Origin of the sequence: Nocardia arseniciresistens, assembly GCF_046764875.1 — a bacterium.
In the GTDB taxonomy this organism is placed as follows: Bacteria; Actinomycetota; Actinomycetes; order Mycobacteriales; family Mycobacteriaceae; genus Nocardia; species Nocardia arseniciresistens.
Window position 1 is genome coordinate 1 of the sequence record NZ_JBKORD010000010.1, and the last position, 56,195, is coordinate 56,195.

The 56,195-nt window shown below is 65.3% G+C and carries 54 protein-coding genes and 4 pseudogenes (1 of these 58 running past the window's edge); 27 read left to right on the top strand and 31 right to left on the bottom strand.

Going from position 1 to position 56,195, the window contains the following annotated elements:
• The 6 genes and pseudogenes from ACLMAJ_RS18985 to ACLMAJ_RS19010 form a co-directional block, all read right to left on the bottom strand.
• Positions 1-122: pseudogene (locus tag ACLMAJ_RS18985) on the bottom strand (Hsp20 family protein); the annotation flags it as partial.
• A gap of 305 nt (positions 123-427) precedes the next feature.
• Positions 428-1,621, bottom strand: a complete 1,194-nt coding sequence (gene wecB / locus ACLMAJ_RS18990; protein ID WP_412015074.1) for a non-hydrolyzing UDP-N-acetylglucosamine 2-epimerase — start codon at positions 1,619-1,621, stop codon at positions 428-430.
• Positions 1,618-3,015 carry a glycosyltransferase family 2 protein gene (locus ACLMAJ_RS18995; protein ID WP_412015075.1) on the bottom strand — a complete coding sequence of 466 codons (1,398 nt, stop codon included), beginning with the start codon at positions 3,013-3,015 and terminating at the stop codon, positions 1,618-1,620. Before ACLMAJ_RS18995 ends, wecB begins: the two co-directional genes overlap by 4 nt.
• A gap of 501 nt (positions 3,016-3,516) precedes the next feature.
• Positions 3,517-4,380 (bottom strand): LLM class F420-dependent oxidoreductase, encoded by an 864-nt coding sequence (locus tag ACLMAJ_RS19000; protein ID WP_412015076.1) that lies wholly within the window; start codon positions 4,378-4,380, stop codon positions 3,517-3,519.
• Positions 4,381-4,394: 14 nt separating this feature from the next.
• On the bottom strand, positions 4,395-5,297 hold the full coding sequence (locus tag ACLMAJ_RS19005; protein WP_412015077.1) for an NADP-dependent oxidoreductase: 903 nt from the start codon (positions 5,295-5,297) through the stop codon (positions 4,395-4,397).
• A 288-nt stretch (positions 5,298-5,585) separates the two neighbouring features.
• Positions 5,586-6,248 (bottom strand): hypothetical protein, encoded by a 663-nt coding sequence (locus tag ACLMAJ_RS19010; protein WP_412015078.1) that lies wholly within the window; start codon positions 6,246-6,248, stop codon positions 5,586-5,588.
• Positions 6,249-6,479: 231 nt separating this feature from the next.
• Here ACLMAJ_RS19010 and ACLMAJ_RS19015 point away from each other — a divergent pair, with 231 nt between their 5' ends.
• Entirely contained in the window at positions 6,480-7,505 is a 1,026-nt protein-coding gene (locus tag ACLMAJ_RS19015; RefSeq protein WP_412015080.1) for an AraC family transcriptional regulator, read from the top strand.
• Here the strand turns inward: ACLMAJ_RS19015 and ACLMAJ_RS19020 are convergent.
• Positions 7,454-7,693, bottom strand: coding sequence for a heavy-metal-associated domain-containing protein (locus ACLMAJ_RS19020; protein WP_412015081.1), 240 nt, complete (start codon positions 7,691-7,693; stop codon positions 7,454-7,456). The genes ACLMAJ_RS19015 and ACLMAJ_RS19020 overlap by 52 nt on opposite strands.
• A gap of 349 nt (positions 7,694-8,042) precedes the next feature.
• Between ACLMAJ_RS19020 and ACLMAJ_RS19025 the strand changes: the two genes are divergently transcribed.
• The 12 genes from ACLMAJ_RS19025 to ACLMAJ_RS19080 all read left to right on the top strand — a co-directional run bounded on the left by ACLMAJ_RS19025 (position 8,043) and on the right by ACLMAJ_RS19080 (position 19,401).
• On the top strand, positions 8,043-8,567 hold the full coding sequence (locus ACLMAJ_RS19025) for an aromatic-ring-hydroxylating dioxygenase subunit beta (RefSeq protein ID WP_412015082.1): 525 nt from the start codon (positions 8,043-8,045) through the stop codon (positions 8,565-8,567).
• 69 nt (positions 8,568-8,636) lie between these two features.
• Entirely contained in the window at positions 8,637-10,019 is a 1,383-nt protein-coding gene (locus ACLMAJ_RS19030) for an aromatic ring-hydroxylating oxygenase subunit alpha (RefSeq protein ID WP_412015083.1), read from the top strand.
• Positions 10,016-10,669: an isochorismatase family protein gene (locus ACLMAJ_RS19035; RefSeq protein WP_412015084.1), complete on the top strand. Its 654-nt coding sequence runs from the start codon at positions 10,016-10,018 to the stop codon at positions 10,667-10,669. The genes ACLMAJ_RS19030 and ACLMAJ_RS19035 overlap by 4 nt, the downstream gene beginning before the upstream one ends.
• On the top strand, positions 10,666-11,919 hold the full coding sequence (locus tag ACLMAJ_RS19040; protein WP_412015085.1) for an NADH-ubiquinone oxidoreductase-F iron-sulfur binding region domain-containing protein: 1,254 nt from the start codon (positions 10,666-10,668) through the stop codon (positions 11,917-11,919). The genes ACLMAJ_RS19035 and ACLMAJ_RS19040 overlap by 4 nt, the downstream gene beginning before the upstream one ends.
• On the top strand, positions 11,916-12,113 hold the full coding sequence (locus ACLMAJ_RS19045; protein ID WP_412015086.1) for a ferredoxin: 198 nt from the start codon (positions 11,916-11,918) through the stop codon (positions 12,111-12,113). The genes ACLMAJ_RS19040 and ACLMAJ_RS19045 overlap by 4 nt, the downstream gene beginning before the upstream one ends.
• Before the next feature lie 68 nt (positions 12,114-12,181).
• Positions 12,182-12,955 carry an SDR family oxidoreductase gene (locus ACLMAJ_RS19050; protein WP_412015087.1) on the top strand — a complete coding sequence of 258 codons (774 nt, stop codon included), beginning with the start codon at positions 12,182-12,184 and terminating at the stop codon, positions 12,953-12,955.
• A gap of 61 nt (positions 12,956-13,016) precedes the next feature.
• Entirely contained in the window at positions 13,017-14,033 is a 1,017-nt protein-coding gene (locus ACLMAJ_RS19055) for a 2,5-dihydroxypyridine 5,6-dioxygenase NicX family protein (protein ID WP_412015088.1), read from the top strand.
• Between the two features lie 5 nt (positions 14,034-14,038).
• Positions 14,039-15,172 carry a DODA-type extradiol aromatic ring-opening family dioxygenase gene (locus ACLMAJ_RS19060; protein ID WP_412015089.1) on the top strand — a complete coding sequence of 378 codons (1,134 nt, stop codon included), beginning with the start codon at positions 14,039-14,041 and terminating at the stop codon, positions 15,170-15,172.
• Positions 15,173-15,195: 23 nt separating this feature from the next.
• On the top strand, positions 15,196-16,053 hold the full coding sequence (locus ACLMAJ_RS19065) for a nitrilase-related carbon-nitrogen hydrolase (RefSeq protein WP_412015090.1): 858 nt from the start codon (positions 15,196-15,198) through the stop codon (positions 16,051-16,053).
• Positions 16,050-16,304 (top strand): hypothetical protein, encoded by a 255-nt coding sequence (locus ACLMAJ_RS19070; protein ID WP_412015091.1) that lies wholly within the window; start codon positions 16,050-16,052, stop codon positions 16,302-16,304. Before ACLMAJ_RS19065 ends, ACLMAJ_RS19070 begins: the two co-directional genes overlap by 4 nt.
• 329 nt (positions 16,305-16,633) lie before the next feature.
• On the top strand, positions 16,634-17,383 hold the full coding sequence (locus ACLMAJ_RS19075; RefSeq protein ID WP_412015092.1) for a maleate cis-trans isomerase family protein: 750 nt from the start codon (positions 16,634-16,636) through the stop codon (positions 17,381-17,383).
• An 83-nt stretch (positions 17,384-17,466) separates the two neighbouring features.
• A complete protein-coding gene (locus ACLMAJ_RS19080) occupies positions 17,467-19,401 on the top strand; it encodes an oxidoreductase (RefSeq protein WP_412015093.1) in 1,935 nt (644 codons plus the stop codon).
• Between the two features lie 77 nt (positions 19,402-19,478).
• Here ACLMAJ_RS19080 and ACLMAJ_RS19085 read toward each other — a convergent pair whose 3' ends face one another.
• Complete coding sequence (locus ACLMAJ_RS19085; protein ID WP_412015094.1) at positions 19,479-20,309, bottom strand: GntR family transcriptional regulator; 831 nt, start codon at positions 20,307-20,309, stop codon at positions 19,479-19,481.
• 137 nt (positions 20,310-20,446) lie between these two features.
• Here ACLMAJ_RS19085 and ACLMAJ_RS19090 point away from each other — a divergent pair, with 137 nt between their 5' ends.
• Positions 20,447-21,238, top strand: coding sequence for an SDR family NAD(P)-dependent oxidoreductase (locus tag ACLMAJ_RS19090; RefSeq protein WP_412015095.1), 792 nt, complete (start codon positions 20,447-20,449; stop codon positions 21,236-21,238).
• 699 nt (positions 21,239-21,937) lie between these two features.
• Here the strand turns inward: ACLMAJ_RS19090 and ACLMAJ_RS19095 are convergent.
• Positions 21,938-22,807, bottom strand: a complete 870-nt coding sequence (locus ACLMAJ_RS19095) for a MerR family transcriptional regulator (protein WP_412015096.1) — start codon at positions 22,805-22,807, stop codon at positions 21,938-21,940.
• Positions 22,808-23,247: 440 nt separating this feature from the next.
• Here ACLMAJ_RS19095 and ACLMAJ_RS19100 point away from each other — a divergent pair, with 440 nt between their 5' ends.
• Together ACLMAJ_RS19100 and ACLMAJ_RS19105 are read left to right on the top strand one after the other, a co-directional pair.
• A complete protein-coding gene (locus ACLMAJ_RS19100; RefSeq protein WP_412015389.1) occupies positions 23,248-23,871 on the top strand; it encodes a carbonic anhydrase in 624 nt (207 codons plus the stop codon).
• A 219-nt stretch (positions 23,872-24,090) separates the two neighbouring features.
• Positions 24,091-24,285 (top strand): annotated as a pseudogene (locus ACLMAJ_RS19105) (DUF6764 family protein); the annotation flags it as partial.
• Positions 24,286-24,326: 41 nt separating this feature from the next.
• Here the strand turns inward: ACLMAJ_RS19105 and ACLMAJ_RS19110 are convergent.
• The 15 genes and pseudogenes from ACLMAJ_RS19110 to ACLMAJ_RS19180 all read right to left on the bottom strand — a co-directional run bounded on the left by ACLMAJ_RS19110 (position 24,327) and on the right by ACLMAJ_RS19180 (position 40,219).
• Entirely contained in the window at positions 24,327-25,340 is a 1,014-nt protein-coding gene (locus tag ACLMAJ_RS19110) for a Rieske (2Fe-2S) protein (RefSeq protein WP_412015097.1), read from the bottom strand.
• Complete coding sequence (locus tag ACLMAJ_RS19115) at positions 25,337-26,926, bottom strand: FAD-dependent oxidoreductase (RefSeq protein WP_412015098.1); 1,590 nt, start codon at positions 26,924-26,926, stop codon at positions 25,337-25,339. The genes ACLMAJ_RS19110 and ACLMAJ_RS19115 overlap by 4 nt, the downstream gene beginning before the upstream one ends.
• A complete protein-coding gene (locus ACLMAJ_RS19120) occupies positions 26,923-27,249 on the bottom strand; it encodes a lycopene cyclase domain-containing protein (RefSeq protein ID WP_412015390.1) in 327 nt (108 codons plus the stop codon). Before ACLMAJ_RS19120 ends, ACLMAJ_RS19115 begins: the two co-directional genes overlap by 4 nt.
• A gap of 2 nt (positions 27,250-27,251) precedes the next feature.
• On the bottom strand, positions 27,252-27,602 hold the full coding sequence (locus ACLMAJ_RS19125; protein WP_412015099.1) for a lycopene cyclase domain-containing protein: 351 nt from the start codon (positions 27,600-27,602) through the stop codon (positions 27,252-27,254).
• A 9-nt stretch (positions 27,603-27,611) separates the two neighbouring features.
• Positions 27,612-28,609, bottom strand: a pseudogene (locus ACLMAJ_RS19130) (phytoene/squalene synthase family protein).
• Positions 28,606-30,135 carry a phytoene desaturase family protein gene (gene crtI / locus ACLMAJ_RS19135; protein ID WP_412015100.1) on the bottom strand — a complete coding sequence of 510 codons (1,530 nt, stop codon included), beginning with the start codon at positions 30,133-30,135 and terminating at the stop codon, positions 28,606-28,608. Before crtI ends, ACLMAJ_RS19130 begins: the two are co-directional and overlap by 4 nt.
• Positions 30,136-30,147: 12 nt before the next feature.
• On the bottom strand, positions 30,148-31,260 hold the full coding sequence (locus ACLMAJ_RS19140) for a polyprenyl synthetase family protein (protein ID WP_412015391.1): 1,113 nt from the start codon (positions 31,258-31,260) through the stop codon (positions 30,148-30,150).
• A complete protein-coding gene (locus ACLMAJ_RS19145) occupies positions 31,251-32,561 on the bottom strand; it encodes a glycosyltransferase (protein ID WP_412015101.1) in 1,311 nt (436 codons plus the stop codon). The genes ACLMAJ_RS19140 and ACLMAJ_RS19145 overlap by 10 nt, the downstream gene beginning before the upstream one ends.
• A 362-nt stretch (positions 32,562-32,923) precedes the next feature.
• Complete coding sequence (locus tag ACLMAJ_RS19150) at positions 32,924-33,805, bottom strand: MerR family transcriptional regulator (protein WP_412015102.1); 882 nt, start codon at positions 33,803-33,805, stop codon at positions 32,924-32,926.
• Positions 33,806-33,913: 108 nt separating this feature from the next.
• Complete coding sequence (locus ACLMAJ_RS19155; RefSeq protein WP_412015103.1) at positions 33,914-35,395, bottom strand: SDR family oxidoreductase; 1,482 nt, start codon at positions 35,393-35,395, stop codon at positions 33,914-33,916.
• A gap of 60 nt (positions 35,396-35,455) precedes the next feature.
• Positions 35,456-36,085 carry a fasciclin domain-containing protein gene (locus ACLMAJ_RS19160; protein ID WP_412015104.1) on the bottom strand — a complete coding sequence of 210 codons (630 nt, stop codon included), beginning with the start codon at positions 36,083-36,085 and terminating at the stop codon, positions 35,456-35,458.
• Positions 36,086-36,136: 51 nt separating this feature from the next.
• Positions 36,137-36,412, bottom strand: a complete 276-nt coding sequence (locus ACLMAJ_RS19165) for a hypothetical protein (protein ID WP_412015105.1) — start codon at positions 36,410-36,412, stop codon at positions 36,137-36,139.
• 451 nt (positions 36,413-36,863) lie between these two features.
• Positions 36,864-37,651, bottom strand: a pseudogene (locus tag ACLMAJ_RS19170) (MSMEG_0565 family glycosyltransferase); the annotation flags it as partial.
• 195 nt (positions 37,652-37,846) lie between these two features.
• Positions 37,847-38,998 (bottom strand): hypothetical protein, encoded by a 1,152-nt coding sequence (locus ACLMAJ_RS19175; protein WP_412015106.1) that lies wholly within the window; start codon positions 38,996-38,998, stop codon positions 37,847-37,849.
• Positions 38,999-39,325: 327 nt separating this feature from the next.
• Positions 39,326-40,219, bottom strand: coding sequence for a LysR family transcriptional regulator (locus ACLMAJ_RS19180; protein ID WP_412015107.1), 894 nt, complete (start codon positions 40,217-40,219; stop codon positions 39,326-39,328).
• Positions 40,220-40,301: 82 nt separating this feature from the next.
• On the opposite strand from ACLMAJ_RS19180, the gene ACLMAJ_RS19185 reads away from it, so the two are divergent.
• The 5 genes from ACLMAJ_RS19185 (at position 40,302) to ACLMAJ_RS19210 (ending at position 44,256) form a co-directional block, all read left to right on the top strand.
• Positions 40,302-41,171, top strand: coding sequence for an alpha/beta fold hydrolase (locus tag ACLMAJ_RS19185; RefSeq protein ID WP_412015108.1), 870 nt, complete (start codon positions 40,302-40,304; stop codon positions 41,169-41,171).
• 103 nt (positions 41,172-41,274) lie between these two features.
• Positions 41,275-41,784 (top strand): pyridoxamine 5'-phosphate oxidase family protein, encoded by a 510-nt coding sequence (locus ACLMAJ_RS19190; protein WP_412015109.1) that lies wholly within the window; start codon positions 41,275-41,277, stop codon positions 41,782-41,784.
• Between the two features lie 544 nt (positions 41,785-42,328).
• On the top strand, positions 42,329-42,766 hold the full coding sequence (locus ACLMAJ_RS19200; protein ID WP_412015110.1) for a DoxX family protein: 438 nt from the start codon (positions 42,329-42,331) through the stop codon (positions 42,764-42,766).
• Between the two features lie 345 nt (positions 42,767-43,111).
• On the top strand, positions 43,112-43,258 hold the full coding sequence (locus ACLMAJ_RS19205; protein WP_412015111.1) for a hypothetical protein: 147 nt from the start codon (positions 43,112-43,114) through the stop codon (positions 43,256-43,258).
• Between the two features lie 26 nt (positions 43,259-43,284).
• Positions 43,285-44,256 carry a hypothetical protein gene (locus ACLMAJ_RS19210; protein WP_412015112.1) on the top strand — a complete coding sequence of 324 codons (972 nt, stop codon included), beginning with the start codon at positions 43,285-43,287 and terminating at the stop codon, positions 44,254-44,256.
• Between the two features lie 164 nt (positions 44,257-44,420).
• On the opposite strand, the gene ACLMAJ_RS19215 is transcribed toward ACLMAJ_RS19210, so the two are convergent.
• The 4 genes from ACLMAJ_RS19215 to ACLMAJ_RS19230 form a co-directional block, all read right to left on the bottom strand.
• Positions 44,421-44,756 (bottom strand): hypothetical protein, encoded by a 336-nt coding sequence (locus tag ACLMAJ_RS19215; protein ID WP_412015113.1) that lies wholly within the window; start codon positions 44,754-44,756, stop codon positions 44,421-44,423.
• A gap of 581 nt (positions 44,757-45,337) precedes the next feature.
• The gene (gene mbp1, locus ACLMAJ_RS19220) at positions 45,338-45,583 is read right to left on the bottom strand and encodes a microaggregate-binding protein 1 (RefSeq protein WP_412015394.1); all 246 of its coding nucleotides are present in this window, start codon (positions 45,581-45,583) and stop codon (positions 45,338-45,340) included.
• 202 nt (positions 45,584-45,785) lie between these two features.
• Positions 45,786-46,625 (bottom strand): SDR family oxidoreductase, encoded by an 840-nt coding sequence (locus ACLMAJ_RS19225; protein WP_412015114.1) that lies wholly within the window; start codon positions 46,623-46,625, stop codon positions 45,786-45,788.
• Positions 46,626-46,706: 81 nt separating this feature from the next.
• On the bottom strand, positions 46,707-48,164 hold the full coding sequence (locus ACLMAJ_RS19230; protein ID WP_412015115.1) for an aminotransferase class I/II-fold pyridoxal phosphate-dependent enzyme: 1,458 nt from the start codon (positions 48,162-48,164) through the stop codon (positions 46,707-46,709).
• A 168-nt stretch (positions 48,165-48,332) separates the two neighbouring features.
• Between ACLMAJ_RS19230 and ACLMAJ_RS19235 the strand changes: the two genes are divergently transcribed.
• Complete coding sequence (locus tag ACLMAJ_RS19235; RefSeq protein WP_412015116.1) at positions 48,333-49,433, top strand: carboxylate-amine ligase; 1,101 nt, start codon at positions 48,333-48,335, stop codon at positions 49,431-49,433.
• A gap of 178 nt (positions 49,434-49,611) precedes the next feature.
• Here the strand turns inward: ACLMAJ_RS19235 and ACLMAJ_RS19240 are convergent, their stop codons facing one another.
• From ACLMAJ_RS19240 to ACLMAJ_RS19250, 3 genes are read right to left on the bottom strand one after another with little or no spacing between them, the layout of a single operon-like run.
• Entirely contained in the window at positions 49,612-50,364 is a 753-nt protein-coding gene (locus tag ACLMAJ_RS19240; RefSeq protein WP_412015117.1) for a PIG-L deacetylase family protein, read from the bottom strand.
• Complete coding sequence (locus ACLMAJ_RS19245) at positions 50,346-51,302, bottom strand: acyl-CoA dehydrogenase family protein (protein ID WP_412015395.1); 957 nt, start codon at positions 51,300-51,302, stop codon at positions 50,346-50,348. Before ACLMAJ_RS19245 ends, ACLMAJ_RS19240 begins: the two co-directional genes overlap by 19 nt.
• 37 nt (positions 51,303-51,339) lie before the next feature.
• Positions 51,340-52,038: a glycosyltransferase family 2 protein gene (locus tag ACLMAJ_RS19250; RefSeq protein ID WP_412015118.1), complete on the bottom strand. Its 699-nt coding sequence runs from the start codon at positions 52,036-52,038 to the stop codon at positions 51,340-51,342.
• 214 nt (positions 52,039-52,252) lie between these two features.
• On the opposite strand from ACLMAJ_RS19250, the gene ACLMAJ_RS19255 reads away from it, so the two are divergent.
• The 5 genes from ACLMAJ_RS19255 to gvpJ all read left to right on the top strand — a co-directional run.
• Positions 52,253-52,399, top strand: a complete 147-nt coding sequence (locus ACLMAJ_RS19255) for a hypothetical protein (RefSeq protein ID WP_412015119.1) — start codon at positions 52,253-52,255, stop codon at positions 52,397-52,399.
• A gap of 29 nt (positions 52,400-52,428) precedes the next feature.
• A complete protein-coding gene (locus ACLMAJ_RS19260) occupies positions 52,429-53,865 on the top strand; it encodes a CYTH and CHAD domain-containing protein (protein ID WP_412015120.1) in 1,437 nt (478 codons plus the stop codon).
• Positions 53,866-54,242: 377 nt separating this feature from the next.
• Positions 54,243-54,899 carry a hypothetical protein gene (locus tag ACLMAJ_RS19265; RefSeq protein ID WP_412015121.1) on the top strand — a complete coding sequence of 219 codons (657 nt, stop codon included), beginning with the start codon at positions 54,243-54,245 and terminating at the stop codon, positions 54,897-54,899.
• 5 nt (positions 54,900-54,904) lie between these two features.
• Positions 54,905-56,065: an SRPBCC family protein gene (locus ACLMAJ_RS19270; RefSeq protein ID WP_412015122.1), complete on the top strand. Its 1,161-nt coding sequence runs from the start codon at positions 54,905-54,907 to the stop codon at positions 56,063-56,065.
• Positions 56,062-56,195: the 5' portion of a gas vesicle protein GvpJ gene (gene gvpJ, locus ACLMAJ_RS19275; protein WP_412015123.1), read on the top strand. 280 nt of this gene lie beyond the right edge of the window; the window shows 134 of its 414 coding nt (coding positions 1-134); the start codon lies at positions 56,062-56,064; the stop codon falls past the right edge of the window. Before ACLMAJ_RS19270 ends, gvpJ begins: the two co-directional genes overlap by 4 nt.

Consider the following 56,195-nt stretch of genomic DNA (forward strand, 5'->3'; position numbering starts at 1 on the left):
ACCGGGATCGCCAGGCGCAGCACACCATCGGTGTAGTCGGCGCGAATGTGGTCGGTGTCGAGGCCCTCACCGAGAAATAGCTGGCGGCTGAACATCCCGCGAGAACGTTCCGCGGCGATCAGGCGTTCATCAGGTCAAGAGTCGTGGTGCTCTGCTGACTGGCTGAATGCGTGGGCTGCTGGCGATTCTGTGGAATATCAGGACTGGGCCCGTCAGTGGGTGTCACGAGCACCTAATTCGGCATTGCGTGCGTCGGGAAGCCTTGTAGACCACGCAGCGGAACGTCATGTCACCCGCAGGCTCCCAACGTAGGGGAAATCGGCTACCGCGCATACCGGCCAGCGATACTGATGCCTCGCGGCCGTCGACACTTCGGCATGTGCGGAGGGCTGGCCTGGCTCGCTGTCGGCTGGTGCGAGTCGTCTGCTCAACCACCTACCGGGGTGGTTCGGTGCTGCCGGCGGGTGAGCGCCGGATCGGGGATCACTCTAGCTTTCACCGGTGCGGGTCCGAAGTCCGCGGCCAGTTGGGCCACGATGCGGTCGCCGGCGTGGCCGTCCCCGAAAGGGTTGCCCGCGTTAGCCATTCGCTTGTACGCTGCGTGGTCGTCCAGTAGGGCGGCTGCCGCGTCCACGATCGCGTCGGGCTCGATGCCAACCAACTTTGCCGCGCCGACCTCCACGGCCTCAGGACGCTCGGTGGTAGTCCGCAAGACCAGGGTCGGTTTGCCGAGGGCGGGCGCCTCCTCCTGGATGCCGCCCGAGTCGGTCAACACGAGGTCACAGGCGGCGAGGGTGGCGGAGAAGTCCATATAGTCAAGGGGCTCGACGACCCGGATGTTGGGGTGATCGGTCAGTTCGGGCAGTAGTGCCTCTCGGACGGCGGGGCTTTTGTGCAGCGGCACCACGATCTCGACATCGCCGCGATCGGCGAGCCGCCGGATAGCGCTGCCCATGTGGCACATTGTGTCGCCCTGGTTTTCTCTGCGGTGCAGGGTGAGCAGGATGTGGCGCAGGTCGGTGCCGAAGTGGTTGCGCCCCGCACCCTGGGACAGGACCCAGAGCAGATTGTCGATGACGGTATTGCCGGTGGTGAATATCGTCGACTCCGCTACGCCCTCGGCCTGCAGATGTTCGGCAGCGCGGGCGGTGGGGGCGAAGTGCCAGCGTGCGACCCTAGCGATGAGCCTGCGGTTGATCTCCTCGGGAAAAGGGTTGTTCGGCATGCCGGTGCGCAAGCCGGCCTCCACATGTGCGACTGGAACACGCTCGTAGAAGGCGGCCAGGGCGCCGGCCAGCGCTGTCGTCGTATCGCCCTGGACGACAACGAGATCGGGCTGTTGCTCGCGGATCACCTCGCCGAGACCATCGATCAACCGGGCGGTCAGAGCAGATAGTTGCTGGCGCTCGCGCATCACATCGAGTTCGATGCGGTCGCATGCCTGGAACAGATCGAGCATCTGGTGCAGCATCTCGCGATGCTGGCCGGTCGTGACCACCAGTGGTTCGAACAGCGCGGAGGCGTTCATCGCCCGCACGACCGGAGCCAGCTTGATCGCCTCGGGCCGGGTGCCGAGAACGAGCATCGCGTGTATCGGGGGACCGAGCAGTTCCGCGGTCACAGGTCCGCCGCGGGTGCGGTCTCGATCGAACGCGAATATCCGGCAGACGAATTCATGTATGTCGAGGTGGTGACGGTGACGGGGCCTTCTTCGACACGTTCGGTCTTGGTCCAGCCCCGGCGTCGGCTGAGGATGCGCCACACTGCTCGCCAGGCCGCGATGAAGGCGACGTACATCCACAGGGGTTGGGCGTGGAGATAGGCGACCGATTTCCATAGCGGCTGATCACCGGTGCGCCGCCAGTACAGCACGGCCCAGACCACGAAGCAGCCGAAAGTCAGCGCATACAACCCCACACCACTCAGTATTTGCTGCCACACCGGGCCGGTCGCGAGACCGAACTGCCCCGGGTTGTGTCCGCACGCCAAGCGAAGGAGCAGATACTGCTGGATGATCGACCAGGGCAAGGTGATCAGGTACGGCATGAATAGATATCCGGTGAGTTCCGCTCGGACCGTGAGCTTGATCCCGGACGTGGACCACAGTTCGGGCAGGCGTGCCATGGCGCTCATATGCCCTTGAAACCAGCGGGTGCGCTGACGTAGCAGGCGACGAGCGTCGTTCAGTCCCTGCTGAGATACGAAGGCGCCCATGGTGGAGCTGACCGTCCACCCCGCGACCGCCAGACTGATGCCCAGATCCAGATCCTCGGTCAGCGAGTCCGACCACGGCCGCTCTCCGACCTCGTCGAGCGCGGACAAGCGGGTGAACTGACCGTTGCCGCCCATGCTCACCGCTCCCATGGCGACCCTGCCGAATTGGCTGAGCGCGCTGAGTGCCCAGAATTCGATGTCCTGGAATCGCAGCGCCACGGTGTCGCGGCCACGAATCCGCACCGCCAACTGGGCGCCACCGACCTGCGGCTGTTCGAAGAGTTCCGCGGTGCAGGCCACCGCACCCGGCGTCATCTGGCCGTCGCCGTCGAGCACGCACACCAGCACCCGTCCCCGGTCCAGGCCCTCGGTTTCGGCGCGGCCGCGTATGTAGCGCAGACCCGCGTTGAGAGCGGCCCCCTTGCCGCGCCGCGCCTGCGGCAGCGACCGCCGCACGACTGCGACGGAACCCGACCCCGCGGCCTCGGCAAGATCGGCGGTGTGGTCATCGCTGCCGTCATCGATGACGACTATTCGAACTCCGGGCTGCCCGTCGAGCAGACAACGCACCGTGTTCTCGATGACCTTCGCTTCATTCAAACAGGGGATCAGGACGAACACGCTCCAGCCGGCCGGAACCACAATGGGCGACCCCTCTCGCAACGCGAGTTGCTTACCCAGCGATCCATCGGCGCGGCGCGCGAACAGGACGCCCATGAGGATGAGCGGCCCGTTATAGGCCATGGTGATGAAGAATATGACAACGGCGATACTTCGGACAACGGCATCGAACGAGGTCACAAAATACCTTTCGTCGCGCATTCGGCAAATCAGCCCGCGACAGAACAGCGCGGACGTCGAAATTCGATGGGGCTGTTTCGTAGGCGATGAACAAATCGTTGCGCACTCGCCCTACCTGCGCAAACATCTACCGCGCGAGTCGCCGAAATTATCCAGAAAACCACGCTTCGGGTGCCCAACTCGACTACGTTTTCGGTTTCAGTCAGGCAGAGGCGAAGGTCGCCGTTTTTTGTTTGCCTGATTGACCACTGGGCCGACCGCAAGCCATTTACCGAGGAGGGTTGATGTCAGGTCTTGCCTGGTGACGCCTGCGCCGCTTACTGTCTGGCCATCGTCCGTGCAACCACCTGACGCTGTTGTCGTATTACCACGTGGGAATCACCCACAGTTCCGCTGCTACACATCGGCATGTGCGCGTCGCACACATTCTGGTACATCGGAATTCTCCCAACCGCCGGACCAGACTCAGAGGGCTCCAGTCACGGTGGACGCCGACAGCGATTATGGCACTAGCGCTTCGAGAGTTTCCTCGAGTACCGATAGATGTTCATCCACCGACGACGCCCCGAGCCCCAATGCGTCGATGTCGAAGTGAGTCGCACCCAATGCGCGCCAATCGTTCACGTACTCGATTCGTGCGTCTGCGGGCGTGGTGGCGAGGGTGAGTCGTGGTTGCAGCCCGATGTCACCGGGAGCCCGTCCGGCTTCGAGCGCGTAGGCGCGCATTCGCTCGACCATCGCCTCGGCCGTGGCGTCCGGAGCGATGTGCGGCAGCCAACCATCCCCTATTCGACCGGTTCGGCGTAGGGTCGCCTCCACGTGTCCGCCGAACCACACCGGAATCCCGCCGCGGGTCGGCCGCGGTTCGATCCCGGCGTCGACCACCTTGTCCCACCGCCCCGCATAGCTGACCGTCGGCTGTGCCCAAAGCGCACGCAGCAGTTCCACCTGTTCGCCGAGTTTCGCGCCTCGGTGCGAGAACGGCTGACCGAGTGCTTCGTACTCCACGTGGTTCCAGCCGAGTCCGACGCCCAAGCGAAGTCGACCGCCACTGAGTACGTCGACCTCGGCGGCCTGTTTGGCGACGAGCGCGGTCTGCCGTTGCGGCAACACCAGGACACCGGTCACCAATTCGATCGTCGTGGTGACACCGGCCAAATACCCGAAGAGCACGAAGACTTCGTGGAACCGATGCTCGCTGGTGTAGCCACGCCAGCCCGGCCGGTTGGTTGTTCCGGCCCCGAGTACGTGATCGAAGGCCATGATGTGGTGATAGCCCAGTTCCTCGACGCCCTGCGCCCACGCTCGCACGGCACCGGGATCCGCGCCGATCTCGTTGTGCGGGAACACCGCACCGAAACGCATTGGTGTCAACGGAATCACGTGGTCGGCTCTTCTTCCATCATCAGGTCGAGCACAATTCGTCCCCGCACATGGCCCGCCTCACCGATCGCGTGTGCGGTCGCGACCTCCACCAGCGGAAACGTCCGGTCAATTTCGATCCTCAGCGTGCCGTCTCCCAGATAGCGGGCGATCTCGCTGAGCGCCTCACGGTCCGGGCTGACGTATACGTATCCGGCTCGCACGCCTCGCGCGGCCAGGCGATCGCGGTACTCCGGTCGCTCCCCTTTGAGAGTCACGATGACGCCGCCAGGACGAACAACTTCGATCAAGTCGAGGAAGTCCGCACCTCCCCTCGGCTCTATGACCACATCAACGTCGGACACCTCGTCACGGATCTTTTGGTCGGTGTAGTCGATCACCCGGTCGGCCCCCAGGCCGGTGAGGAAGTCGTGATTGCGCGCGGAGGCGGTACCGATCACTTCCGCCCCCGCGAGCTTCGCGAGCTGCACCGCCACATGACCGACCCCGCCCGCGGCACCGTGCACCAACACCCGTTGGCCGGCTTCTACGCCAGCTTGACGGAACAAGGCTTGCCACGCGGTGATCCCGGCCATGGGTGCACCTGCGGCGGATTGGTGATCGACGTTGTCCGGCTTGATGATCAGCTGGTCGGGCGGGGCCGCGACGTACTCGGCATAACCGCCCGCCAAGGCCGGGAAGCGAAGCATGCCGAATACCTCGTCGCCCTCGACCAAACCGGTCACCCCGTCGCCGACAGCTGCGATCGTGCCCGACACATCCCACCCGAGAACGACCGGAAAATCGGCGCCGCCCGGACCTTGGCCGTTGCGGCTCAACCAGTCGATCGCGTTGACCCCAGCGGCGTGCACCCGCACGATCACCTCGCCCGCCGACACATGGGGAACCGGCAATTCCACGATGTGAAGGACCTCTGGCAGCCCGAAACGATCAATCACAGCAGCGCGCATCATAGTCCCGATCAACTGTTCCTCCGTAACAAGCGATTCATTCCCAATACCTCCAATATCTTTCGTTTTGTCCCAGATCCAGGCGGGGCATATCGACCGAGCAATCGGGCACGATTTCCCAAAGCTCGGTCGAGGACTCGATAGACGGTGGGCCGGGGGACGTTGAACAGTTCGGCCAGCTCGATGATGGTGTGTGTGCCGATCTGCCGCAGTTCGACCACTACGGCGGCATTCGTGTCATCTGGATATTCCCTTTCGCATCGCAACCCGCTCGCGATCGGGGCCTCGCAACCTGTCTGCGGCCCGGTAGCGGCGGTCCTGATACCGGTAGAAGACGCCTATGAGCACAGTGGACAGCACCACCGCGACGGGAACAGCCACTGTGAGATCAATACCGAACAGTCTCACCAGCAGCAAGACAATTCCGGCTCCCGCCACCACGCTGTTGATCGAAGCGATCGTGCTGGCGATGGTGAACAGACCGACCAACGGGCTTCTCGTCACCGCCAATGACGCCAGAGCTTGTCCGGTTTCGTCCTCCGCATCGCCCCAGGACTGGAAGAACTGGGCCGCCTCCGGCGAAAGGGTTCGGTAGCGAGCCCTGATCCGAGCTATGCCCGCCAAATAGGTGACGTTCTGAATTCCGGTGTCGACCAGCCGAACGACGGTGAGCACGCCTAGCAGAAGGAGCACCGGAATCACCGCGGCCGCAAACGCGGGAAAGATATCGGGTGACTGGGCAGCAAATCCCATGGCCACCAGCGAACTCGACAGCGACGATAGATACAGTGTGGCGCGCCCCAAAGCCTCGCTGACAGTTGTGCTGGCGGCGGATTGCAGCACGAAATGCTCGGTTACCAAGGCGTTCATCAACACTGGCGCGATCGGCTCATCCACCATGGCCCACCACCACATCGGCGGCCACGATTCCGCGGGAAAGACCCCCGTCGGGAGTCAGCGTCGCTCGACCTTGCCGCATGCTCTGAGCTGTGGTAATTGTGCCCATCGACCTCGCACCTTCCGTCCTCTACTGGAACGCGAGCAACGTTAGGTTCGCCGGGACCGCGATTGAATGGCTGATACGCTCGCATTTCTGTCCAAACGTCTTTTCAGGTTGCGGTGAGGTAGCGAGTGGATGTATTCAGCGACGCCCTCACTGCGCTGCGAACCGGTACACCGGTGTTCACCCGCACCGACGCCCGCGCGCCGTGGAGCATGCGATTCCCCGCTGTCTCCGGTGCCAGTTTCCATGTGGTCCTGCACGGCAGCTGCTTGCTCGTCCCGCCCGACGGCGGCGCCTCGGTCCGGCTCGATACCGGCGACACCGTGTTCCTGCGACAGGGCAGCGGACATACGCTGTGCAGCGACCAGGTCCTGGCTCCGGACGTCTTCACCCAGGATCGGGTCGACCACGGCTCCTACATCCGTCAGTTGCTGATCGACGGCAAGACGGTAGACCGCCGAGTGGCCGTCGAAGCGCAAGGGGATCAGCCCGTCCTCGGTTGCGGTCTGTACAAAGACGGGCCGGGCGAACGAACCGTCCTCGCTTGCGGCGCCTACAAACTCGACATAACCCGGCAGCATCCGCTGATGGCGGGGATGCCCGAGGTGATCCATCTGCCTGCCGCGAGCCAGCAGCCCGCACTCCGTATCGCAGTCGGCCAGCTGACCAGCGAGATGGACAATCCGGGCCCCGGCAGCGACAGCATCGTCGCGGCCCTGATCGACTTGCTCCTACTGCTGATCATGCGAGCCTGGTATCAGGGCATGACGGCGGATCGCGCGAAAGGATGGGCGGCAGCGGTCACCGACCCCGTCATCGCGCCCGCGCTGCGCGCCATCCATGCCGACCCTGGCCATCCGTGGACCGTCGAGGAACTCAGTCGAGCGTCCGGTCTGTCGCGCGCAGCATTCGCCAAGCGGTTCACCGCCGTGCTGGGGGAGCCGCCGCTCGGTTATCTCACCAGTTGGCGAATGACCGCGGCGGGCAGGATGCTGCGCGAAACCGATGCCCCGCTGGCGACCGTGGCCGAACGAGCCGGGTACAGCTCGGAATTCGCGTTCGCGAAGGCATTCAAACGCGAATACGGTGTCGCGCCGGGCAGTTACCGGCGCGCGTCCCGCAGTGGGCTGACCGACGTGCAGCTCTCCGGGTAGCCACGCGCGAAACTGCGCCTTCGTCCAGTATCGAGCCGGGATGTCTTCACGCCTGATGGTGTCGGGGTCGAGGGCATTCGCTGATTCGACGGTGACTCGACCAGTGGCCGGATCGCGTCGACACCGGTAACACCGTCAAGCGCACCGACCTGGGCCCCGACCTTGGAAGCGCAACCGCCGCAGGTCATTCCCGCGACGGGTGATGATCGAGGTGCTCATGTCGTCTCCTGTGATCGAGTAAGGGTCCACGGGTACATCCGGGATCATGATCGCCGGGCCGCGGTAGGGCCACTGCTGAGTGGGCGCGGTCCCGTGCGTCCGTGGCCATGGGTAAGTGGCATCCGGCAGAAGCCGCCCTCCAGCAGTGTGAAGACGCCTCGTGACCGTGCCTGCGGAACGGGGCGATCGATGCGGCGATGTTTCGCCGAGGTAACCGGTTGCTATTGCCTCTTGCGTTCGGCCTCGGGCTGGTACACACTGAATCTGGATCCAAAAGTGTATACACTTTGAGAGGATGGAATGATCCAGCATCAGACGGTGACGCAGCACCGGCTCGCGTCGAACGATCCGCGGTACGCGGAGGTCGTGGACTTCATGCTCTACGAGGCGGAGTTGCTCGACGACTTGAAGGAACGTCAGTGGCTGACCGAACTCGTCAGCCGGGAGATCGTGTACCAGGTTCCGGTCCGCGAAACGGTCGAACGCGCGCGCGGGTTCGGATTCTCGGCCAATACTTTCCACCTGAACGAGAACCTCGGCTCACTGGAATCCCGGGTCGCGCGCGGCGAGACGCTATATGCCTGGGCGGAGGATCCGCCTTCCCGCGTCCGTCACTTCGTCACCAATATTCGGGTGCGGGAGCACGGTGACGAGGATCTGCTCGACGCCCGGAGCAATATTCTGATCTACCGCACCCGGCAGGACCAGACGAATCCGCAGATGCTCTCCGGTGAACGCCGGGATGTACTACGGCGCGAGGACGGCCGGCTGAAGTTGCTTCAGCGCGTGGTCTATCTCGATCTCACCGTGATCGGCACCCATAATCTCTCTCTTTTCTTCTGAGCCCGCACGACTGAGCCCCACTCACTCGATTCGGCTCGAAATCACCCCATTTCAGCCAGGAGCACACCTATGACCGCGATACGGGAACCCTCGCTCTCGCCACAAGTCCGGACCCTGATGGATCGGATCGAAAGCGGACTGCCCGAAGGGCGGATTCCGTCGAGCATCTTCGGAAACGAAGATGTCCATCGAGCGGAATTGCGCAAAGTGTTCGGTCGCGCCTGGGTCTTCATGGCGCACGAATCCGAGATCGAGGCGAACGGTGACTACGTAGTCCGCCGGATCGGCGAGGACTCGTTCGTCGTGACTCGCGACGAGAACGGCCGGATCCATGTCCTTTTCGACGCGTGCAAACACCGCGGGGTCCAGATCTGCCGGGCGGACTCCGGTAACACCTCCCATTTCCGCTGTCCCTACCACGGGTGGACCTACTCGTCGGATGGCAGTCTGGTCGGCGCACCTCTGTGGAAGAACGCGTTCGGCAATATGAGCAAAGAGGACAACGGGCTGGCCAAAGCGGCGCAGGTGGAGTCCTTCCACGGTCTGATATTCGCAACGCTCGATGCGACCGCGCCCCCGTTGCGTGAGTACCTCGGCGGTATGGCCTGGTATCTGGACCTGCTGTTCGGCCTGGATCGTGACGGTGTCGAGGTACTGGGTAAACCACAGCGTTTCGTGCTGGATGCGAACTGGAAATCCGGTGCGGACAATTTCTCTGGCGACGACTATCACCTCGGCACATTGCACAAATCGGTGTACGCGATCGGCGCATTCCCGATCCCCTTCAGCGAGAACATGATGGGGTACCACATCCAAGCGTCACCCGGCCATTCGCTATCGTTCTCGATGGCCGAAGACGCCGACGAGCCGGGGCCGAAATTCTTCGGATTCCCGGAAAGTCTCGCCGCGAATTTCGACACCGCCAATATCTCGGCGCATCAACTGGAAGTCGCGCGGCGTTCACGGGTGATCGTCGGCAATGCGTTTCCGAACTTTTCCATCCTCGCCCTGCCGATGACCGAGGACGGTGCCAACCATCCGCCCACCGGAGTGCTGACCGTGCGCTGCTGGCAGCCCAAGGGGCCCGGGCAGGTCGAGATGTGGAATTGGTTCCTCGGCTACAAGAACATGACGCCCGAACAGAAAGACCGCGCGTATCGCGCCGGCCTCGGGACCTTCTCCCTCGGTGGCGCATTCGAGATGGACGACACCGAACCCTGGATCACCGTGGGACGGACCGGCAGATCGGTCGCGGCCGAACTACTGGATTTCGAGCTGAACTACCAGATGGGCATGCCCGGGATCGGCATGGCGCATCCGGTGCAGGACTGGCCGGGGCCGGGCAAGGTGTTCTGGACCCGCTACGAAGAAGGGGTCCAGCGGAATATGTACGCGTACTACGCGGATCTGATGCGGGCCGAGCCGGGGCAGTGGCCGGAGCACACGTTTTGAGCCGGGCGGAGACCGCCGCGGACGCGGACATCCGATCGCGCTACCGGGACGGGGGCCTGCTCGGCAGCCTCATTCCCGGAGTCCGTCCGGCGGTGCTGGTGGTGGATCTGCAATACGGGTTCACCGAAGCGCAGTACGGTCCCGGTTTCGATCTCGACGAAGTGGTCGTCGCTACACGGGATCTGGTGGCCACCGCTCGCGGCCACAGCGTGCCGGTGTACTTCACCACCATCGCCTTCCCGGTCGACGGTGACGGTATCGCCCGCACCTGGTTGCGCAAGATGCCGGCGATGACGGGTCTTCGGGCCGGGGACCGCAGTGCGGACATCGATCACCGCCTCGGAATGCGTCCGGGCGACCCGCTGGTGGTGAAACACACCGCCTCCGCGTTCGCCCACACCGATCTCGCGGCGCGGCTCGCCGCTGCCGGGATCGACACCGTTCTGATCGCCGGTGCGACCACCTCCGGCTGTGTGCGCGCCACGGTGGTGGACGCCTGCGCGGCGGATCTGCCGGCTTTTGTGGTCCGCGACTGTGTGGGCGACCGGGAGGACGGACCGCATCGCGCCGCACTGCTGGATATCGAGGCCAAATACGGCGAAGTGATCTCACTGGACGCCGCCTACATGATCACCGAGGGACTGTCATGACCGCTGCTCTCCGATCGGCGCTCTATCGCGCGCCCGCGCAGGACACGCCGGCCCGGGTGGTCGGCGCCTCCCCACCACGGCTGGTCGTACCCGGTGTCGAATCCGCGGACTGGGGACTCGAGCGCGAACTCGGCCTCGGCTTCTTCGGGCCGCCGGTCGACCCCGCGGAATTCCTGGCGGAATTGGCGGCATCGGGGCTGCGCGGACGCGGCGGGGCGGGATTTCCGGCGCATCGCAAGTGGTCGGCGGTGGCGTCGGCACGGGACAGTGTCGTGGTCGCCAACGGTCACGAGGGGGAGCCCGCGTCGGGGAAAGACGCGTGGCTGCTCACCCGCCGCCCTCATCTGGTTCTCGACGGCCTTTTGTCGGCCGCGGCCGTGACCGGTTCGAGCGAGGCCGTCGTGTACGCGTCGGACCCCGCGGTGCTTACTTCGGTGCGGCGCGCGGTCGCGGAAGTCAGCTCCGCCGGGCTGGTTCCGGACGGCGTCACGCTGCGGGTGCACGAGGCACCGCCCGGCTATGTGGCGGGCGAGGAATCGGCGGTGGTCCGCTCGATCAACGGTGGACCGGCGAAGCCGGTCAGCAAACCACCCCGCCCCTTCGAAGTGGGTGTGCGGGGTCTACCGACCCTGGTGAGCAATGTCGAGACCTTTGCCCACGCGGCCTTGATCCGCCGGTACGGCGCCGCCGAATTCGCCAGTGTAGGAAGCGCTTCCTCCCGAGGTACCGCGCTGTTCACAATCACCGGTCAGATCGCCGAACCGGGGGTCTACGAGATGTCGCTCGGTGCGCCGGTGTCCGAGCTGATGCGGGCGGCCGGTGGCGGCCGGGGCTCGATGACTGGTGCCCTGCTCGGCGGCTGGTTCAACGGGATCTCGGTGGGCGATCTCGGCGGGCTGGCGTGCTGCTACGACGCTATGCGCACGGCGGGGACGGGGTTGGGTTGCGCGGCGGTCACCGTGCTCGGACCGGAGGACGACCTGGTCGCCGTGGCGGGCGAACTCAGCGGCTGGTTCCAGGCCGAGAGCGCTCTGCAATGCGGGTCGTGCTTCAGCGGCACCAAGGCGATCGCCCGCGCCTTCCGGCAGGTGCTGCGCGGCGAGGACCCGGGACGCCATCTGGCGGATCTGACCCGGTGGGGTTCGACCTTGTCCGGCAGGGGTGTGTGCGGGTTCATCGACGGCGCCGCGGCACTGGCGCGGACCGGTGCCGAAGAACTCGCGCGCCGCGAGACACAGAAGGAGCGATGAGCATGCGGGTGATCGTGGACAACACCAAATGCGACGGGTACGGCACCTGTCTGGACATGTGCCCCAGCGTATTCCGGTCCGACGACTGGGGCTACGCCTCCGTTGCCGGGGACGGCACCGTCCCCGCGTCGGACGAGTCGATAGTGCGCCGGGTGATCTCGCTCTGCGCGGAGAACGCGATCCGCGAGATCTGACCCATAGCCGGGGGCCGCGCCGTACAGACATCCGGCGGCGCGATATTCGAGCAGCTGAAGGAGAGATTGTGTATCTGGGACTGGAAAAGGGGGTAGCCCTGGTGACGGCCGCGTCACGCGGTATCGGCCGGGCAACCGCCGAGCGGCTCGCGGCCGAAGGGATGACGGTGATCGCGGCGTCACGGTCGGCCGGTGGGGACCCCGAGACGATCGGCCCTGGTTCGATCGTGCCCCTCGGCCACGACCTGAGCGATGTGGCCGCCACGGCCGAACTGGTCGACACGGTGGTCGCGCGTTTCGGGGCACTGGATGTGCTGGTAATCAACACTCCAGGGCCCCGGATCCTACCGGTGCTCGACGTCGGCTGGGACGACTGGTGCGTGGCGCACGACATGCTGTTGCGGCCGGTGGTCCAGCTGGCCGGTGCGGCCGGACGGACGATGCGGGACAAGGGTGCGGGTTCGATCATCCTGCTCTCGTCGACATGGGTCCGGCAACCGGCTGCCGGGGGTGTGCTGTCCGCGTCGTACCGTTCGGCCGCTTCGGCATTCGCCAAGACGCTCGCCACCGAGCTCGCGCCCGCTGGAGTGCGGGTCAACCAGGTGATGCCCGGCGCCACCGGCACCGCCCGCATGTACGGGATCGTCGAGATGAAATCCGGTGCCAACGGCACCACCGTCGACGAGGAGATCGCCCGGGTGGTGGCCGATATCCCGGTGGGCCGGTGGGCGGAGGCCACGGAGATCGCCGACGCCGTCGCCTTCCTGGCATCCCCGCGTGCCTCGTTCATCACCGGGGCTTCTGTCCCGGTGGACGGCGGTGCTTTGCGCGCGGGGCACTGACCGCACCGGACACCGGCGGTATTGCCCGGTGACAGAACAATAGTGGAGAGGAAAGTACCCCATGCCCAAGACCTTGACCGAGAACTTCGTCGAGCAGTTCAGGCTGTGCAAACTCACCGAGGGCGAGACAGTTGCGGTGATTGCCGAGCTCGGCCAGAAGACCGAATACGTCGAGTCCGCGGTGGCCGCCGCCCGGCAGCTCGGCGCGGGAGTGCTGGTGCTGCACGCATCCAGCCTGTCCAACCCGATGCTGCCGCCGTACCAGCCGGACGGCCGCGAGGTCGCGCCGTTGCTGGCGGCGGCCGGCGAATGCGATTTCGTCGTGGACGTCACCGTCGGCGGCCTGATCCACTCCGATGTACGCACCCGGATCACAGGCAACGGCAAGCGGATGCTGTTCGTCGCCGAGCCCAACGATGTACTGGAACGGCTGATGGGCGATACCGACCTGCGTGTGGTGGTCGAGGCCGGGGGCCGGAAACTGCGCGCCGGTAGCACCCTGCGCGTGACCAGCGCGGCTGGTACCGAGCTGACCGCCGATATCTCCGGTGCGGATCTGCCGATCACCCACCAGTGGGGTTATGTCGACGAACCGGGACGGTGGGATCACTGGCCCTCCGGTTTCGTGGCCTGTTTCCCCAACGACCGCACGGCCGAGGGCCGGATCGTTCTCCAGCCGGGAGATGCGTTGATCCCGTGGCAGCGTTATGTCCAGGACCCCGTGATAATCGAGGTGGAGAAGGGCTACATCAAGAAGATCTCCGGCACGGGCATCGACGCCCATGTGCTCAACGACTACTTCGAGGCCTGGAACGACGGCGAGGTCTGGGCAACCAGCCATATGGGCTGGGGCCTGCTGCCGCACGCGCGCTGGTCGGCCTTCGATGTCTACGACCCGCGATCCCTCTACGGTCAGGAACTACGTTCCACCGCAGGTAATTTCATGTGGTCCACCGGATCCAACCGTTTCGCCGACCGCGAGACCCCCGCCCATCTCGATGTGCCCATGCGTGGCTGCACCGTGGAGATCGACGGCGAAGCGGTGGTCCGTGACGGTGCCCTGGTCGTCGAGGAGTGAGTGCTGTGGACAAGAACGCTATCGAACAGGCCATCCTGGCCATGGCCCGCGATCCCGAACTGCTCGAGCAGGTGAAGGCGCAATCGTCGCGGGCACCGGAACTGGTGGGTGTCGACCAGGAATGGGCCGAAACGATCCTGTCCGGGAACCGGGATCGGCTGCGCGCCATCGGGCTCAACGACGGTTTGACCATTCTGGTGAGCCGCTGGTTCAACGACGATCTCGGTGACGCCGCCAGCCAGGGCGGATTTCTCGTCGACGACAGCCAGCCGCTGCCGAACCCCGATGTGCCGACGGGGGTGGTCTTCGCGGGTGGCTGCTCGCACGTTCCGGACCTGCTGGCCCGCCCGGAGATCGATCCCCCGGACGCGGTGGCCCGGCTGCTGGACGGCTATGACCGGTTGAAGCGCGATATCGCCGCCGCCGACCCTGATGTCATCCTGGTCACCGCGGACTGTCATTTCCAGAGTTTCGCGACCGGGCACACCGTAATCGGCACCGGGGCCGGGCATTTGGGTTCGATGGAGTTCTTCAAACGCGGAGACCTGGATCTGTCCCTCACCGGTCGGCCGGACTTCGCGCGCGAACTGGCGGCGGCGGTACGTGGCGCGGGACTCGAGGTCGAGGAAGCTGATCGGGTGGATCTGGATCACGGTCTGATCGTGCCGTTGCGACTGCTGCTACCGCGTCCGGACCTGCCGGTGATTCCGATCATCACCCAACCGCACCGCAGCTTCTCACCGTTCAACGCGCGGCGTTTCGGTGAGGCACTGCGGGGTGTGGTAGCCGAGTCCGGGTTGAAAGTGGCCTTCCTGGCCACCGGCGGCCTCTCGCACTGGTTGGATCCCGGTCACTTCGGTGGCGTCGACGTCGAGTTCGACACCTACATCCTGAAACTCCTGGAGACCGGACGCGGCCTGGACCTGTGTTCGCTCGAGCCCTACCCCTTGCTCGCGCACGGCCAGTACGAGATCCAGAACTGGATGATCATGCTCGGCCTGATCGGGCCTGGTGTGCACGGCGACGTGTACACCTACGAGCCCATGGAGGCCTCCGGCGGTGGCTGGACCGTGGTCGCCATGGACCTAGCCCGCGCCCGGGCCGAGCGGTCGGCCGCAGTCGGCGCGGGCGCGTCGTGACCGGGCGGAGGCTGCGGATCGGTGTGACGCAGTGGCACGCGACCGCCGATATCGCCGCCAACCTGACCACCGCCCTCCGGTTGATCGCCGCGGCCGCCGCGGACAGCGCGGACCTGGTGGTACTGCCCGAGAACGGCCTCATGCTCGGCACCAACACGCAGATGCGGGCGGCGGCGTTGCACGAGGACGCCGACGAGGTGCGGGAACTGTGCCGTGCCGCCGCCGCACACGAGGTGGCGGTGGTACTGGGCGGGATGAAGAACCGCACCGCCGCCGGCACCTTCAACTCGGCACTGGTGATCGATGCGGCCGGGACGATCGCCGGACGCTACGACAAGATGCACCTGTTCGATGCCACGATCGGCGGGCAGTCCTTCGAGGCGTCGTCGGTCGAACGCCCCGGCGCCGGGCCCGTGGTGATCGACCTCGACGGGGTCCGGATCGGCCTGACCATATGCTACGACGTCCGGTTCCCGGAGTTGTTCCGGGCACTGGCCACGGCCGGCGCCGAAGTACTGCTGGTTCCGGCGGCATTTGTGCAGTCCACGGGTGCTGCGCACTGGCATACGCTGCTGCGTGCCCGAGCCATCGAGAATCTGGCGTACGTCGTGGCTCCGGCGACGGTGCATTCGCCGACCGCGGAGTACACCGACGCCTTCGCGACCTACGGTCACGCGCTCGCGGTCTCCCCCTGGGGCGAGGTCCTCGTCGATCTCGGCGAAGAGCCGGAGGCGGTGCGGGTCCTCGATCTAGACCTGGACGCGGTGACCAGCGCGCGCGCCGCCCTCCCGGTACTCGCCGGGCGGCGCGCTGCCGAGGAATACGGCGCTGACCCACGGGTAGTGACCACCGCGACCCGGATACCAGAAGGAACCCGATGACCGAGCCGACAACATCCGATCTCCCCACCGGTGTGGTGCAGGCCGGTGAATGGTCCGGGGTGGGCAACGAATTCACCGGCGTGCAGTTCCGCAAGGTGTGGACTCGTAACGGCGAACGCCTGGAGATCGTCGTTCCGCGTACCGGACAGCGCATCCTGCTGGATGCCATGGCCCTCGAGGCGATCGCCGGACAGGCCCCGGAGTTCTTCACCCGGATGATCGCCGTCGGGCTGGGTGCGGCGGACGAGTAGCGTTCTCCGCCAAAAGTATTCGGTGGAATTCTGATGGTAACGGGTGCGGCGGCGTGACCGGCCCACGGCGTCGCAGGCCCGCGCACGACCACGTGACCGACCGGCAGATTCTGGCGTATCGGTCCGGTTGCCGACTATCACCCCGGCCGACCGGAGCGCTCCGAACGGCCTTCCGGACCATCGACGTGGTGCTGGGCCCGACCAAGGCCGATCAGCCCGTGGCCGAGACATATTCACACTCCGCAGCATCCCGCCAGATGTTCCCACTGACCTATCCGTGGCCCCTGCGGGCCCGGTTCCTTCCGAACCCGAACGAAAGAAGACCGACGATGACGAACCACCGGGTCGGCATGATCGTGCCCAGTTCCAACACCACCATGGAGACCGAGATCCCCGCGATGTTGCGGGCCCGGGCCGAGATCCGCCCCGAGGAGCAGTTCACCTTCCACTCCTCGCGGATGCGGATGCAGCATGTGACCCCGGAGCAGCTGACTCGGATGGACGCCGATTCGCTACGCTGCGCCGCGGAACTCGCCGACGCCCGGGTTGATGTCATGGCCTACGCGTGCCTGGTGGCCATCATGGCGCAGAGCCGCGGCTATCACGCGGTATCCGAACGGAAACTGGCGGGAGTAGCGGAAGCGGAGAGCGGCGCGCCCATCCCGGTGCTCTCCTCGGCCGGTGCCCTGACCGAGGCACTCGCCCATCTGAACGCTCAGAAGATCTCGGTGGTGACCCCGTACATGAAGCCGCTCACCGCGACCGTGTGCGATTACATCGAGTACGAGGGATTCCACGTGGTGGATTCGCTCAGCCTGGAGGTCCCCGACAATCTGGCGGTGGGTCGCCTCGATCCGCAGAACCTGCTCGAACATGCCCGGCGCGTCGATACCGCCGGTGCGGACGTACTGGTCATCAGTGCCTGCGTCCAGATGCCGTCGCTGCCGGTTCTGGACGCGCTGCAGAAGCAGTTCGACATCCCCGTGTTATCGGCTGCCGCGGCCACCACCTGGCGGTTGCTGCGTTGCCTCGGCCTCGACCCGGTCGTTCCGCGGGCCGGCGCGCTGCTCGCCCCGTAGCGGCTCCGAGCCGGGCCGCCCCCCGAACCTCCCCAGCACGCTTCTCGAATCTCCCTACAGCCCAGACACGAATCGAGATCTCCATGAGCTACGACGCCTTGTTCCAGCCCGGCCGGATCGGCACGCTCGAGCTGCGCAATCGCGTGGTGAAATCGCCGAACAGCAGTGCCACGGCCAATATGGACGGCACGATCAGCCGCCGCACCGTCGACCACTACCGGCGGTTCGGCGAAGGTGGTGTCGGCCTGATCATGACCGAGTACACCTACGTCGACGACGACGCCAGCAAGGCGATCCACAATCAGCCGGGGATGAGCCGCCATGAGCACATCGCCGGATGGGGCTGGCTCGTCGACGAGGTACACGCGACCGGCGCGAAGATCGGCCTGCAGCTCGCCCACGGGGGCCGGCAGAAATTCCTCGGCACAGCCCCGATCAAATCCGCCTCGGACAGTTCCTGGGACTATGTCGAGGCAGTGGCCGGGGTGATACCGCAGCCTGTGACGGTCGCGGAGATCGACGAGATCGTGGCTGCCTTCGGCGCCGCGGCACTGCGTGCGTGGAAGGCCCGCTTCGATCTGGTCGAGGTGCACGCCGGCCACGGGTACCTGATCACCAATTTCCTATCGCCGCACACGAATTCACGGACCGATGAATACGGCGGCAGTTTCGAGAACCGCTCGCGGATACTCATCCGGATCATCGACGCGATCCGCGCAGCCGTCCCGCGGGAGTTTCCGCTGAGTGTGCGCCTGTCGGTCACCGACTACGAACCGGACGGCATTCCGATCGAGGAGACCGTGCGGCTGTGCCGGCTGCTCGAAGAGCACGGCGTCGATGTCCTGCACGCCTCGGGTGGCCACCACGCCACCATGGAATGGGAGGTCAGCCCCTGGTTCAATTCCCGGGCTCCGCACCGCTGGGGGTGGGAGAAGTTCCGCACCGAAGTCTCGATTCCGGTGATCGGTTCGGGCTCGCTGGTGTCACCCGAGGTCGCGAACGAGATCATCGAATCGGGCTCGGCCGAATTCGTCTCCCTGGGACGCGCCATGCTGGCCGACCCCGACTGGACGCGCAAAGCCGCAGAGAACCGCCCGCTCGAGATCGTGCCCTGTATCCGCTGCAACGACGGCTGTCTGCACCGTGGCGTGGACAAGGGCCGGTCCGTCGGTTGTTCCGTCAACCCGACCGTGGCCGAAGAAGGTCGGTTCCCGCTCGTCCCCGCTACCGTGGGAAAGGACGTGGTCGTTGTCGGTGGTGGTCCGGCCGGGCTGCGCAATGCCGCCCTGCTCAGTGACCGCGGTCATCGGGTGCGGTTGTTCGAAGCCGGTGAACTCGGCGGGATGCTCGCGCATGCGCGCGGGTCCACCGTGAAACAGGACATCGCGGCGCTGGCCGAGCATCTCGTGCACGAGGTCGAACGGCGCGATATTGATGTGGTGCGTGCGTGGGCCACGGCGGTGGATCTCGTAGCGAGCGGGGTGGATACGGTGGTTCTTGCCACCGGTGCTCCCCTGCGCGAACCCGATTTCCCGATCAGCGGGCCGATTCCGGTGACCCACGCCGCGCAGGTGCGCGCGCAAGCGCCGTTGTCCGGCCGGATCGTCGTGATCGGCGGTGGGCTGCAGGGCTGCGAGACCTCGCTGCGCATCGCGGAGATGGGCGACACGGTGGTGACCGTGGTGGAGCAACGGGATTCGCTGCTCACCGGGGACGAGGTGGTCTACGACGTGATGAAACTGCCGCAGTTCATGGACCGGGCGGGCGTCCGGGTACGCACCGGTGCCCGGGCCACCGCAGTGACGCCCGAGGGAGTTGCGGTGGTCGCCGGCGGTGCTACGGAGATCGTTGCCGCCGATACCGTGGTCCTGGCACTCGGCCGCACGGCGGCGCCGCGTGAACTCGCCGATGCTTTGATCGCTGCGGGTGTCGATGTGCACATCATCGGTTCCGCCTTGCGGCCTGGACGGGTGTACGACGCCGTCCACACGGCGTTCTTCACCGCGCGGTTGATCTGATGGCCCGTCCGTCCCGATGCGTGCAGCCCGGAACACCGGGTGCGCGGACGAGGTGTGGCGGCGGGTCCGCGCACCGGCTAGGACGATCGTGCCGGAGGGGCGAGCAAAGCCAGATTGGAGGTCGTGAAGTCCGGGAGTACTGGATCGGAATCAATCCAGTAGATGGGTGCCGGCCGCTCGATATGCCCCTGTTCATCGTGCTCGATGACGATCTCGCGACCGCGCATGGCAACCAGCAGGGAGTCGAAACAGTGGTCCGGGTCGGCGTCGAGCACGAGACCGAGCGCTGCATCGATCAGGTGGAATTCCATGATCCGTCGCGCCGAGGCCGCGTTGCGCCGGCTGATGGCGTCGAGAAAGTACTGGTCGCTCTCGATGAAATCGTCCGGGGTGCGGGCATGCGAGAGATACACCCTCTGATGCCGGTAGATCGTGGTGTGCAACATGCGGGTGAGGTCGGCGAAGTTCGAGGGGTAGCGGTCCAGGACGACATCGTGAAAGCGCTGGTGCGCTTCCTGGAACCGTCGGCTGTGGGCGCGATGTTGCCGCATGGCCTCGAGATGGGTCCGCATATCCTCGATATCGGTTTCGCGCAGCGAATCGATGATCGCGCCGACCGTCGGCGGTTCCACCAGCAGGCGCAGCGCATAGCTCTGCTCGGTCTCGGAGTTCACCAGGGGTGCGACGTACATGCCTCGATTGGCATGGGCCACCACCAGACTGTCCGCTTCGAGTCGTTGCAGCGCCTCGCGCAGCGGGGTACGGCTCACGTCGAGTTCGGCGGCCAGTTGCTCCTGCGACATCCGTTGTCCGGGGGAGTAGGCGCCGGTGACGATGCGCTCCCGCAGCGTCCGGTACAGCGCGTCGACGGTGGTGCCGGCGCGTGTTCGTCGGGCAGGGGTGGTCATCAGCGTCATCCTAAGGTCATGGTCCGGTGCACCGCGTAACCGTGACGTGCGGTGGGATGACTGTATCCAATAATGTGTACAAATAGTGAGATGTGTTGCCTGGGCAACACCTTCGGCAGTATGGAGAGGACCCCGTCATGGGTGCACTGGATGGACAGATCGTCGTATTCACCGGCGCGGGAGCGGGGATCGGCCGCGCGGTCGTCGAACGATACGTCGCCGAGGGAGCATGTGTCGTAGCGGTCGATATCTCGGAGCGGGTGCTCGAATTGGCGAGCGAGCTGGGACCAGCGGTCCGTCCGCTGGTGGCCGATATCGCGACATGGGAGGGAAACACTGCCGCCGTCGATGCGGCACTCACCACGTGGGGACGGCTCGACGTCTTCGTCGCCAACGCCGGTATCACCGACGCTGCCCGTCCGCTCGAGGATATCCCCGGCGAGCGGCTACCCACTGCGTTCGGCGAACTGTTCGGCGTCAACGTCCTGGCGCCGCTGCTGGGCGTGCGGGCCGCACTGGACTCCCTCCTCGAATCTCGCGGTAGCGTGATCATCACCGGCTCGTTCGCCGGCAGCAACACAGCCGGCGGTGGCGTCCTCTACACAGCCTCCAAACATGCGGTGCACGGTCTGGTGCGGCAACTCGCGTACGAGCTCGCTCCCGATGTGCGGGTCAACGGGGTGGCGCCGGGGGTGGCGCCGACCCGGCTGCGTGGAACGGTCGCGCTGGGGCAGACCACCGCCGATTCGGTATTGGACGGAACGCGGGAAAGGTTACCGCTACAAGCGATTCCGCCGACTGATGCTTACAGTGGAATCTTCACGCTGCTCGCCTCGCGTACCGAAGCCGCTGCGATGACCGGGTCGGTGGTCACGGCCGACAGCGGCCTTTCTGTGCGGGGCATCGCCCGACCCGGAGGGCGGGTATAGGGGGCGCGCGGAACGGTTATCGCCGATCGAGGCGAGAATCGAGGCGTAGGAGTTCAACGATCGGTTTCGCTTCGAAATTGCGGCGAACTGAGCTGGAGCGCACGGCGGCGGTCATATGTCACGCGGCGAATCCCCAAATCCTTTGGCAGATCCGGACAGGCCCGACAGCCCCGCGTCGACGAGCATCGCGTAGCCGACGGTGGTCTGCAGCGGCCCGGGGTACTCGGCGCAGATCCGAAAGTCGTAGTGGGCGGGCACGTCCGGCCGGATGGTGCCGAAAACCTCGGCGGCACAGGCGAGTTCGAAGGGAGACAGTTGGCGGCTATCTCAATGTTGACGGCGGAACCAGCAGCCGATGCGGTCCGATGGGGAATAGGAGCAGAGCTGTGGTTATCAGACTGAGCCGCTTCTTACGAGTCCAGTCCTACCATTGGGACAACGCACCCGCTCGGCGATGGCCGAACCACCCGACCAGGACCTTCATGCCGCCCACCGCGTCCTGGTCACTGTCATCGATGCCATGCGCGGCCACTTCGGTCACCTCAATTCGCAGTAACACGGTCTGCGTGTTCGCAGGCATCGGCGAGATCGCTGTTGTCGCGCCAGTCCCGAAGCCACCGTTCGTCTTACCGGCCGGGGTTCTAGCGAACGCTGCGACGCCTCAGCCGGAGGGGGGCAATGGAATTCGACGGCGCAGGCTCAATCATCCCCGCTCTGTCGGCCATCCGAGTCGCCATGTAGTTCGGACAATGCCTCGGGAAGGGTTCGCAACAAGCGGGTGCCAGGTGGTAGGTCGGATGCGATCCACCCTGGGCCGGCTGGACAGACCTGGGCGGTGCTCGCTATGGCGAGCAGCTCGCGGTCGGCGGTTTCGGGGCTATGTGACCAGACCACGGCCGTGCTGCGGCGGCTGAGCCGGGCCAGGGCATCCGACAGTGCCGCGGCGGGAAGTGATGCGCCGAACATGTCGGCGTGGACACCGGTTTCCGCGAGCGCGGCGCGCAGAACTTCTATCGGGAGGGAATGGAATTCGCCGGGCGCACACGCGAGGACTACCGCACCGTGGGCAACCCGGTGCGGTGCGGGCGAGACTCTGTGCAGGGTATTGATGATCGCCCAGGAGAGCAGGTGTTCGACATCGATACAGCCTTCACCACACCCTTGGCGGGTCACGATGTCGGCAAACGCAGGGCGGCACAAATCTTCCCAGGTGTCGACCACACCATGCTCGAGCAGCTGCGATTCCAGCACGTCGATAACCCGCGTCGAGTCCAGGTGGAATGCGGCATCCAGCAGTGTGTCGATACAGTCGGCCGGCCGGGTGACCGCGCGAACCGGGTTGACCGCGCGGGCCGCACTCGCCGGGGTGACACCGGAACGCACCAGCGCGAGCATCTGCGCGGCAATCTCGATATCCGCGCGCAAATACAGCCGGTGCCGTCCGGACCGATGCTGCTGCGGGCCGATTCCGTAGCGCTGGTTCCAGCTGCGCAGAGTCGCGACCGGCATCCCGAGCTGTTCGGCCACCACCCGGACGGGATACGCCTCCTGTTCCTGGGCTGCGGTCACCGAGGATCTCCTTTCGGGCGTGCGCCACCCGACGAGACCGGCGGCACCGAGATTAGGTTAACTCCGCCACAGACCGTGGGTGCGCCACCGGCTCGCCTTCTCGGGTTGGGCCCGGCCATTACGGCCGATGCGGGGCCAGTGACGAGGAAGTCACGCTCAGGAGTGAGCTGGCGAGATGCCCCGCTCCGGCGAGGTGACTCCGCAAATTATCTGCGGTAGCGCCGATAGGGTTCCGGTGACCGGCGCAAGGACTCGGCGTGGGACAAGTGCGGACGCCGCCGGTGCGCGGGGTGCGGTTGCAGGACGCGGTTGGTCAGGTCAGGTCTGGCGCGGCCTGGCGGGTGTGCGACTGGATCCGCCCGGGCCGCCCAGGGACAGCGGCATCTGGGCTCGCCGACCGCGCGCCCGAGGCGGGCGCGGTGGTGTGCAGAATGGGGCATATGACCGAATTGACTCCTATCACCGCCTGGAAGGCTCTGCGCGAGGGTAACGACCGCTTCGTCGAGGGACGGTTGCGCCATCCCAATCAGGGTGCCGCAGATCGGGCGAAACTGGCCGCGGGGCAGCACCCGTCGGCGATTCTGTTCGGGTGCGGAGACTCCCGTGTGGCCGCTGAGATCATTTTCGATCAAGGTCTCGGGGACATGTTCGTGGTCCGCACCGCCGGGCACGTGGTCGATGCCAGCGTGCTCGGATCGATCGAGTACGGCGTGGCGGTCCTGCGCACCCCGTTGATCGTGGTGCTCGGACACGACAGCTGCGGCGCGGTACGGGCCACGATCGACGCCCTCGATACCGGAGCGGTCCCCGGCGGGTTCATCCGCAGCGTCGTGGAGCGGGTGTCACCGTCGATCCTGCTCGGCCGTCGCGAGGGCCTCGACTCGGTCGACGACCTCGAAGCCCGGCACGTGGCCGAGACCGCGGAGTTGCTGCGGCAGCGCTCGCAGATCATCGCAGACCGCATCGTCGCCGGAGAGTGCGCTATCGCCTGCGCCACCTACGCCCTCGCCGACGGCAAGGCCAAGCTGAATCGGGTGATCGGCAACATCGGCGAACTCGAGTAGCCGCGCTATCCACCGGTCGATCCCGCAGCGTCGGCACCACCGCGCGCAGACGCTCGGCGCTCATCGCGTTCGCCCGCGTGAGTACGGGCACCGCGGCGGTGAGATCCACGATCGAGGAAGCGACCGCGGCTGGTGTGGGCCCACCGGCGAGGTCCAACAGCCGCGCCTCGCCGAATGCATCGCTCTTGCATCGTTTCTCCGTCCACTTCCACCTCATTGTCGGGCCCTGCCGCCATTGCGCTTGGACCCGGTGCGAACGTGACCGCCAGTGGGGTGCGTCCCGGCCTAGCGATCGGTTTCGCCGGCCCAGGTGCCACCGTCTCGGTCACCGGCGTAACCGCACCCACCTGCACTGGCGGTATCGGGTTCGCTGGCGACTTCCAAACCCTGCAGGGCTGCTTGTCGATGAGGTGACAGCCCTGACCGTGCCGAGTGCGCGACGGTCACGAGCATTCTCATACCCGATGTGTGCGTAGCTGATAGAGGCGTTCGGCATAGGCCATGTCGTCCCGCCACAGCCGTGTCGCCACGTGATTCATCATCGGACGCAACAGCGGCAATGCCCGGTGCGCGTGCCGGAATCCTGGGCGCTCGGAATTCGCGACGGTCGCCTCCACCACCGCCGTACGCGCACGACCATCGGAACCGGGCCCCAGTGGGGTGGCGTGAGTTTCGACCACACTTCCTGCCCCTTCACCCTCGACGATGCGCATCACGATGGTGCGCGGATCCGGGCAGCTGAACTCCGCCTGCACCGGGACGCCGAGGCTGCGGGTCACTCGGAACGTCACGTCCAGCAGAAGCTGGTGATTGCCTTCGGTGATTCCCTCGCGCGGCGGCGTCCGCGTCACTTCCAGGCGGGTGAAGGAATAGGGATGGAACCACGCGCCGTGCCACGGGTCGAGCCGGTTGGCGATGATGTCGCGCGGCTCGCACTTCCCGATCAGCCGGGTCACCGCGTGCACTGTGGTGTCCGGCGGGCGCGGACCGATGATCGGCGTGTCGGTCGGAGGTTCGCCACCGGCAGCGTCCAGCCGCACCCAGGCCAGCACCCCGTCGTCGAAGCTGGGGTAGGGACACCACCGCGAGGCGCTGTTGTCGGGGCCTACCCGCAGACCGTGCCATCGGCAGATCAGCGCGTTGTTCTCGATCTGTGCCGAGACCAATGGTGCACCGAGATGCGGACACGCGCCAGGACCGGCGTGCAACTCGCCTGCGTGGTCACGCCAGGCGACGATTTCCCGGCCTCCGACCGTGGTACCGAATGGACGATCGCGACGTATCGCTGTGCTCGCGGCGATGACGAACCAATTACCAGAGGGGCGTTGCTGCGACCAACGCAGTGCGGCGGCGATCAGGCCGGGATCGGCGTCTTGATAAGCGGGTTGCTGTCGCGACCATTCCTCGGGCGAAAATCGTTGTAGCGGTGATCTTTTCGGCCTCTTAACGGGTTCGGTGCGAGTGCTCATCGAGTGTGCCTTTCGCGAGTCGCGAATGCGCGCAGCAGCGCCGAGCGCCCCTGGGCTGGAACCGAGTGCAGGGTGTGTCCGGCCGCGTCCCATTGGCGCAGTACAGTATTGGCCGCCATCCAGCCGGTGGTCGCGGCGCGTTCCATCAGGGCCACCGGCAGATCGACACGGATTCCGTCACCGGCCAGGGCCAGCCGTGGGTGCGGGGTATCGACGCCGGGGCGCGCGGCGAAGTCTCCTGGTGAGAAACGCGGGCAATCCTGACGCCACAGCATCCGCTCCCCGAGGATGTTCGCTACTGCGGTCTCCGGGTACATCGTGTGCAGTCGTGCCAGCAGCCTGTTGCGCAGCATTGCGCGTGCCGCGGGCGGCGGTGTCGCATCGGCCACCGCGTAAGCGTGCAGTTCGACGACGCTACCGCTGGTGGCCTTTGCCCAGTTCGCAGCCTGTTGTTCATAGCGATTCAGCACGCTGATGTTGTCGAGCGGGTCCAAGCCGCCGGTGCCGAGGAAACACGCCCGGTCGGTGCGCACCGGCCGATCCAGCCAGAGCCGGTGCACCGCGAATGCCGGTGCGAGCGCCAATGCTGCTACCCGTGAACGCCATTCGGCGTTACCGAGGGTCGGTGACGCGGCGACGATCCGGCGCAGACCGGCGATATCGGTAGCGAGCACCACCGCGTCGGCTGTCAAGGTCGCTCCGGTGTCGTCGACCAACCGGAATCGGTCGCCTTCTGTGTCGATGCGATCGACCGACACACCCAGATGGAAGCGGACGGCGCCAGGCCGCCCTGGCACATTGGATGCGGTCAAATACTCCGCGAGCGGCGTCCACAGGCTGACGTCGAAATTATCGCGCGCCACATCGAAGACCAGCCCCTCGCTGGATCCGAGGAAGTAGATGTGGAACATTGTCGCCAACTCAGCGGCGGACATGCGCTCGGGCTCGATGAAGAAACTGCGCGAGAACACCTCGAATGCCAGATGCCGCGCGGCCTCGGGAAAGTTGATATCGCGCAGGAACGTTTCCGCGTCGAGGTGATCTAGCTGGGCATAGATATCCGGGACCGACACCGCGCCCAGCGGTGCGGCCGCACGCCGGTCCATCCGGACCAGGTCACGTAGCCGGAAGGTGGGGCTGCGCAACGCGAAGGCCAGCGCGTTCCAGGGTGGGGTACGTGGCAGCCCACGGAAGGTGTCGCGGCGGCCGTGTGCGTCGACCAGCGGATAGTCCTCGAGCCTGCGCAGCTGCTGTAACTGAGGGTCGCTGCGTGCCAGTAGCTTTCGTAGGTTGTAGTACTGGGCGAAGAAGGCGTGAAAGCCGCGGTTCATGCCCACCTGGGTGCCGTCGGTGAGCTGTTCGGTCCATCCTCCGACGCGCCCGCCCAAATATTGCTCTCGTTCGACGACTTCGACGTGGCATCCGCGTTCGGCCAAGCCCGTCGCGGCCGCAAGGCCCGCGATTCCGGCGCCGACCACGACCACGCGCGGCGGCGACCCGCCCTGGCTCAGGTTGCGATGTCCTGGCCCGGCTGGATAGCGCACGCGGCGGCGATCTCGCCCGTAACCGGTGCCCGGCGCGATCATCGCCGCGCACCCGTCTGTCGTTGCCGGGTGTGCTCCCAACCGAGCAAGACCGCGGTCACCAGGGAGAATCCGAACAAGAAGTCCTCCACCGGGATGTCCCACGGGAATCGGAGTCCGAGAATGTGATCCGGGTTGTACACCACGATCGGCGCGTCGAGCCTGGTCAGCCATCCGTCGACCAGGATCTGGAAGCCCAGGACGATCAGCATCGTCAGCCAGTAGGCCGGGCGCCGCAACAGCCCGGTGTGCAACAACATCCACTCGGCTAGGCACACCGAGACAACCGCGCCGATCGCCGGCAGCGAATATCCGACACCCGTCACGTTCATCGCTGCGCTGTGTTCTTGGTATAGGCGACTCGTCGGTGCCGCGCCCCGAGCAGCGTCTCGACCGCGACGAAGGTGAGCAGGCCGCAGACCGGCACGACGAAGAAGAACAGCAACTCCTCCAAGGGCATAGCGGCGGGTAGCCCCACCCCGAGGGTGTAGCGATCATCGAAATCCCACACGCCCCCGGCGATCGCCATCACGTCCCAGATCACGAACAGCGCCGCGGCGGGCCACAGCGCGCCCGCCAGCAACCGCGGCCGCCGATAGACACCGGGGCCGAGGAACTCCAGCGGCGCCGTCAGCACGAGGCACACCACCAGTGCGAGTAGATAATGCCAGTGATCCATGCGATCTCCTCAGCGCTGTTCTCGCGGATCGGCGGTATCGAACGGCGGCAGCAACAAGTATTCCCCGGCCTGCGGCGTGCTGGGATCGGCCGCGTGGCGGGCCCGCCACGCCCGCAAGAACCCCGCCGCGCCGACCCGGATCCGGCGTCGGCTACCGACCGTGGCGCGATGACCGAACACCTCGAAATCAGCGGCTTCGATGCGATCGAGGATTTCGCTGTACAGCACCGACGCCGTCTCGACGCACGGACGCGAGCGCGGTGCCAGCAGGTCGATCCCGCTGCGCGCGAATGCGTAGATGCCCCTGGTGATCTCATGCTGCTCGGCCAGCGCGCGCCGCACCCTCGAGTCGACCCGGCGCTGTCGTCGGCACCAGAGCAACCGCTCACGGTCCACCCCGTGTGCGGCCAGTTCGTCGGCGGGTAGGTAGATGCGGTCGCGCGCCAGATCCTCGTCGACATCGCGCAGGAAGTTAGTGAGCTGGAAGGCCTTTCCCAGGGCCGCGGCGTACGGTGCGGCCGCCGCCACCGACCGGTGGTGCCGAGTACCGGCAGTAGTTGCAGACCGATGACTTCCGCGGACCCGTAGACGTAGTCGTCCAACGCGCCGCGGTCCGGGTAGTCGGTGACCGACAAGTCCATCCGCATCGATGTCAGAAACGCCTCGAACAGGTGCCCGGGTATCCGATAGGTCTCCGCGGTGTGCAGTACCGCGGCCAGCACCGGGTCATCGGCGGTATCTGCGGCGCCGAATTGCCCGGCGAGCACGTGTAACCGGTCCGCTCGTTCGGTCGGGGTCAGCTGTGGATGGAACTCGTCGAGAATGTCATCGGCGCGCCGAGCGAAGCCGTAGAGCGCGTGCACGGCCGGGCGCTGGTCGGGCGCGAGCAGCCGGGTGGCGAGGAAGAAGGTTTTGCCGTGGGCGGCATTGAGCGAGCGACAATATAGGTACGACTGTCGCAGCTGCGGATCTGTGATGCCCGCCGCGTCGAGCTCGGTGCGTGTCATTTCGATATCCGATCCGCCGTGGAACCGACCGCGAAGGTGGCGCGCCTGGCCTGCCGGTGCCCGGTGATGCGGTCGGCGGCGAGACGTCCGGAGATCAGCACTGGCGGGATGCCGACCCCCGGCACTGTCGACCCACCCGCGAGCACCGCATTGTCGATACCGCGAATCATGTTGGCGGGCCGGAACGGACCGGTCTGGGCGAAGGTGTGCGCCAGCGCGAACGGGCTGCCCGCCAGCATGTCCTGCTTTGCCCAGTCAGCGGGGGTGACCACGCTCAGCAGGTCGGCGTCGCGTAGTCGCGCACCGCCGAGCCTGCGCCGCGCGAGCTCCAGGATTTCTCCCGCATAGTCGGTTCCCGCACGCTCCCAATCGATCTCTCCCTGCTCGAGATTGGGCACCGGCACCAAGATGTAGAGCAGATCACGCCCGGCGGGGGCAAGGTCAGCATCACCTGCCGTCGGCCGGGTCACCAGCAGCGAGGGATCGGACATGACCCGCCCCTTCTCGATTATGTCGACGAAGGCGGCGTGCCAGGCCGCGCCGAACAGCAAACTGTGATGGGGTATTCGCGCATCTCGCTCACAGGCGACATGCAACACGACCGCTGACGGCGCGGCCCGCACGGCGACCGGGCGTCGGGAGCGGTGGGTGAGCAACTGGTAGGCCCGATGGCGTTCGGTCGTCAATACCACTGCATCGCAAGCGATCCGCTCACCCCGGTCGGTATGCACCGCGAGCACCCGCCCGCCCGCCCGCTCCAACTCGGTCACTGTGGCGCCGTAATGGAACCGAACACCTGCCGCTTCGGCGACCGTCGCGAACGCGTCGGGCACCGCATGCATACCGCCGCGCGGAAAGTAGACCCCGGCCATGGTGTCCATGTAGGCGATCACCGCGTAGGCGGCTAGTGCGCGGTCGGGTGCGACTCCGGCGTAGAGCGATTGGAAGGTGAACACGCGTCGCAGGTCCGGATCGGTGATGAACTCGCCGACCTTGCCATCCCAGCGGCGGAATCCGCCGAGTGCTGTGAGGGCGGCCAGCGCCGGTATCGACATCGACAGGGGCGAGTCGAAGTTCGCCGCGATGAACCGATCGAACTCCGCCGCGTACAGCCGGGTCAGCCACGCGCGCATCTTGCGATAGCCCATGGCCTGGTCGTTGCCCGAGAATTCGGTGATAGACCGCACCATCCGGTCCTCGTCACTGTGCACGTCGAGGGTGCGCCCGTCGGCGAAGATCGCATGATAGGCGGGATCGACCGGAATCAGATCCACATGATCGCGAGTCCGCTCGCCCACCGCGGCGAAGACTTCATCGATCAGTTCCGGCATTGTCAGCACCGTCGGGCCAGTATCGATGCGGTAGCCGCCCACGTCGAGTCGGCCCATCCGGCCGCCCGGCAACGATTCTCGTTCGACGACCGTGACCGCCCTGCCACGCCCGGCCAGGTGTATCGCGGTGGACAGGCCCGCCAATCCCGCCCCGACCACCACAACGTGGTCACTGCGTCCAGTGACTGTGCGCATCGTTTCCTCTCCTCACCGCTGCCGTGCGGTACACAGCAGCGCCATCTGTTCCAATGCCGCGCGCTGGTCTCGGCCGAGCGGGCTGGCAGGCCATGCTTGCAGGGCATCTCGGACCCGATCGGCGATCATCGCTTCGATGCGTTCGGGCGCTCCCGACAACGCGATCAGCGTTCGGCAGCGGCTGATCGCCGCGGCGTCGAGTTCGGGTCCGTTCAGCAGTTCCGACAATTCGCGCCGCGTGGTCGCATCGGCCATCTCCAGCGCGGCGACCACCACGCTGGTGGCCTTGCGCTGCCCGAGATCGCTGTCCTGCGGTTTGCCGGTAATCGAGGCCGCGCCGAAGATCCCGAGCAGATCGTCACGCAGCTGAAAAGCCTCTCCGATACGAGTCCCGTAGTGGCCGAGGGCTTTCAGTGTCGACTCGGTGCTACCGGCTAACGCCGCGCCCAACTCGAGCGGACGCCGGACGGTGTAGTTGCCCGACTTCGCGCGGGCGATGCCCAACACCGTGTCCAGGGTCGGGTTGTCCCGCGCGTCGTTGCCCAGATCCGCGAACTGGCCCACCGCCAACTCGATGCGCATCGCGTCATATCGCGGCCATAGCCGCGCCAATGCGCCGCTGCCGACACCACTCTCACGCAGCATCTGCTCGGCCCACACCAGGCACATGTCGCCGAGCAGGGTCGCAGCGGAGGTCCCGAAACCCGGTGCCGATCCCGGTCGAGCCCGGTGCCGCGCGGACAGGCGCAGGTGCGCCGCGTCGGACCCGCGTCGCAGCACTGCATCGTCCATGACGTCGTCCTGAAGTAATGCGAACGCGTGTAACAACTCCAGGCTGGCCGCGGCGCGCAAGGCAGCGGGGCCCGGCTCGGCGGCGCACAGCCAGCCCAGGTACATGAAGGTCGAACGCAGGCACTTACCGCCGAGGGCGTACTGCGCCAGCACCTCGTCCACACCGGCCGCACCTAGTTCGGCCACGCGTATCTGCCGTAGAAACGCCGTGAGCTCGTCGAGCACAAGGGATCGGGTATCGGCATGCCAGTGCTCAAAACCCGCGGCGAGATCGGGCGCCGACGGATCCAGCGGCGCTCGCGTGGGGTCGAAGGACAGGGTGCTCACCAAGATTCTCCGTTTCGCGAAACCGGAACGTCTTCCCGGGCGTGACCCGAGCCCAGTTCGATGAGGACGTCCGAAATCACCTCGAATGCAGACACTTTCATCATTTCCCGCGCCAATCCGGCTGATGCGATACGGAATTCATCGGTCTCGAGGACTCGGTCGACCGCCACCGCCACCGCTGCGGGGCGCGGCCGCGCGGTGCCGAGATCGATCCCGGCTCCCGTGTATGCCACCCGTGCCGCGATCTCCGGCTTGTCGGCGGTATCCCCGGCGACTATCAGCGGCACGCCGTGGCGGAGTGCCTGTTGCACACCGCCGTAGCCGCCATTGGTGATCATCACCGCGACGCGCGGCAGCAGTTGGGTGTAGGGGAGGGAATCGGTGACATACGCGTTGGCCGGAATTGGCCCGAGCGCAGAACGCGAACCACCCGTGCATGCCACGACAACTAGATCTGTGTGCCTGCTCAACGCCGTGAGCGTCGGCCGGATCAGCTGATCGAAATCGGTGTTGTCCCAGGTTCCTTGGGTTAGGTGAACAATGGTCTTCGCGCCGGAGAGCTCACTCCACCAACTCGGACGCCGAGCGTTCTCTGGATCGTCGATCGGAATCGGCCCCGTGAATACGACAGAAGCTGGCAGATCGCCGCGCGGATATTCGAAGCCAGGGATAGTGAACTGGAGCAGCCGGTCGGCCAGTATCGGCCAATCCAGCAGATAACTCGGTGCGGTTCCGAGACCGAGCTCGCGCAGGGTCGCATCGAGTCGTCGCTGTTCACCACGGAACAACACCTGCCGGACGAACCGATTCATCGCCGTATAGTCGCGGTCCGATCGCGGCTGCCAACCCATGCCGAACGGCGCAGTGTCCGCGCTGGAAAGCATCAGCGGAACCACCCCGCAGGCCAGCACCGCAGGACGGGGCTTTCCCGCCAGAAGCAGCGGAATGGCGCCGGTGAACATCACGTCTACGAACACGGCATCGAAATCAGTGCGCTCCAGTTCGGCGGTCAACGCACGAAACTGTCCGGCGATCGGGTCAAGGAAGCTCGAGCGCAGCTCGCAACGCCCGGTTCGCCACCGCCGCAGCCAACTCGACTTCCGTCCACGCGGACGCTCGGCCCGCGCCACCGCAGCATCTGGCGGCAGAACCGAACAGGGAATGCCCTGCGCCTCAGCCGGTTCGCGGAACGCCGGACCGGTGAGCAACCGCACCTTGTGACCGCGGCGCCGCAGGTCCGCCGCGAGGGCAAGCATTGGCGTCACGTGACCGGGTATCGGACTCGCTGCCAAGAGATATCGACCCATACGAGATTCCTTCACTGGTCCATTCGCCGCACCACCAGGCGCCGGTTGTGTCCACGCCCATCAGCGACACTCGATTGCGAGGGGTCCGCCACGATCCGGAAACAGCGGCCGAGCGGACATTCATTGACGCAATCACGAGCGCTGCCGTGAACCACGATACTACAAACGATGCAAAACCGATGCGTATTGCGCCGGGCGCCACGATGCCCAATCCACAAGGGGGCGGAGTGCCCCAGCCGTAGACGCCACAGAATTACCTGCGTCATCAAGTATTCAGAGACTCAACGACAGGTGGAGACGTCGCTTCCCGATTCGCAGCCCACAGACGGTTTGATGCCCACGACGTGGGAAATCGCGCGTGATCAGCGCAGATTCGATGCGACCGCGGTCTGTAGCTCCGCAATGGCCGCCTCGAGCGTGTCGACACGAACCGCTGCTGACGGCGCCGCACATTCCCGCCATCCGGGCCCCGCCAGCAGCACCCGCGCCCAGCTCTCACGCGGGCCGAACGCCGGAACCGCGATAGCGGTGCGGCTCGATTGCGACCACAGCACCACAACCGGCCTGCGATCATGCTTGGCCAGCGCATCGGCAAGGGCGGCGGCGGGCACCGACGCGCCGAGCAGCAGCGCAGGCAGACCGAGTTCAGCCAAGGCGGCGCGCAATACCTCCAACGGGAGCACGTGATTCTCCCCGTCGGTACAGGCCAGCACGATCGGCGGCCCCTCGGACACGTTGCGTAACAACGGAATCAGCCGGTGCAGACTGGTAGTCACTGCCCAAGACAGCAGATGCTCGACATCGACGAACCCGGTTCCCCCACCCTGCTTTCCGACGATCTCGGCGAAAGCCGGGCGGCACAACCGATTCCACGTCGCCACCACACCATGATGAGTGAGGTGGGCAGTGATGATGGCAAGCAACTCGGCGGCGGCGAGCCGCTCCGCGGCGGAGATCACCGATGCGAGGTCACCGAGCTGTGGCACCGGCACGGCCACCGCGCGCGCAGCTACCGCGGCACTGGCCGGGCTCGCGCCCGCCCGGACCAAGTCGACCATCCGAACCGCAACCGCGAAGTCGGTCGGCGTGTAGCGCCGATGCCTGCCCCGGCGGCGCTGCGATGGCCCGAGGCCGTACCGCTGATTCCAACTCCGCAAGGTCGCCACCGGCACTCCGAGCCTACGAGCCACCGCCCCGACGGAATACTCGACCAGCAGCTGTGCGGGACCCTCATCACTCCTCACAGACCCACCGCACTTACCCCGATCCCCTGCACCCCACGACCTGACCGCAGCCACTCATCGCCAAGCCTCCTCCAGTTGTAGCGGGTCGAGGAGCGGGTCGTCGAATCTTCAGCTCGATGAGGGCGCGCTCGCGGCGGGGGTGCGTTCGGCGGTTCCAGTGATATTGCGGTCCATACCGCCGAACACGGCGTTGTGAAACGGTGTGATCGCCTTCCAGTAGAGGTGCCCGGCAAGTCCGTGCGGCTGAAAGATGGCGCGTTGCCGGTAGCGGGAACCCCCGCCGGGGTAGGACTCGACGCCGAGCTCGAGCCATGCCAGTCCCGGGACCCGCATTTCGGCGCGAAGTCGCAGCAGGTGAGGGCGGTCGATGTGTTCAACGCGCCACCAGTCCAGGGCTTCGCCGGCGTGCAGGCGATGGGGGTCTCTGCGGCCGCGACGCAATCCGACCCCGCCGGTGATCCGGTCGATCCAGCCGCGCAACGACCAGGCAAGCGGAAACGAGTACCAGCCGTTCTCACCGCCGATGGATTCGATGACCGCCCACAGAGTGTCGGGGTCGGCGTGGGTATGGCGTTCGCGGAGGTCCTCGTAGAGTGAGCCGCCGGACCAGGCCGGGTCAGTGGGCAGCGGATCCGAGGGCGCGCCGGGTGTGCTGGCGTCCGACCAGCGGGTCGGCACCTCGGCGTTGCGGATGCGGGTCAGTGCCAGTTCCATGGCACGTTCGCAGCGGGTCAGGCCGTTGGGGGGGTCGGGGATGTACGCGGCGATGTCGTGGTCGCCGCACACGACTTCGTGGACGAGAGATTCGATGAGCGGGACGGCCAGGGCGCGCGGCACCGGGGTCACCAGATTGACCCATTGCGCCGACAGCCACGGCGTGAGCACCGGGACCGGCAGCACCACCCGCCGTGTCAGTCCTGCGACGACGGCGTATTTGCGCATCATGGTCAGGTAGGTCAGGACGTCGGGGCCGCCGATATCGAACGGACGGTTGACGTCGGCGGGCAGGTCGGCGGCCCGCAGCAGGTAGTACAGGACGTCGCGCACGGCGATGGGTTGGATGCGGTTGCGGACCCATCGGGGGGTGATCATCGCGGGCAGGCGTTCGGACAGGTAGCGCAGCATCTCGAAACTGGCCGAGCCGGATCCGATGATGACTGCCGCGCGCAGTTCCGCGGTGGGGACCCCGGATGCCCGCAGTATTTCTCCGACTTCGGCGCGGGAGGCGAGGTGGCGCGAGAGCTCCCCGCGTTCCGGGATGATGCCGCCGAGATAAACGATGCGCCTGACTCCGGCCGAGGTGGCCGCAGCCGCGACAATCCGCGCGGCGTGCTGGTCGATATCGTCGAAGTCGCGGCGGGTCAGCGAGTGCACAAGGTAGTAGACGACCTCCTGGTCGGCGACCGCTGCGCGCACCTCGTCGTCATCGGTGACATCGCCGCGGACCACCTCGACCCGGTCCCGCCATGGCACCTCCGCCAATTTCGATGGTGTCCGGGCCACTACCCGGACTCGATGACCGGCCTGCACGAGTTCAGGCACCAACCGTCCGCCGATGTAACCGGTCGCGCCGAAAACCACACACCGCATGCTCAATCATCCCTCTTCCCGGTCATGGTGCACGAACTCTGCATATCGAGCCGCAACGTTTTACGTGGGTGGCATCAACACCGAGTCGATCAGGTAGACGGTGGCGTTCGCCGTCTGCACTCCGCCACAGATCACCGAGGCGTCGGCGACCTTGATGTCGTCGCCCGACCGAGTCACGCTCACGGTGGCACCTTCGACGGTCTTGTGTTCGCCCGCGATCTGGCTCGGCGCCAGCCTTCCCGGCACCACGTGATAGGTGAGAATGGTTGTCAACTTCGCCGAATCGGTTCTGAGCGAATCGATCGTCGCCGCATCAATTTTCGCGAATGCAGCATCCACAGGCGCGAAGACGGTGAACTGACCGCCATTGAGCGTGTCGACCAGGTTGACCTGCGGATTGAGCTGACCGGATACCGCCGCGACCAGCGTCTTCAGCAGAGGGTTGTTCGATGCCGCGACAGCAACCGGCTCTTGCGCCATGCTGTCGACCGATCCAGGTCCGGTCGGCACCTGTTTCGCATAATCAGCGCAACCGGGCCCGACCAAATCCGCCGCCGCACTGTTCGATGCCGCCGAAGTAGGCGCGGCCGAGGTGGGCATCATTTTCGATGTAGTGGACGAGGAATCAGCGGTGTCGTCGGAGCATGCCGAGGCGCCGAGCAAGGCTGCCGCCAAGGCCAGGCCGGTCATTACCGAACATTGGATTTTCCTCATTGTTCCGTCGCTTTCGTCGATTCGACCTCACAAGGCGGTCTGTTTGTTGTGGCGGCTGGCATCGCCTACCGCGCCGCCAGCCGTGGCGAGGGTCCGGAAGGTCCGTGCTGCACCTGCCCCGCCATCACTGCGCTCTATCAGCAGCGCGACCATCTGAGTGTTGCACCATCTCGACTCGAATGCATCGCTTTTGCATCGAATAATCGGGATAGTGATCTTTGCCGGGCTCGCGGGGACGACGGTCACTGCCAGGTCATGGCACACCGTCAAGTCGGTGGCAACACAGATATCCGTCGCGTCCATGGTGAGCTCGGCGAACGGGGGTTGATCACTTCGAACAGCGGGAAACGACGTCAAGTACCCGGACTCCCGCGCTGCACGCCTTCACCATCGGCGCGGCCATGATGCGCGGCGGAGTCGTCGAGCTGATCCTAGGGGCCGCCGGCCGAGATGAGCGCTTAGCACTCTCGCGACCGTCCGCTTCGCCATGTGGTGCTCGAGCTTCAGCTGAACCATCGACGCGCCCGCCTCGTACTTGGCGATGATCTCGTCGACTTCGTCTGGCCCCAGTTGCTTTCTTCGGCCCTCCCGACGCTCGTGGCCTTGAACGCCGGTTCTAGCGCAAACAGTGTGACAGTGCCTGATGTTGGTCGATCCTGCTGCATACTGGATGATTTGGACCGCCATGTCGGTATCGGGTCGGAAATAGCAGTTTGGAGGGTATTTCGCGCCGGTTTGCTGGACGAGCAGTGTGTCCCAGGGGATTCGCGCCGATTCGGAGTTCGGTGGCTCGGGCGTCGAAGCGAGCACGGAAGTCGCGGTAATCGAAAAGTGTTTCGCCACCGGCGATTACGAGGCGAAGCTGCGGGTGATCGCGTCGCAGGAGGGCGAAGGCCTCGAGGAGGTCGATGCTGCCCTTGCGTGGTTCTATGCCGCCGAGGGCCAGGATGTAGCGGCCGAGTCGGCGCTGCCATGCGGTGCGGGCCGCGGTGGCGTCGGGATGGTTGTCGGCGGCAGTGGCGAAGCGGTCGTATTCGACGCCGTTGGGAATGACGGTTGGTCGTAGCCCCCAGCCGGCACGGACTTCGGCTGCGACCGCGGCGGATACGCAGATGTGGGCGTTGGGCTCGATGATCGCGCGTCCATGGCAGCGGGCCAGTGCGGGTGTGGTGAACGTGTCGAGGTGGTGAATGGTGCGGATGCGGTTGTCGACCGCGTTGGCGCTGATGCAGTCCTGGGCGTGCAAGATGTCGTAGGCGTCTGGGGTTAATGCGTGGCGTAAGGCGTCGATGGAGTGAATGATTCGTGTGCCAACGGGTTCGGCGTCGATGCTTGCGAACGGGACCACCCGCAGTTTTACCGACGGGTCGACCGGGCGGAAGAAGGCGCAGTCGCCGCCGCGGCCGAGTGTCCACACGGTGATATCGGCTCCGAGCCGGGTGAGGGCTTCGGCGAGATTGAGGGTGTGTACGACTCCGCCTCGGGTTTGGTGGAGTAGGTGAGCGGAGCGGGTTGCCATGAGCCGAAGTGTCCCGGGAACAGGTCACCTGGCCAGGGCCGGTCGCCGCGGTCGCGAGTGGACGGTCCGATTTTGCGACAGCCTGACATGAGGGAGTTCACTAGGAAGAAGGCGTGGGAAGACGTTCCCGATGCCGCGGTCGTCGCGGGCGATGTCGGCGAGAATTTTGATGAGATTGCACGCTCGGAGGAGCGCGGGGCGTTCTTGGGAAATTCTCGTCAGTGGGCCTGCTCAGCGCGGGGTTCGGGTACCTCGCTGTCCGAGTCGCCGAGGTTGGCGCGGGCTGTCGTGACGGTTGCGGCGGCAGCCGATCGAGCGTCTTCGACGGTGCGGCGGCCGAGTCCACAGGCGGTCGCCACGCCGTACCCTGTACGGCCCGACGCTTGCTCGAAAAGGGCCAGGGCACGGACGCTGCCGTCGACATCATCGGGGGAGACGACGCCGGCGATCAACTGCCAGTCCGGGGCCAACCGGCGCAAGGGGTGGTAGAAATTCGGTTCCAGGGGTGCCGGATCGGCGCCGTAGGCGCACGGGATATGCACCGCGGGCAACGGCGTTCCGCGTTTCCGCAGCAGCCGCGCGGTGCTATTGAGCAGGTTGACTGTCGGCAAGAGGGTGCGCGGAGTCAGCAGGTTCTTGTGCTGATAATCGCCGTAGCACAGGTGCAGGATCGTTGCCGCACCGATGTCATGGGTACGGTTGAGAAAGCTGGCCAGTTGCCGAGCCAGCATGGGAGCCAACGCCCACTGCGCACGCAGTTGCTCGGCTTTGACCATGCCGAGTGTCGCGATCGGCGACTCCACTTGCCACACGACGCGGTCGCCGTGCCGAACGGTCACTTCGGTCATCTCCTGCAACATCGCTTCGACGAATACGGGCAGATGCCGAAGCGCCGTGACAACCACACTGGAATGGCGAAGTGCCTGTCCCATGGGGAGGCCGAGTGAGACCGCCGCGCCCGCGAAGACGAACAAGGCGAGATCCAAAGGGTTGGGCTGGCTGATCTGAACTCTCGTACCGTCCAGCTCCGGATGGCTGCGCTGCAACGACTCGAACTCGGAAATGATTTCACCGATCCGTTCGACCCGCCCCATCGACACATGCCGCGGCTCGAGCCTGCGACCAGGCCGCACACGGTAGCAGGGCATGTCGCTGTAGTCGGCGAAATCTCCTGGGCGGACAACTTCGAAAGCGTCGTCGTGTTGTTCGCGGTCACGCAGGTAGCTGACTATCCAGTCCGAGTCCAGGTCGCGTGGCACGGCGGTCAGCCGCAATCCGTCACTGTGTTCTACGAACCACTGCATGACCTCGAGGTCGCTCGTCATCAGTTCCCGGGGCAGGCTCCCGACGAAATGGGCATATCGAGTCATGTTGGTTCCTATCGACCCACGATGGCGGGCAACCGCCGGGTACCTCTTGGTGACGCGAGCCGGTGGATGTGCTGCATGAACGCTGCACATTAAAAGTACGGACTGTTCTGTTTGTCACATTTTCCAGCGGCGGGAAGAGTGCGTTGCCGCCAAGGGAGTCGATCCTCGGCACCGCACCCAGGGCCGCAATTCAGCGAGCGGGTCGCCTCGGGACGGTCAAAGGCTCGCGCATCTTGCGAGGTCGGGTGGGAACGTACGCACCGGCAAGGACTGGCGGGCCGGGTGAGGGGGTGCCGGAACGCCGATCGCGGTGCTGCTCGTCCGATGTCACATTTGGTTGGCCAGCTCTGCGGCGGCCGCGATGGCGATGTCGATGGCTTGGGTCACGAGTGGCGATTGGGTGCGCTCGGCTGACCAGTGCAGGTAAATCTCGCGGGCGGGCGAAGGTCGCAGTTGGTGGATGCTGAGCCGGTCATCGGACCAAGCATCGGATCCGTGCAGGGCGAGCGCTGGCAGCACGGCCGAGCCTATGCCCGCCCGAACCATTGACAAGATGGTTTCGTGGCCCGCGGTTCGAAACACGATCTGTGGCCGCGCGCCGCCGTTGGCCAGTGCCCGCTCCAACCATGTTTGGTGATAGGTGGGCGGCCAGGCGACCATCGGAGCATCGTCGAGCAGTTTCACCGGTACCGCGCCATCGGGGAATGCGCCGGCACCTGCCACCAGGAGGTAGTGCTCGTCGAGCAGCTTGACGTACTCGACGTCGCCTTCGATCCGGCCGTCGTAGAACAGCAGGTCGAGATCTCCGATCTGCGGATTCTCCGGTTCCATCTCGGAAAGCCTGATGTCGCAACCGGGGTGCTGGTCAAGTAGTCGGCGCACGACGCCCGGCAGGATCAGGTTGGACACGCCCGGGAAAGTGCCGATGTCGATCCGGCCGTTACCCGCTCTGAAGCGATCGACGGCGTCGGCCAGCGCCTTCGCCTTTGTGAGTAGATCGCGCCCGTGGGCCAAGATCACCTCGCCAAGGGGAGTGATCCGTACCGGTCGAGGGCCGCCGGGTCGGTCGAAGACGGCACCACCGACGGCCTTCTCCAACGCGGCGATCTGCTGGCTCACCGACGATTGGGTGTAGCCGAGCCGACCCGCCGCCCGCCCGAACGTGCCTTCCTCGGCGATGGCGACCATGGTCCTCAGGTGGCGCAACTCGACATCGAACACAGTCCTAACATAGCGAATGCCGATTGATTCCATCAGTAATGATCGCTTTTCTTAATGCGTTGGCGATTCTAAGGTCATCAACATGACGATCTACGGCACACACCGCAGCAAAGAGATCCTCCAACTCAGCGGCACCGAACTGGCGATAGAGCGCAGCGGACCCGACGGCGCACCCGCGCTGCTGCTCATCGCTGGCGGCGGCCAGTCGATGGACTGGTGGACGCCCGAGTTTTGCGACCTGCTCGGCGCTGGTGAGCTGCAAGTAATTCGGTACGACCATCGCGACACCGGTCAATCGAGCACATCCCCGCCGGGTCGGCCCGACTACACGGGCGATGACCTCGCCGCCGATCCACTACGCCTTCTCGATGCCCTCGGCATCGAGAAGGCGCATCTGATAGGTATGTCGATGGGCGGCGGTATAGCGCAGAGCATCGCGGTGCGCACTCCCGAGCGGGTGCGGTCTCTCACCCTCGTCGAAACCAGCCCCGCAGGCGGCGACCATGGCTTTCTGCCGCCACCGACCCCTGCGGTGGCCGCAACCTGGGAGGAGCCCGAGCCGGAGATCGATTGGGCCGACGAGTCCGCGGTCATCGACTATCGAGTCGAGGTCGAGCGGCCTTTCGCCGGCCCGCTCGGGTTGGACGACGTACACGTGCGTGCCCTGGCAACGCTCGAGGTGCGCCGCAGCCGCAACGTGGCGTCGTCGATGGCGAACCACTTCATCGCCGCACCTGGGGCTTCGGTGGATCCGGCTGAGATTCGCGTGCCGACCCTCGTGCTGCATAGCGCTGACGACCCGATGTTCCCTCTCCCACACGGGGAGACGCTCGCGCGAATGATCCCGGGAGCCCGGCTCGTGCGCATGCAGGGAGTGGGTCATGAGATCCCGCCGCCTGCCGTGTGGGATGTGGTCATTCCGGAGCTGCACAGGCACCTAATGCACTCCTGACAACGAATTATGTTGCCGCAGGAACAAAGCCGCGGACCGTCCCCGCCGCACTGAGCTGCCAAATCTGGTCAGGTCGTCGCGGCGACTCACTAGGGAGCGATGCATGACAGAGTCGAAGCCGACCATCGAGCGACTGTCCAGCCCTCGCGGGGCACCACTGACCGCGCTCAGCTGGGCGGACCTACGGACGCGGGTCGCCGCGGCGGGCGACTTCCTGCTCGCAACTACCGACCAGGATGGACGGCCGCACGTGGTGCCGGTGCTGGCTATATGGCTCGAAGGAACGGTCTGTTTCGTCACCTCGCGACAGACCCGCAAGACCCGCAACCTCGCGCGGAATAACCACTGCGCGGTCACGGTGCCCGGTCATGATGTCGACCTGGTCCTCGAAGGCGCCGCCCATCTCATTCGGAACGCACTCCGACTGCAGAAAGTTGCGGACCTTTTTCCGGTCAAATATCCGTGGTGGCATCCGTTCGTCAGAGATGGCGAGTTCTACGATCCTGCCGATTCCGCCCTCAGCGATCCGCGACTTGTCTACGAAGTAGATTTGGCGCAGGTTTTCGCATTCGGTAAGGAGGAAGGGTTCAGCGCCACCCGCTGGCGCTTCTAGACGTTCCGACCGCACAGCGCAGTGTCACCGTGACGAACCCGCCTTCGCCCTGTCGCCACGGAGTGTCAAGGGGCAGAGTCTGGCTCGTGATCGGCGCATCGCAATCTGCGTCAGCGACGAGCGGCAACCATACAGCTTCGTAACTATCGAAGGAGATGCACGAATCTCTGCCGAACCAGACGAGATCAAACGCGTCGCCATGGGCATCGCCGACCGCTACTACCCCATCTCAGGCTCCACAGGAGATCGCTGAATCATTCGTACAGGAAGGTTTCACCGCAGTTCGGATCAGCATCACCAAGATCATCGCCCGATCCGGCCTGGGCTGACACCTTCCCGGCATCAACCCTGTAGTCCAGCGGTTTTCCTCAGCCCGGCCTCACCCGCGGTCTCGCTCGACCGGCGCAACCCCCGCTCAACCAAACCGGTGGTCTGGCAGCGGTTCCGAAAAATCTTCGCGGACAGCGATGAGTTCTCGAACGGTGCTCCGTCCTATCTGTTGAACGCGCTACCAACCCGGCGCGACCGACCAGAAGGACCAGAAATGACCACCGCGAACCCCTCCGCCACCTTCTCCGACGACGTCACCGACCGTCCCGGTAAGGTCCGCAACCGCGTCCTGTGGACCTTGCAGATCCTGCTCGGCCTGTTCTTCATCATCGCCTCGGGCGGGCCGAAGCTCGTTATGCCGAACACCTTGATGGACAACGCCCCCGAGAATCTGACCATCCCCTTCGGGCTGCTCATCTTCATCGGAGTTGTGGAGGTCGCGGGGGGTATCGGCCTGATGGTGCCACGACTCAGTGCCCTGGCCGCCGCGGGTCTGTCCGTTCTCACCGTGCTCGCCGCCGGAACGCAGGCTTTCATCGCCGACAAGCCCTTGATGGGGATCTTCCCGCTGGTGCTCGCCGCGATCTTCGCCTGGATCGCCTACGAGCGCCGCGCCAGCATCACCGATCTGCGTAACTCGCTCACGCGATGACAAATCCATAAGTACGACCGGCGATCGGTGGCCCAGCCACCGATCGCCGGTCGTGCGTGCTCGGATCGATCGCTCGTCGGGTTGGCGGCGATCGATCCAGCGGCCATCTGGTCCGCGGCACCCGAGTTCGGGCGCCGCGGACCAGATGGCCCTCGTCGCGTCCGGGTGTATAACGACTCACCGATCCTCCCGCGCGGTCTTGCACGCGGCGGCCTTCGCGGTCCTCACCATTCATCTATCGCCGGTTTCGGAACCTCGGTGGTGCTCTTCCACTTCCAGGGAAGCGGAACAGGTAGCTGGTAGCATCCCGACCGGACAGCTTTCGAGAGGGAGAGCGAGCATCCGATGCCAGAAGTGATCCGCGGCGTTGCCCTCAGGATCATGGTGCTGGCCGAGGGCGGCAACGAACCGACCGCACCGAGAATCCACCGCACGGCACCGACTACTCGGAAAAGCTCATTGGACGAAGAGCGTGATCGAGTCGTGCTGTGATCGGAAGAAGTCTCCGTGAGGCGTGCTTGGCTGTCCGCGACAAGTTGAAGACCGGCACCGTACCGGATATCGCTAAATTGCAGGCGCATCCACCCTCCGTTATCGCAGACGGTGTCCGGGCTGCAGAGCGTGCATCCAGCGGCGCCGACCAATCGATCGCTGGACGAATGAAACACTCTATAGCGGACACGGGTGCGTCCAAGGCGGCCAAGAATAACGATTTACAGACTGCGGCGGAGCGGAGTATGCAACAGCGCCGCTTGACAACCTGGCAAAAAATTGACGACTGGAATAAGTTTGTTTTCCGTGCACAATCGGACAACGGTGCCACTAATGCTTACAAGCTATCCAATAGTAGGGAAATGCTCCCCATCCTGCTCAGATGGCTACCGGCTCGACCTGGTGTGCTGGCGAAAAATGAAGTTGCGGCCTACCGAGTAGATGCGATGCTTGGATTCGGCCGGGTGCCGCCCACTGCGATCATCCACGGACCCGAGGGGCCCGGTTCGGTTCAGCAATGGGTGTTCTCAACCAAGGGCCTCCCCTACAATGAGTACCCAATTCTGCACCAGGAGCAGATGGCCATACTCGATTATATTATCGCAAATTCCGATCGAAGCCAGCTCAACTACCGCACGGATAGGGACGGCGGCATCGTTGCTATTGACCATCAGCTCTCCTTCCCTGAGAAACCGGGAAGTGATCACGGAATAGACTCCGATTTTGTCAAGGCGTTCGTTGCCGATCCGAGCAGGCGATTCAGCGACGAGGTGATGCGGAGCGTGAATGCCATCGACACAAATGAGCTACGGAAATCTCTGTTGGACGTCGGCCTGAGCCGGAAGGCCGTTCAAGGTGCGCTCGATAGGTTGAGCGAGATTCGCGCCCATGGCACGATCACCGGAGAAGCCTGGCCCGGCAAGATTTCTGGGACTCCTACATACTGGCCCGACCAGATGTCGCAGGCACAATCGCTAGACGATGAGTGGTGGCGTTGAACAGCAGCATGTCGTCGTAGTTACGCCTGCTTCCAGCGCGGTCGGCCTGGGTTGCGGCACAGCACATGGTCCACGATGGCTTCAGTAGACGATGCCCGGTTCATAGTCCGCACACTCATTGCGGGAGGGCGGTTTCCGGGTCTTTCCGGCGTCGATGTCGTGGGCTACCCGGTTGGCTCGAAGCGCACGGACAGGGCCTGCACCCCGGCCGGAGCTTTCCAGATGAGATCGACACCCTCGATCTCGCTTCCCGCACCGCACGCGGAATCGCCGAACAGGTAGGCCCGGTCGCTGGTGCCGTTCTCGAAACGCACTGTGGCATCCTGCAATTGGATACAGGCGTTGCTGTCCGGCGTTGTGATCGACAAGATATTTCCCGCCACAGTGACGTAGGAGGCCCGGCCGATGGCCGCCTGTGCGGTACCGGGCAGCAGCGCGAGCAGTGCGAGTGTCGCGATGCCCGCACCGCCGACCTTGCCGAATTCACTTGGCAATCCCATGATTTCCCTCTCTCGGCCGCCGCCTGGCCGACTACGCTGATCGATCCCACTTTGGCGTTTGTCAAATATGTTGGGAGACAACGTCCGTCAACAGTATGACCGCACCGCGGGATCCATGCTCCCAGAGTTCCTCGGAGTAGGCGAACTCCGACTCCGAGCGCTGCGCGGTTGAGCCGATCACCGGCGCGGACTCCGTCTTTGCCGGGAATCGTCGTGCGATGTCTGCGGCCTCTGACCACGCCGTTCATGCCCAAATCGCGCATGAGCCGGTCCACGGTGCAGAACGCTGCCTGATGCCCGTGGCGACGCAGATAGCGAGTGCGGCGTCCATACATTTGTTCTGGCTTGCCGTGCACTGCCCGCAACGCGTTCTCGAGGTAGGCCTCGGGTTGATGCTGCCGTCACTTTCGTCGAGTTGATGTGCGAGGCGCAGGTCGATCCGGGCACATTGATCAGAAGAGCAGATCTGACGGTCTTATTCGTTCCCTAGGCGGCTGAGCAGTCGAAACGAACGGTTGCCGGGCCGAAGCCCGGCAACCGTTGTATTCAGCTGTGGACTCTTCCGCGAAGAGCCGATTCGCCTATTGGCCGTGTTGGTGGGCGCGCTGACGCTGTTCGTCCACAGCGGCTTCGGCACGTTCCTTTTCGGCGGCAGCTTCCTTCTTCGCGGCTTCGCGCTGGGATTCCGCCTTGTCCTGCTGAGCCTTGCCTTCCTCCCGCAGGTCGTCGTTTCCGAAGACGGCTCCTACGGCCTCCTTGGCCCTTCCCTTGATACCTTCGACGGTGCCTTCGACGCCTTCGCGGGGACCGCTGTTGTGTTCGGGCACGATATCTACCTCCGGAGTATCGGTTGTCAGGTGGACGCTGACCGCATACCCGCGATCCATGGGCTCAATCCAGACGCTCGAGCTTCGGACGCGTTCGGGGTGACCAGAGGTTCGGCGCGGGGATAGCCCCGGGTTGCGCTTTTCCGGCGGCACTGCGCCGCACGTCGTGTCCTCGCGCGATCGGGGTCTATCGCTGTCAGAGCTACAAGATCGGCCGACCGCCGGTAACTGCCACACGCGCGCCGGAAATATAGCTGCCGTCATCGGAGGCGAGCAGGACGTAGGTCGCGGCGAGTTCGGCGGGCTGGCCCGCGCGCCCCAGTGGAACGTTGTCGCCGAAATTCGCTACCTTCTCCGGTGGCATCGTGGCGGGGATCAACGGTGTCCAGATCGGGCCGGGAGCCACGCTGTTGACCCGAATCCCTTTCTCGCCCAGCAGTTGTGCGAGACTGGCAGAGAGATTGGCGATGGCCGCCTTCGTCGCGGCGTACGGTGCGAGCGTGGGTGAGGGCATGTCCGAGTTCACCGAGGAGCTTCCGATGATCGATGAGCCGGCACTCATATGCGGCAGCGCCGCCTTCACGAGCTGGAAGTACGCCCCGACGTTGAGCCGAAAGGTGTAGTCGAATTCCTCGTCGCTGATCTCCTCCAGACTCTCGTGGGTCATCTGGTAGGCGGCGTTGCTGACCAGGACGTCGATGCGGCCGAATTCTTTGGCCGCTCTATCGATGACTTCACGGCAATGCGCCGGTTCGGACAGGTCACCCGCCACCAGCACAGCTTTGCGGCCCGCGTCCTCGACCAGGCTCGCGACCTGCTGGGCGTCCTCGTGTTCGTCCAGATATGAGATGAGTACATCGGCGCCTTCGCGGGCGAACGCGATCGCGACCGCTCGGCCGATCCCGCTGTCACCACCGGTGATGACAGTGGCCTTGCCGGTCAGTTTTCCGGAACCGCGGTAACTGTCCTCACCGCAATCCGGTGGCGGACGCATCAGCGCTTGCGTTCCGGGCACTTCTTGCTGTTGTTCGGGAAAACCCATGGTTTCTCCTTCAGTCGGGGTGTCGTGCCTCGGTTGGGCGGCCGATCCGGAATGGTCACGTTTCGATAACACGGCTGGCGGTCATTCGGCTACAACACAGAGCGTGTGCAGATCCGGGTCGGCTGGGTCGGGGATGTTCATCCCTGCTGCGTGACCGGTGGCCAGGTATTCGACGACTGTGTCGTTGATCAGTTCGCCGGGCACGATCACCGGAATGCCCGGCGGGTAGGGGGTGACCTGCTCGGCCGCTATGCGCCCGGGTGCCCGTTCCAGTGGCACCGACTCGACGGGGCCGAAGAAGGCGTCTCTCGGCAGCATCACGGTCTCGAGTTGCAGCTCCCGCGGTGACGGCAGCCGAATATGGGGAGGCTCGGGGTCGTCGAGCTGCGCGCGCCAGGCGCTGATTCCGTCCGTGAGGGCGCGGAGGGTGGTGTCGTCGTCAGCGGTCGAAAGCGTCGCGAGAATTCGCCGATGATCATTGAGTCCGACGTCGAGGTAGCGATGTTCCCGCAGCCAGTCGGCGGCGTCGTATCCTGTTGCGCCAGTGGCAGACACATCCATCAGGACTTGCATCCGGTCCAGATCGTGTGATGCCTCGACACCGAGCAGTTCCTGCTCCATGACCTCGATGCCGTCGATCTCGCCGAGGCTGGAGCGTGCTCGGTCGCTGCGGCGCAGTGCGTCCTCGAGTAGTTCGTATCCGTGCTGCACCATCTGCCGCCGCCAACCGTCGATCGCCGCGTAGAGCAGCACATTGGGGCTGGTCGTCATGAGCAGGTCCGCGCAGGCGCTCAGCCGGGCATAGTCGACGAGATCGCCCTGTACGTGGAACACCGAACCCTGTTCGAACCCAGCGCCCATCTTGTGCACGCTCACCACGCACACGTCGGCGCCGGCATCCATGGCCCAGGTGGGCAATTCGCTATGGAACGGTAGATGGGCACCCCATGCCTCATCGACGATCAGCGGCTTGCCACGCCGGTGGCATATCTCGGCGATCCCTGCGAGGTCGGTGCAGGTTCCATACGGACTTGGGCTGACGATGAGCGCGCCGGCTGCATCGGGATGCTGCTCCCAGCTCTCGCGGACCTGGTCCACCGACGGCGGATGGGAGAAATGCCGCTCGGCGTCCCAGCGCGGGGTTATCCAATGGGGTTGGACGCCGGAGAAGATCAAGCCAGCGACGATCGATTTGTGACTGTCGCGCCCGAGCAGCAGCCCACCTCGATCCCCGCCCGCCACCGCCATCATCGCGGCCTTCACCGACAATGAGCTGCCGCAGGTGGAGAAGAACGCCATCTCGGCGCCAACGGCATCGGCCATCAACTCCTCAGCGTCCTTCAGATACTTTCCGCGCGCAAGCCGGTCATCGAGCCCGCCGGAAGCCAACACATCGCAGCGGAGCGCATCGCCGAGCACCTCTCGAACCCGCTCGTCGGCACCTCGGCCCTGACGGTGACCCGGCGGGGTGAAGCCGTACCGGCCCAGTCGTCGATAGTCGGCGAGTGCATCGAGAATCGGTGCTTTCGAGTGATCCATCGTGTGGGGCGTACCCATCTTCGCACCGGATACGCGCTACCGGACATACCGAGCGATCCATACACGAAACCGGCCGCTGATCGCCGGAGCAGCCCCACAAGGTCTGCGTTTGCCGGATGTTTCCCCGATATAATCAGCGGGCGGGGGATGGCGTTGAAATGAGATCCGATGGGCCAACGTACGGTCGGAGTCGAGGAGGAGTTCCTCCTTGTCGACTTCGACGGTGTGCTTGTTGCTGGTGCGGATTCCATGCTCGGCTGGCTGCAAGAGAACCTCGAGCCAGTTCAGTCGGCAAGGTTCAAGCCTGAGCTCCAACGCGTTCAAATCGAGTCGGTCAGTCAGGTGCATACCGACATGGACACGCTCCGGACCGACTTGAGCGCGGCCCGGGAACGACTGGCACATGCGGGGCATGATGCGAAACTATTCGTGCTCCCGTTCGGCACCGCGCCCGTCTGCGGCGGTCATAACTGTGATGCCGCAGAAGACAGCCGATACGCACGCATCCACAATCGCTATCGTGAAATGACGCGCGCATATACAGCGTGTGGAACGCATGTGCATGTCGGCATCGATGGGATGGAGCTGGCCGTCGCGGTGGTGAACCACTTGCGCCCCTGGCTGCCGACCTTGATCGCGGTAGGGGCCAACTCGCCGTTCACCGACAGTCGTGACTCGGGCTACAGTTCGTGGCGCATCGCCGAGCAGGCTCGATTTCCTGGTGCGGGGTTTCCGCCGTTCATGCGCTCGGCGGACGAGTACGAGGCGCGCGTGGCGACGTTGGTGGACTGTGGTGTTCTTCTTGATGAGCGGATGTCCTTCTGGCTTGCTCGGCCTTCGGCTGTGTATCCCACTGTCGAGGTTCGTGCCTCCGATGTTGCTTTGACGGTCGATGATGCTGTTCTGCAGGCGGTGCTCACCCGAGCATTGGTGCAAACTGCTGTGCGCAAGTTGGCGGAAGGAGTCGAGGGCCCGCCGATCGATGAGCAGGTGGCTGCGGCGGCAGTATGGTCAGCGGCCCGCCATGGCCTCAGTGGTCCCGCGGTTGACCCGATTGGTGAGATTCAGGTTCCCGCAGTGCAAATGCTGGACGACCTGATCGTGTGGATCGTCGACGAGCTCGAAGAGGCGGGTGACATTGCTGTGCTGAAACGCTTGCTCGCCGTGATGGCGCAGCACGGAACGGGTGCGGTGCGACAGCGAGTTGTGGCGAGGACCGACATCAACGACCTCGTCGGATCGTTCAGATTGACAGCCGACGACGCCTGACTCGGACTGCCGCGCAAGGTCGCACGCTGGGTCCGAGCCGAAAGAACCGCAGTGTCAACGCGCAGCGTATGGCCAGTGCCCGCTTGCGCTGTTAATACCATCGCGTGGTGAACCCCCACGGATCGGAATCACGGGCATATATTTCGTCGAAATAGCCCTGCCGTCAGGCGTGTCTCGCTCATACGAAGAACGTTTCCGTAGCGCCGGTGAAGCGGGCGAGCAAGTGCGGCGGCAGGATTGGTTGGTCGGCGGGATCCTCCGACAGGGCGCTGATCTGACTGCGGAAGTGGGCAATCGCACGCGCCTTGGCGTTGATGACTGCCTCCGGCAGCATCAACATCCGCGCGCGAGTCACGCGGACCACGGGGTGAGCAGGGGTCGCCCAGTGCCACATCCACACCGGAAATTCGAGCAATCGGGTCGCGGTTCCGGCGCACGCCACGGCCGCGGCACGGCCGACGGCTTCGTGGTCGGGGTGACCGTCACGCCGCCAGGTCGTCGCACACCAGCCGCCGGTGCGCCCGCATGCGGCGAGGATTTCCGCGAGAGCATCGGTCACTGCGGCTTCGTGTGCCACTACGGCGCCGTCTCCGATTCGGAGCCGAATGGGTGGTTCGACACCCAGTTCGGCTGCCGCACGCCGAGATTCCTCGACACGTAGGTCGGCGAGTTCGGTCGGTGAGTAGGTGGGCGAACCGGGATGTGAGGCTTCTCCGTCGGTCACGGTGATCACCGTGACCGGCAGATCGCGCGAGCGCGCCAGCGCGATCAAGCCCCCGACGCCGAGTATCTCGTCGTCGGGATGCGCGGCGACGACGACCAAGTGTCGCCACCCGGCGAGGGACAGTTCGGGGCGACGATGCCGCCACGGCGCCCAGACGTCGTCAGGCGTACCGGGAACGGCGAGATCGATCATCGGCTCGGCAACCATGAGAACTCCTTTTCCGCGTAATCGCGGCCGAGATCGGCCAGGTCTCGCTCCGCGTGACTCTGGCGGAGATAGACGGTGAGGTCGGCGACACGCTGTGCGTGCTCGGCATCCGCGCACAGTGGACCGGCGCCGAGCGCGCGCCCGACACGGTCTATGGCAGTGGTGGCGGCGTCTTCGACCACCGCACGCACCGTCCTGGCGCGCAGCCGCGCCGTCGCCGACGCATCATAGGGGTCTTCGTCGATCCGGTGCGCGGCGTCGGTCAGGCCCAACCGGGCGGCATGCAGTCCGCTCAGCACCGCGCCCAGATGCGCTGAGGCGTGCTCGTCGGCCTTGCCCGCGGCGACATAGTCGTGCAGCATCCCGGCAATGGCGCAGGCGCTGCCGTACCAGCAGGCGGCTACTCCGATCGCGCCGTGCCAGAAGCCGGTACGCGTCAGGTAGGCATCGGGTTCGCCGATGGGTTCAGCCGGGGCTTCATCGAAATCTACTGCACCGGAGTCGGATTCCCGCATGCCGACGGCATGCCAGGTACCGGGCGCGGTGCGGACCGAGGGCTGTGCGAGGTCGAGGGCGAACAGCCTGCGTTCGTTCCCCACGCGGGCGGTGACGAGGGCATGGGTGCAGATGGTCGCTCCCGAACACCACAGCTTGCGACCCGTCACGGTCCAACCGCCGGGATCGAATCGCGCGTGCAGCACCGGCTTCGGCGGCTCGGCTGCCCATACTCCCCAGATCTGACCGCGGACCACGCCGTGGCCTCCGAGCTCGGCGAGTATCGCGTCCGCGTCGACGTGCGCTTCCGCCAGCCGTCCGACCACCGTGTTCTCGAAAGCCAATGCGGCCAGCATGCGCCAGCGTTCGACAGTTCGGCCCGATCCGGGATACGGCAGCTCGAGCCGACCCGAATCGGCCAGTTCGCGTATCGCATTCGGCACCCGGCCAGTGGAACGGCCGCGGACCTGTTCGGCAATGTCAGGCACTTCGGCTCTCCTTGCGATGGGGGTTCACCACCCGTTCGATGCGGCGTAGGTGGTCGGCGAATCCGTGCGGTGCGCGTCCGATGCGCCGGGCGGAGGTGGTGACGACGACGTCATCGGCCCACGTGACCCGCGCGCCAGCGGCGATCATGCGCGCCGCCATTTCGATATCCTCACCGGTGTGCAGGTGCCGAAAGCCACCGATCCGCCAGTATGTGTCGGCCCGGAAACCGAGATTCGCACCGTGCACGTGGCCGTGCGCTCTGGTCGTTCGGTATTGCTTCTCGTAGGCGCGCCGGGTGGCTGCCGCCTGATCGGCCCAGCTCCGCACACCGACGATCCCGGCGACGACATCGGTGCCGTTGCGCGCGTATCCGAGCTGCGCCCGCAGCCACGAGTCGTCGACCTCGGAGTCGGCGTCGGTGGTGGCGAACCAGGTCTCAGGCCCACAGGTCGCGCCTGTCTCGGCGAAACCCAGCGAACGGGCCGCGCCGACGTTGCGTTCGTCGATCTCCATTACCTCGACGTTCGAGGTCGGTACCCGCGCGGAGGCGTCGGTACACGCGTCCAGGACGAGCTGGATCCGAACCGGAACATCCACCCGCTCCGCCGCGCGTGCCAACGCGGTCAGGCAGGCGCGCAACAGCCGCTCTTCATCCCGGACCGGAACGACGACCAGAACTCGGGCGATCACGCCGGTATTCTCGTGTCGGTCGGTGCTCGAGAAAAGGCACCGTCGCATCTCGAGTTGCTCATGGTGCCCGGCTACCCCGCGACTCGGCGAGCAAACAGCCAGCGACGCAGGTAGTTCAGGATCTCCGACCGCCCTGGATACCGCGTGTACCGGTCGTGGTAGGGCGCGAAGGAGAACGAGTACAGGTGCGCGGTGAGCCGCTTCGAGGTATGCGATGAGCGCGACAGCGGCTGTCGCACCGGAGAATGCCGCGAGTCCGGCGGTACTGAACGACGCCTTACTGGATCGCGATTCCAACCCCGGCGTACAAGCCGGCAAGCTCACGGCGGCGATCAGCGGCAACCGAGATTTCCCTGTTTGACGTGCGGTTTGCGGGGAATGCGCTAACGCATGAAGGACGTACTCGAACGTGAAAGCAAATGGGCGGTCGACCGGGACTTCACTCTTCCAAGGCTCGACGACCTTGTCGCGAATAGCCACATCGAGGAGACGCCGGTCGAGCTGACCAGCACCTATTTCGACACCGCCGAACGAGACCTGCTCGCCCACGACCTGACGCTGCGTCGCCGTGAGGGAGACGACGAATCCGGCTGGCAGCTGAAGATCCCCCACTCGAGTGGTCGCGTCGAAGTGACCGCCCAGCTGTCGGACGAGCTGCCACACGAACTCGCCGAGGTCGTCAACGGCGCAGCGCTGGGCAGACCGTTGAGTGCGGCCGCCAGGGTTCATACATTGCGCCGCCGCCACCGCATCCTCGGTTCGGACGGCGAACTGATCGTCGAGATCGATGACGACACTGTGGACTCGACCGTAGCTGACCGGCCTGCGGAACTGGTCGCATGGCGGGAGATCGAGGTCGAACTCGGCCCGCACACCGACAAAGTCCCGGCGATATTGCGGCACCGGCTCGCCGAGGCCGGCGCACGCGAGTCGCGCTATCCCTCCAAGCTGTCTCATGTACTACCGGAGCGATCCGGACCGGCCGTCACCAACTCGCGGGCGGAACACGCCGTGCACGAATACATGGCCACGCAGATCGACCTGATCTTCGCCGGCGACGTCGGGCTACGCCGAGGCGAGGAACCGATCCACGACACCCGTGTCGCGACGCGGCGATTGCGCAGCACCCTACGTGTGTTCGGCAAGCTGCTGGCCCCCGGCGCCGTCAGCGAGATCGACAATGAGCTGAAATGGTTCGCAGCGCTGCTCGGCGACATACGCGATTGCCATGTCCAACGCCGACGCCTCGCCGATCAACTCAATTCCCTGCCGCCCGAACTCATCTTGGGTCCTGTCGCTGCTCGGATAGACGCGACGCTGCTGGCTCGGCAGGTGCCGAGCCGCAATGCTCTCGCTGAGGCCATGAACTCGCCCCGCTACCTGCGACTGCTCGCGAGCCTGCAGAAATGGAAATTACAGCCGCCGTTCGAGCGACGGATCCGGCGGCGCCAACTCGTGAAGCGGGCCCGCCGGGCCGCGGGCAAGGCCGACCGCCGGTTGGTGACCGCGTTACACAACCAGCGACACGAATCGCTGCACCGCGCGCGTAAAGCCGCCAAGCGTGCACGCTACGCCGCCGAATTACACAAACCCGTTCGAAAGCCCGCCCGCGCGAAGTCGAACATCAAGTACTACAAGAAGATTCAACGCTTACTAGGCGACTACAACGACAGCATCGTGTCGACCGAATTCCTGTGGCGAACCGCTACAGCAGCGGGCACGGCAGGAGACGAGAACGGTTTCACCTACGGCCTGCTGTACGCGAACGAGATGCGGGCCAGTGAAGGCGCGCGCCAGAGTGTCGCGGAAGTTGCCGCAGGCGAATAGGTACAGCCTCCTGCTGCACTGCCGCGGCTTCTCGACGGGATTATCCAACCGAACGAACGTAGTGAGGGATGATCCGCTCCTCGGTGTGTGCTGTCATCTGGGTTGGAGTGTTGCCCGTCATCGACGTAATTCGCGAACTTTCCGGAATTCTTGCCGACTGGTCGAACGACTCCCGACCCGCGGGGTCGCTGGGAAGGCGACCCGGCTGCTGGCCATTCACGGGTATTCGCAGGCAGACCCCATCGACCCATCCGATAACTAGGCATACGCTGAGATGCGGCCATTTCAATGTGGTCTACCCCACTCATACGGGTGTCATAGCTCGACCGACCCGGGTCGCATCAGTGCAGTGGCAGTCGAGCGAGCAAGGAGTGAGCATGGAAGGCGGAACAAGAATTGCGATAGGGGTGGGCATCGGGTACCTGCTGGGCCGCACGCACAAAATGCGCTTTGCGTTGATGATGGCCGGTGCCGCAATGTCCAGGCGGTCCTCGGGAGTGCCCGCGGAGCTGCTGAAGCAGGGGACTTCGTTGCTCAAATCGTCGCCGCAGCTGACCCAGCTCACCGATACCGTTCGCGGCGAGTTACTGGGCGCAGTCCGGTCGGCCGCGGTCACCGCCGCGGGCAACCGGATCGACGCGTTCAACGCCCGGTTGGAGCAGGGTTCGACACTCCTGGCAGACAAGGATGATCACGACGAGTCGCGAGAAACGGACCCCCACGAAGACGAGTACGACGACCAACCGACACAGGGTGACGAGCAAGCGTCGGCCGACGAGGACGAGGATCTCGAGGACGAAGACGATTCCGGACAAGGACACGGCGAGGACGACGAAGAGGACGAGGAGGAGGCCACCAGGCGACCCGCCGCGCGGACGCGGGCACGCCGGTCGGGGACCACCAGCGGGCGGAAAACCGGCTCCCGGGGCTCGGTCCGTAGGTCCGCGTCCGGGGATCGCAAACCAACTTCATCCGTCCGACGCCGTAGTCGGTCCGACACCGACGAAGCGCCCGTGCGACGCACGAGGAGATGAGGTCGATGGCGAAGGCTCGCGACACCACAACCGGCGCCAGCAAGGCGGCCACCGGCACTGCCCGCCGGGCCACCAAAGCCGCGACCCGGGCTGGGTCGACGGCCAAAAAAACAGCTCAACAGGCCACCCCGACGAGCCTCCTGCAGCAATCTGTGCAGAACCTCGCCGGAAACCTGGCCGACCGCGCGGTGTCCGGGCTGTCGGACCGGGTGTCGAAGACCGCCGGTCGGCTGAACGAGTATGCCGAAGGTAGCGGAGGAAACCTGCTGGCGGCGGTGACCGGTGCGGAGAAGCTGGCCGGGGGTGCCTCGCCGTTCCGAGCGGCCTTGAGCGGGGGTGTGAGCAAGCTCGGGCACTCGGTCCGCGAGAAGTTCGAGGCGGCCAAGGAGTCACTGACCGGCGGCAAGGGCAAAGGCGGTGGCAAGAAGCTGAAGCTGACCAATATCGTCGAACACATCGACGTGGGGGTTCCGGTCGATTTGGCCTACGACCAGTGGACCCAGTTCGCAGACTTTCCGAAGTTCATGAAGAAGGTCGAGCAGGTCGAACAGGTCGCCGACGAGAAGCTCAGCTGGACCGGCAAAGTGTTCTGGTCGAGACGGACCTGGGAATCCACGATCCTCGAGCAGGTGCCGTTCGAGCGAATCGTCTGGCATTCCAAGGGCGCCAAAGGCTACATCAACGGCGCGGTCACCTTCCACGAGATCACGCCGGGGCTCACCCGCATCCTCGTGGTGCTCGAGTACCACCCGCAGGGAGTGTTCGAGAAGACCGCCAATCTGTGGCGCGCGGCAGGTCGCCGGTGTCGCCTGGAACTCAAGCACTTCCAGCGGCAGATCATGACCGAGGCTGTGCTGCACAGCGACGACATCGTGGGCTGGCATGGCGAGATCCACGACAGCGAGGTCGTCAAAGACGACGAAACCGCACGGCGCGAGGAAGAAGAGAACGAAGAAGAGAACTTCGAAGACGACCGCGCGGACGACGAAACGTCCGAGGACGAAGAGCTGGACGAGGACGAAGAAGACGAGGGCGACGAGCAAAGGGCCGACGAGCGAGACTCGGGCGAGGAGGAGGAACGAGAGAAGCTGCCTCGCCGCCGTCCGGCCGCCCGCCGCAAGAGCCCAGTGCGCCGGTCGCGCGAGAGTGGAGGAGTAAGCAAATGACGATCGAACCCGCAGGAGGCGGTGGCGGTGGCGGAGCCGGCACGTTGGCGCGGCCGAACTCCTCCAGCCTGGCTGATGTGATAGACACGATTCTCGACAAAGGGCTGGTCATCGACGCGTTCGCGCGAGT

What these genes read in the sequence shown, in the direction of transcription:
- ACLMAJ_RS19000 (WP_412015076.1), bottom strand. Translation starts at nt 4,380, where the DNA reads ATGCGTTTCGGTGCGGTGTTCCCGCACAACGAGATCGGCGCGGATCCC.
- ACLMAJ_RS19010 (WP_412015078.1), bottom strand. Translation starts at nt 6,248, where the DNA reads ATGGTGGATGAGCCGATCGCGCCAGTGTTGATGAACGCCTTGGTAACC.
- ACLMAJ_RS19020 (WP_412015081.1), bottom strand. Translation starts at nt 7,693, where the DNA reads ATGACCTGCGGCGGTTGCGCTTCCAAGGTCGGGGCCCAGGTCGGTGCG.
- ACLMAJ_RS19030 (WP_412015083.1), top strand. Translation starts at nt 8,637, where the DNA reads ATGACCGCGATACGGGAACCCTCGCTCTCGCCACAAGTCCGGACCCTG.
- ACLMAJ_RS19040 (WP_412015085.1), top strand. Translation starts at nt 10,666, where the DNA reads ATGACCGCTGCTCTCCGATCGGCGCTCTATCGCGCGCCCGCGCAGGAC.
- ACLMAJ_RS19045 (WP_412015086.1), top strand. Translation starts at nt 11,916, where the DNA reads ATGAGCATGCGGGTGATCGTGGACAACACCAAATGCGACGGGTACGGC.
- ACLMAJ_RS19055 (WP_412015088.1), top strand. Translation starts at nt 13,017, where the DNA reads ATGCCCAAGACCTTGACCGAGAACTTCGTCGAGCAGTTCAGGCTGTGC.
- ACLMAJ_RS19070 (WP_412015091.1), top strand. Translation starts at nt 16,050, where the DNA reads ATGACCGAGCCGACAACATCCGATCTCCCCACCGGTGTGGTGCAGGCC.
- ACLMAJ_RS19075 (WP_412015092.1), top strand. Translation starts at nt 16,634, where the DNA reads ATGACGAACCACCGGGTCGGCATGATCGTGCCCAGTTCCAACACCACC.
- ACLMAJ_RS19080 (WP_412015093.1), top strand. Translation starts at nt 17,467, where the DNA reads ATGAGCTACGACGCCTTGTTCCAGCCCGGCCGGATCGGCACGCTCGAG.
- ACLMAJ_RS19085 (WP_412015094.1), bottom strand. Translation starts at nt 20,309, where the DNA reads ATGACCACCCCTGCCCGACGAACACGCGCCGGCACCACCGTCGACGCG.
- ACLMAJ_RS19090 (WP_412015095.1), top strand. Translation starts at nt 20,447, where the DNA reads ATGGGTGCACTGGATGGACAGATCGTCGTATTCACCGGCGCGGGAGCG.
- ACLMAJ_RS19100 (WP_412015389.1), top strand. Translation starts at nt 23,248, where the DNA reads ATGACCGAATTGACTCCTATCACCGCCTGGAAGGCTCTGCGCGAGGGT.
- ACLMAJ_RS19110 (WP_412015097.1), bottom strand. Translation starts at nt 25,340, where the DNA reads ATGAGCACTCGCACCGAACCCGTTAAGAGGCCGAAAAGATCACCGCTA.
- ACLMAJ_RS19115 (WP_412015098.1), bottom strand. Translation starts at nt 26,926, where the DNA reads ATGATCGCGCCGGGCACCGGTTACGGGCGAGATCGCCGCCGCGTGCGC.
- ACLMAJ_RS19125 (WP_412015099.1), bottom strand. Translation starts at nt 27,602, where the DNA reads ATGGATCACTGGCATTATCTACTCGCACTGGTGGTGTGCCTCGTGCTG.
- crtI (WP_412015100.1), bottom strand. Translation starts at nt 30,135, where the DNA reads ATGCGCACAGTCACTGGACGCAGTGACCACGTTGTGGTGGTCGGGGCG.
- ACLMAJ_RS19145 (WP_412015101.1), bottom strand. Translation starts at nt 32,561, where the DNA reads ATGGGTCGATATCTCTTGGCAGCGAGTCCGATACCCGGTCACGTGACG.
- ACLMAJ_RS19155 (WP_412015103.1), bottom strand. Translation starts at nt 35,395, where the DNA reads ATGCGGTGTGTGGTTTTCGGCGCGACCGGTTACATCGGCGGACGGTTG.
- ACLMAJ_RS19160 (WP_412015104.1), bottom strand. Translation starts at nt 36,085, where the DNA reads ATGACCGGCCTGGCCTTGGCGGCAGCCTTGCTCGGCGCCTCGGCATGC.
- ACLMAJ_RS19165 (WP_412015105.1), bottom strand. Translation starts at nt 36,412, where the DNA reads ATGGACGCGACGGATATCTGTGTTGCCACCGACTTGACGGTGTGCCAT.
- ACLMAJ_RS19175 (WP_412015106.1), bottom strand. Translation starts at nt 38,998, where the DNA reads ATGACTCGATATGCCCATTTCGTCGGGAGCCTGCCCCGGGAACTGATG.
- ACLMAJ_RS19185 (WP_412015108.1), top strand. Translation starts at nt 40,302, where the DNA reads ATGACGATCTACGGCACACACCGCAGCAAAGAGATCCTCCAACTCAGC.
- ACLMAJ_RS19190 (WP_412015109.1), top strand. Translation starts at nt 41,275, where the DNA reads ATGACAGAGTCGAAGCCGACCATCGAGCGACTGTCCAGCCCTCGCGGG.
- ACLMAJ_RS19200 (WP_412015110.1), top strand. Translation starts at nt 42,329, where the DNA reads ATGACCACCGCGAACCCCTCCGCCACCTTCTCCGACGACGTCACCGAC.
- ACLMAJ_RS19205 (WP_412015111.1), top strand. Translation starts at nt 43,112, where the DNA reads ATGCCAGAAGTGATCCGCGGCGTTGCCCTCAGGATCATGGTGCTGGCC.
- ACLMAJ_RS19215 (WP_412015113.1), bottom strand. Translation starts at nt 44,756, where the DNA reads ATGGGATTGCCAAGTGAATTCGGCAAGGTCGGCGGTGCGGGCATCGCG.
- ACLMAJ_RS19225 (WP_412015114.1), bottom strand. Translation starts at nt 46,625, where the DNA reads ATGGGTTTTCCCGAACAACAGCAAGAAGTGCCCGGAACGCAAGCGCTG.
- ACLMAJ_RS19230 (WP_412015115.1), bottom strand. Translation starts at nt 48,164, where the DNA reads ATGGATCACTCGAAAGCACCGATTCTCGATGCACTCGCCGACTATCGA.
- ACLMAJ_RS19235 (WP_412015116.1), top strand. Translation starts at nt 48,333, where the DNA reads ATGGGCCAACGTACGGTCGGAGTCGAGGAGGAGTTCCTCCTTGTCGAC.
- ACLMAJ_RS19240 (WP_412015117.1), bottom strand. Translation starts at nt 50,364, where the DNA reads ATGGTTGCCGAGCCGATGATCGATCTCGCCGTTCCCGGTACGCCTGAC.
- ACLMAJ_RS19255 (WP_412015119.1), top strand. Translation starts at nt 52,253, where the DNA reads ATGAGCGCGACAGCGGCTGTCGCACCGGAGAATGCCGCGAGTCCGGCG.
- ACLMAJ_RS19260 (WP_412015120.1), top strand. Translation starts at nt 52,429, where the DNA reads ATGAAGGACGTACTCGAACGTGAAAGCAAATGGGCGGTCGACCGGGAC.
- ACLMAJ_RS19265 (WP_412015121.1), top strand. Translation starts at nt 54,243, where the DNA reads ATGGAAGGCGGAACAAGAATTGCGATAGGGGTGGGCATCGGGTACCTG.
- ACLMAJ_RS19270 (WP_412015122.1), top strand. Translation starts at nt 54,905, where the DNA reads ATGGCGAAGGCTCGCGACACCACAACCGGCGCCAGCAAGGCGGCCACC.